Here is a 56,743-nt window from a genome sequence, read left to right as displayed (position 1 = left end):
AATTTCATCAGCATCAGGAAGTAAAAAAGAGCCTCCGCGGTAATTTAAAAGCCAACTTGCTTTATAATCCCTGCTCAAACACCAATAAGTAATTCCGTATGCTTTTAGATGATTTTGCTGCGTTGTTTCGTCCATCGGAAGTAAGATAAACGAAGCTCTAGCATTAAATGTTGCTAATAGTATAAAAATGTAGAATAAACTCTTATTCATCAGAAAATTATTTTAGTAAAGATATAAAAGGATGCACCAAAAAAAGAATGCTTACAATCTTTTCTGACATAATAGAATGTTAAAAAAAAAACTTGGAAATGAAAGATTCTAAACATGAAAAAACAGGTAAAAACACCTATAATTTGATAGAAAATTCTCTATAAATTTGCTATCCCAAGTTCACAAAAACTAATCGCTGTAAAAAATTAACCACTATGAAGTTTAATGAAAGCAACAACCAACAAAAGGGTTTAAATATGATTCAAAAAATAGGTTTATGTGTTCTTGTGATAACAATCATATTATATTATGTACTGTCCATTCAGTTTTTGACAGCATAATTTTCTAAATTGTTAAGACTGCCAATTCATTCTGGATCGCATAGACAACCAAACCAGCAATATTTCGCGATTCTGTTTTAAGCAATAAATTATTCCTATGTCCTTCTATTGTTCTCGGACTTAAAAAAAGATGTTCTGCAATTTCTGCAGTAGTTTTCTGCTGGCAAATTAATTGTAGAATTTCGATTTCGCGAGGAGAAAGAAAATTTGTTTCTAAACCGCCTCTTGTATTTTTAGGAGAAACTATGGTTTCTTGAATTGTTTTTAAAACATTTTCGTTGTAATAGAAACCTTTTTTTGCTACTTCGTTGATTGTATGAATTAAATCTTTTGGAGTGGTATTTTTTATTAAGTAAGCGACAGCGCCAACTTGAATCATATTTGCAATAAAAGATTTGGTATCATAACTGGTCAATGCAATAATCTTAATATCTGGAAAGAGTTTTCTAATAATTTTAGTGGCTTCGACACCGTTCAAGACCGGCATTTTTAAATCCATTATTATTATATCTGGTTTTATTTCCCTTTCATTCAACTGTGAAATAAGCTCATCGCCATTTGGAGCTTCAAAAATAACATCTATATTTTCTTCTCTCTGTAATAAAAAAGAAATTCCTTTTCGAAACAAAATTTCATCATCGACTAGGGCAATTTTGATAGCAGCATTCATCTTATTTGTTTTTGGTCGTTTAATTTGGTTTATCGAAATTACAAAATATGATTTAGAAAAAGTCTAAATACCCCACTTTATTGACTAAAAACCTTAATAAAACACATAATTCCAGCTAAAAAGTAAAATTTACAACAATACCATTATTAATTTCAGAGTTAATTTCTATTGTTCCTTCCAAAAACGATATGCGGCTATCTATATTTTTCATTCCTAGACCTTTCTGGTTTTCAGCATTTGAACTATCAAAACCAACACCATTATCTTTGTAGTTGCAAGTATTTATTCCGTTAACATTAGCAAACGAAATCCATATTTCTGAAGCTTTTCCGTGGCGTATAGAATTATTCATAAGCTCTTGTAGAATTCTAAAAACATGCAGATGCCTGTCTATATCTTTCTCATCAAAATCAATTTCGTTTTTATAATGTGTTTTAACCGATTTACTGCTTTCAAACTCCCCACACAATTCCTCGATACCTGCATTCAATCCAAATTTTTCAAAAACTGGCGGCAACAAATTGTGTGCAATTTTTCTAGAATTATCTAATGCCTTTGTTGTCAAAGCAATAATATTTTCTGTAATTTCTGCTGTTTCAGCTTCAGTTAAGTTTGGCGCTGTAAGCAAATGGCTGTTTAAGGAAACAATGTTCAATTTTGAACTAATATCGTCATGAAGATCCTGCGCAATCCTTTTACGTTCTTCCTCTTGGGTTACAATTATAGCGTGTAGTTGTTCCTTTTGATATCGAAGTATTAAATCTATTTTTTCTAATTCTTTCTGAATGATTTTTTTCCTAGAAAAGTAAAAGAATATAATCAATGCCACTGCAACAATTATAAAAAACAAAGAGATGTATAATATTATGGCTACGAGTTCTTTCTCAGGAATATAACCTGTATTCATATCTGTTCATTTTATATTATACAATAGAATCTAGTTCTGTAAACTTTTTCTCGAAAAACTTTTTAACCATTCAAATAAAATAATCAAATAATAAACTATTAATAAAAAAGCATTTAATTGCCAGCTCAAGTATTTTAAGTCAGCACTTAATCCTGTTGAAAGATTGCCAATTAAAAATAAGACCGTGCTAGCCAACAAATAAAAAACTATCCCCATACTTATATAATAATACTTTTTGTTTTCTGTAAGCATATTATAAAAATGAAGTAATGCAAAAACAACAATGAGCAAAGAAGTTAAAGTAATTCCAAATAAATTAAACTTTAAGAATTGACTTGAATCTATTACAAATTGGATTAATAAAATCAATAAAGCAATTATTAATGAGGTCTTGACGAATATTTTTTGAGCTTTATTATAAAATAGCGAATTATAAAAAAGCCCCAGAATAATCATTTGCCCTATAAAAAAAATATTTACAAGAAATAAATTACTCATCCCTAAATGGTATACCAATTCCATTGAAAACTGCAACACAGTTGAAAAGGCCAAATAAGAGACAAAAAAAACATTAGCTTTTTCCTTGTGGAAAAAGCTAAATGTATATAGAACAAGATTAATCAATAAAATCAAATAACTTGAATATATTAAAAAATCATCCATTCTTGAAATTCAATTAATTAATATGGAGGACTTGGTCTTGCACCGTCATATACAACCTCTTCTGCTCCTTCACCACCTTCTACACCATCTCCAGTACCGTATACATTAACCCATTTACCAGTTTCTTTATCATATTCGGCACCAACAAAAAGCAATGTTTTTTCTTTCTGATCGTTTATGCCTAGATAAGCCCAAACAGCTTCTGTTTCAAGTTTTAAAACTTTTTCTAAACTCTCTCTTGGTATTAAAAAAGCTTTTACTTTGTTCTTAGAGTCTTCGATTGTGGTATCATTCTGATATCTTCTTTCCCACTCATTTGCAGTTGCTAACGGAATCTGGATAGGTCCCGGAAAAGTTTCTTCATTCATAATTTAAATTTGTTAATTGGTTAATAAAAAACTTGATAGTTTATAATTGGTTTCGCTAAACTACTGATTTTTATTAAAAAATTAACATCAAAACATAAAAAAAAGCCTTAGAAACAAGGCTTTTTTTGTTTTTTAAAACGGAACATCGCTATCGTCATCGTCATCATTTAAATTACTTCCGAAAGCTTCATTAGCAGATGGTAAATTTTTTGTTAGGAAAGGATTATCATCATGATTCATTTTAGAAGGTAAATCATCATACCCACCTGTAAATTCTTCTAGGTTATCAAATTTACCCAAATGTCCTAAGAATTTTAGACGAATATTTTCCAATCCACCGTTACGGTGCTTGGCTATAATAAATTCAGCCTGCCCTTGTGTTGAAGATGCCTCATCATCATCCCATTCTTCAATTTTATAATATTCAGGACGATAAATAAACGATACAATATCAGCATCTTGCTCGATCGCTCCAGATTCACGAAGATCCGAAAGCAAAGGTCGTTTACTAGATCCACGGGTTTCAACGGCACGCGATAACTGAGAAAGTGCAATTACCGGAACGTTCAACTCTTTTGCCAAAGCCTTTAAGTTTCGAGAAATTGTTGAGATCTCCTGCTCACGGTTTCCGCCTCCTTTACCACTTCCACCTGCAGTCATCAACTGCAAGTAGTCAATAATGATTAATTTAATTCCGTGCTGCGAGGCCAAACGACGACATTTTGCACGTAAATCGAATATCGAAAGCGAAGGTGTATCATCTATAAATAATGGTGCTTTTTCTAAATCTTTTACTTTAGTACTCAGCTGTTCCCATTCGTGTTTTTCTAATTTACCGGTTCTTAGTTTTTCTGAAGAAAGTCCAGTTTCAGAAGAAATAAGCCTTGTAATTAACTGAACCGATGCCATCTCCAGAGAGAAAATCGCAACCGCATGCCCAAACTGAATACTTACGTTTCTAGCCATCGAAAGGACGAAAGCTGTTTTACCCATACCAGGACGAGCCGCAATAATAATCAAATCCGAAGGCTGCCATCCAGAAGTTACTTCATCTAGTTTCTCAAATCCAGTTGCCACACCACTCAAACCTTCTTTACCCGCAATTTCTTCAATACGCTTCTTCGCCTGAAGAACTAAACTCTGAGCCGTTTCAGAACTACGTTTAATATTCCCTTGCGTTACTTCATACAATTTAGATTCTGCCTTGTCCAGCAAATCGAAAACGTCTGTGGTTTCGTCATAAGATTCTTCAATAATTTCAGATGAAATTCGAATCAAACTTCTTTGAATAAATTTTTGAAGAATAATACGCGAGTGAAATTCGATGTGCGCAGAAGAAGCAATTTTTTGCGTAAGCTGAATCAGATAGAAATCTCCACCGGCTAATTCTAACTTACCATTTTTCTTCAATTGCGTAGAAACTGTCAGCAAATCGATAGGCTGTGTTTCTGTAAAAAGTTGCAAAATTGCTTCAAAAATATGTTTGTGTGCGTCTTTATAAAAAGCGTCTGGCTGTAAAATATCAATTACATCATCTACCCCCTTTTTGTCAATCATCATCGCACCAAGTACAGCCTCTTCCAAGTCAATTACTTGAGGAGGAAGCTTACCTTTTTCTAGATTGATAATAGTAGTTTTGTCGACCTTGACAGGGTTTACATTTTTGAAATTTTCCATATAGCGAAAGTAGCAAAATTTAAAAAAAATATGCTAACGAGTTATAACTATTCTATTGTTTATAAATATATTTTTTGTGTTGATAACCAAAAAAAAATCCGAAACCGCAGGGCTTCGGATTTTTAATTCTATTTTATGAATTTACTCTTTAAACTCGCCCATATTGCTGTATTTGTCCATTCTCTGGGCAATTAAATCAGCTGTTGATAAGTCTTTCAATTCGTTATATCCTTTTGTAATATATTCCGCAACTGTTTTAAAAGTAGTTTCTCTGTCATAATGTGCTCCGCCTAGTGGCTCTGGAATCACATCATCAACAAGTTTTTGTTTTTTCATATCAGAAGAAGTCAGTTTTAAAGCTTCTGCTGCACGCTCTTTGTATTCCCAGCTTTTCCATAAAATAGAAGAGCAGGATTCTGGAGAAATTACAGAGTACCAAGTATTTTCTAACATATAAACACGGTCTCCGACACCAATTCCTAAAGCTCCACCAGAAGCACCTTCACCAACAATGATAGTGATGATTGGCACTTGCAGACGAACCATTTCGAATATATTTCTAGCAATAGCTTCTCCTTGTCCTCTTTCTTCAGCTTCCAATCCTGGATATGCACCCGGAGTATCTACTAAAGTAAGAACCGGAATTCCGAATTTCTCTGCCATTTTCATCAAACGTAAAGCTTTACGGTATCCTTCTGGATTAGCCATACCAAAATTACGGTATTGACGTGTTTTGGTATTAAACCCTTTTTGCTGACCGACAATCATAAACGATTGTCCGTTTATTTTACCAAGACCACCAACCATAGCTTTATCATCTTTAAAACCTCTGTCTCCATGAAGTTCTAAGAAAGTATCTCCGCAGATTGCTTTGATATAGTCTAAAGTATAAGGTCTATTTGGGTGTCTTGACAATTGTACCCTCTGCCAAGCCGTAAGGTTTTTGTATATATCTTTCTTAGTCTGCTCTAATTTCTTGTTGATTTCCTTGCACGTTGGCGTTACGTCAACGTCAGATTCTTTTCCAATAATAACGCACTTTTCTAACTGTTCTTCAAGTTCTTTAATTGGAAGCTCAAAATCTAAATATTCCATGGATTTTTGAATTTTGTTTGTAAATCGAACCGCAAATATAAAAATATTATATCATTGGCGAAGTTAATTGTTATTTAAAGTATAAAAATGCATTTTAAAAATAAGGAAACTATTACAAGTTTTCCTTCTTGTTCTGATAGTGCTTAAAAACACCGTTTAGAATAACTGTTATAATAATTATTACTGCGCCGACGTAAAACTCAACACTCATTTTTTCTTTTCCTCCTAATATGAAATAAGCCAAAACTATTCCGTAAACTGGCTCTAAATTAGTAGTTAACATTACCGTATAAGGCGTCAATCTTTGCATCACTTTTACCGAAGCAGTAAAAGCATAAGCTGTACATATTGAAGCTAAAATCAATAATAAGACCCAGTTATTTAAAGACATTTCGAAGAAATCTGCTTTAAATTTTCCTTGAAACAAAAAATAAATCGTAATAAAGAAAACTCCTGCACCAAACTCATAAAAAGTAATTACAGAAGGTTCATGATCTGAAATCAATTTTCCATTCATTAAAGTAAATAAAACACCTAAAATAATTGCGGCCAAGGCATAATAAACGCCTTCAAGGTACTTTATCTCAACTTGAAGAATCAATCCTAGACCAGCAATTATGATAAGTCCGAAAAGAACTTCATACCAAAGCACCTTTCTTCCGTAAAATAATGGTTCCAATAAAGAAGCAAAAAATGCTCCTAATGAAAATATGGAAAGCGTAATAGAAACGTTTGAAACATGAATTGCCCTAAAAAAGAAAATCCAATGAAGAGCGATCAGTAATCCGACAAAAATCAATTTTAAAAATTCCTTCACAGGAACTTGAAAAGACTGTTTTTTAAAGGCAATAAATCCACCCAAAAAAATCATCGCAATCAGCATTCTGTACCAAACCAGATTTTCGGCATCAATAGTAATTAAAGCGCCCAAAATGGCGGTAAAACCCCAGATAAAAACAATTAAATGAAGATTTAAATAACTTTTTAAATTATCGTTTCGCATTACGTAACAGGTAAACTGCTAAGATTCCAAAAACAATATTCGGAAACCAGACAGCCAATAAAGGTGAGAATGTAGATTTTTCGGCAAGTGTACCAAAGATTTTATCAAAGAATACAAATGAAAACGCAATTGCAATTCCGATGGCAAGGTTCATTCCCATTCCACCGCGACGTTTCATAGAAGAAACCGAAACTGCAATAATAGTTAAAATGAATGCTGAAACTGGGATACTGTATTTTTTATAAAGAACAACCAAATAGGTATTAATATTTCCAGAACCTCTTTTTCTTTCTTTTTCAATAAAATCAATTAATTTACCCAAAGTCAGCGTTTCAGCAATATAGACTACGGGCGTTAAATCTGATAATTCAAATTTGAAGGCAACATTTTTTTCGGGAGATTTTTCAATTACATCATTTAAATCTCCGATAGTCCTTTTTGTATAATCGTATAAAACATAAATCTTCTTTTTAGGATCCCATTTAATACGGCTTGCAGTAATTTTATATGTCAGTTTCTCTTTTTCGAAATGTTCTAACGAAAAATTGAAAGCTGTTTTTGATTCTTCATTAAAGCTATTCACGAAAATAAAATCATGGTCGTTAATCTGTCTGAAAACATTGGTGTTTTCACCACGCATGAGTTCTTTTCCGTTTCCTTTAAGATATGTATACCTAAAATTATTGTAACCTTCACTGGCTGCAGGAACAATAAAAAATCCCATTAGCAATACGAAAATCGACACAATTGTTGCCCCTATAATATAAGGACGCAGGAAACGTGTAAATGAAATTCCAGAACTCAAAATAGCAATAATCTCTGTATTATTCGCCAATTTGGATGTGAACCAAATTACCGATAAGAACAAGAATATCGGAAATAGTGAGTTAATAAAGTAAATCGTAAAATTGTAATAATAGAAAGCAATATCTCCAAACGGAATCTTGTTTTCAAGCATTTTATTTACCTTTTCCGAAACGTCAATTACGATTCCGATTGGCGCAAATAAAAGAAGCATCACAGAAAAAGTTCCGAGGTATCTTTTTAAAATGTATTTATCTATTATTGAAAGCATATATATATTGTTTGTTTGGTTCCAAGTTTCAAGTTTCACGCTCTGTAGAGAACTTGAAACTTGAGACCTGGAACTTAAAACTCTTTTAAAGTCTTTGGCTCATATTTTTAACCATCATTTCTTTCCATGGTCTAAAATCGCCTGCTAAGATATGTTTTCTAGCTTCACGAACCAACCACATGTAGAAACCAAGATTATGAATCGTTGCAATTTGCTTTCCTAAATATTCATTAGCAGCAAACAAGTGTCTCAAATAGGCTTTTGTATATTCTGTATCAACAAAAGTGTGCCCCATTTCATCAATTGGAGAAAAATCAGCTTCCCATTTTTTGTTTTTGATATTGATTGTTCCATTTGCTGTAAACAACATTCCGTTTCTTGCATTACGCGTTGGCATAACACAATCGAACATATCAATTCCTAATGCAATATTTTCCAAAATATTAATTGGAGTTCCAACCCCCATTAAGTAACGGGGTTTATCTTCTGGAAGAATTTCGCAAACTACTTCAGTCATAGCGTACATTTCTTCAGCTGGTTCACCAACAGAAAGTCCGCCAATTGCATTTCCTTGCTGACCAGCATTTGCAATATATTCAGCCGACTGGCGACGAAGATCTTTATAAGTACTTCCTTGAACAATCGGGAAAAACGTTTGTTCATAACCATATTTATAAGGCACTTTTTCCAAATGTGCTATACAGCGGTCTAACCAGCGATGCGTCATATGCATAGAACGTTGCGCATAACGATAATCGCACGGATAAGGTGTACACTCATCAAAGGCCATAATAATATCTGCACCAATTGTACGCTGAATTTCCATTACATTCTCTGGCGTAAAAAAGTGGTAAGAACCATCAATATGCGATTTAAACTTTACCCCTTCCTCTTTAATTTTTCTATTTGAAGAAAGAGAATACACCTGATATCCTCCAGAATCAGTCAAAATATTACGATCCCAGTTCATGAACTTATGCAATCCGCCAGCTTTTTCAAGAATTTCTGTCTGAGGACGCAGATATAAATGATAGGTGTTTCCAAGAATAATATCCGGATTAATCTCTTCTTTAAGCTCGCGCTGATGCACTCCTTTTACAGAAGCAACAGTTCCAACAGGCATAAAAATAGGCGTTTCAATTACGCCATGATCAGTAGTAATACTTCCCGCTCTTGCTTTAGACTGCGGATCTTTTTGTAATAAATCAAACTTCATCTGTTTCTTTTTTCAGAGCGCAAAGATAGTTTAATTTCAGGGAAAATTTATGAATTGGAAAATTTGTCAATTAGAAAATTAGCTAATATTTTCTTAATTTCAGATTCTACGTTTTAGGATTTTGATTTTCACATTTGCAATTTACTTCATTTGGGCGTTCTAATGGTTAGGCTATCCTCTATTTCCCCATTAAAAAAAAACTACGGCTAAAAAGCCTTGGGAGATGCCGCTGCTATCCCTAACGCAAACGGGTTTCAAAAAACTTAGCCAACGAATGTAAAAAGTACAAGGATCAGATTATTAAAATGTAACAGTTTCACCGATTCTTTTCATAATTTTAATATTCAACTAAAAAACTTTAGAATCATGATAAACGCAGATGAGAAACTAGACCAAATCAAGGATGATCAAATTGAAAGAAACCTTGAAAACATGAATTCTGATGCAAATGAAGATATTTACAATCAAGAAGAAAGATTAGAAGATATTGATCCTCAAGATATCTCTGGAGAAAGAATAATCAATAATGACCATCACGAATGGAAACAAAATAGTGATAAAATCGGAAATGATCTTGATGTTCCAGGCTCTGAACTTGATGACGAGCAAGAAGACCTTGGTTCAGAAGACGAAGAAAATAATTATTACAGCGAAGGAGATACTGAATAACTTCATCTTTTTTATTATACCCTCACAAAAGTCTTGCAGAAACGCAAGGCTTTTTTATTGTTCTCTTTAAAAAATGTGGACACACTCTTATAAAGAATTAAAAGCAAAACATTCGTTACATTTACTTTCATAATGTAAAAAAAATAGTAAAATTTAACAATTGCTATACAACTAAAGCAAAAAATCATTTGTCTCCCCGCAAAATAACGATTACTTTTGCTCCAGTTTAACTTTTACATATAAAATGAAGCCTAACACACAACAATTAAGCGATTTAACGATCCAAGTAAGAAGAGATATTCTTAGAATGGTACATGCTGTAAACTCTGGACACCCAGGTGGTTCTTTAGGTTGTACTGAATTTTTGGTAACATTATATCAAAATATAATGGACCGCAAAGAAGGTTTTGATATGGACGGAATTGGAGAAGACATCTTTTTCCTTTCAAATGGCCATATTTCCCCAGTATTCTATAGCGTTTTAGCGCGCAGCGGTTACTTTCCAATTTCAGAGCTTGCTACTTTTAGATTATTAAACTCTCGTTTACAAGGACACCCAACAACTCATGAAGGTTTACCTGGAGTTCGAATGGCTTCTGGTTCATTAGGACAAGGTTTATCTGTAGCTTTGGGAGCAGCTCAAGCTAAAAAATTAAACAAAGACAATCATTTAGTTTATACTTTACACGGAGACGGAGAATTGCAAGAAGGTCAAAACTGGGAAGCTATCATGTATGCTTCTGCTAAAAAAGTAGACAACATTATTGCTACAATTGACGTTAACGGAAAACAAATTGACGGAACAACTGACGAAGTTTTGGCAATGGGAAGCCTTCGCGCAAAATTTGAAGCTTTTGACTGGGATGTTTTAGAAATCACAGAAGGAAACAATATTGATGCTATCATCGCTGGTTTAACTGATGCTAAATCAAGAACAGGGAAAGGAAAACCAGTTTGTATTTTATTGCATACAGAAATGGGTAATGGTGTTGATTTCATGATGCACACGCACGCATGGCACGGTAAAGCTCCAAATGACGAGCAATTAAAAAATGCATTAGCTCAAAACTACTCTAAAGATCAAGTTGATTACTAAAACAGCTTTAAGCTTTAAGCCATAAGCTTCACGCTTATTGCCTACTGCCTATTGCATACAGCAAAAAATAAAATGAAAAAATACGAAAATACAGGAAGCAAAGATACTCGTTCTGGTTTTGGAGCGGGAATGACTGAATTAGGTCAAAAAAACGAGAATGTTGTAGCATTATGTGCTGACTTAATTGGATCATTAAAATTTGATGAATTCAAAAAAAATCACCCAGAGCGCTTTTTCCAAATCGGAATCGCAGAAGCAAATATGATTGGAATCGCTGCAGGCTTAACGATTGGAGGAAAAATTCCATTCACAGGAACTTTTGCTAACTTCTCTACAGGAAGAGTTTACGATCAAATTCGTCAATCTGTGGCTTACTCAGATAAAAATGTAAAAATCTGCGCTTCTCACGCAGGTTTAACTTTAGGAGAAGACGGAGCTACACACCAAATCTTAGAAGATATCGGTTTAATGAAAATGTTGCCTGGTATGACTGTAATCAACACTTGCGATTACAACCAAACCAAAGCTGCAACTATTGCATTAGCAGACCACCACGGTCCTGCATACCTACGTTTCGGACGTCCAGTTGTACCTAACTTTACTCCTGCTGACGAACCATTCGTAATCGGAAAAGCTATTCTTTTAAACGAAGGAACTGACGTAACAATTATCGCAACAGGACACCTAGTTTGGGAAGCCCTTATCGCAGCTGAAAAATTAGAAGAAAAAGGAATTTCTGCTGAAGTAATCAACATCCACACTATCAAGCCTCTTGACGAAGAAGCAATTCTTAAATCAGTTGCTAAAACTAGATGTGTAGTTACTGCAGAAGAGCACAACTACCTTGGAGGTCTTGGAGAAAGCGTTTCAGGAGTATTAGCATTAAACAATCCAACTCCACAAGAATTTGTAGCAGTACAAGATAGTTTTGGAGAATCTGGAACTCCAGAGCAATTAATGGAAAAATACAAATTAAACAATCAAGCAATTGTTGAAGCTGTAGAAAGAGTAATTAAAAGAAAGTAATTTTAAACTTTCTACTTATAAAAAAACCTCGAAATTCACATTTCGAGGTTTTTTTATTGCCTTTTATTAAAATAAAGCTTTATAAACTATTGTCCAGCATTTTTTTGTCCACTTAGCAAATATTCATTTAGGGCAAATTATTTATAAAAAAAGCCTTGAAATGTAAATTCCAAGGCTTCAATATTTTGTATTTTTTTTTAATTTTTTTGATAAGGATACGTTTTATCAAGATGAATCCTTAATCGTCCTTGTGTTGTATAATCTTCTGGAACAAATTTTCGAGGATTTGTAATTGACTCCGGTTTCGTAGGATCAGTAAGCTCTCCCGTTGGTCTTCTCGGAATACCCCACAATTCACTTTCATCTATGTTTGGAGTATCAGGATTATCACCTATTGGATCATAAGGATAGTATAAACCAACACCAGTTACTGGAGCGCCTGCTGGTTTCTCAATTTCAAATCTAGTTGTATATCCATCACCATCATCATCAAAATCTAAAAAATCAGGAATTCCATCCCCATCAGTATCATCTATTAATTCTTTTGGCATATTAGGATATCTTGCCGTATCCCCGTGATTATACACATAGCCATCACCATTAACATCCTCCAAATAAGTTGGAACACCATCTCCTACAGTTGCTTGTGCAGAAGCACTATATTCAAGATCAGATCGTTTTAAAGCAAATAATTTAAAACTAAACACCAAAGGTGAATATACTGGAATATCTTCATTAGGATTTCCATAATAACCTAATCCAGAAGGTAAAAACATCACCCCTGCCCCATAGTCATTATATGTAATAGTTCCATCATCACCCGCTGGATTACGAGTTCCTACCTTAAATTTCGGCATGATCTCTCCCCAACCATCTATGACTCCATTTGTAGCATAGACATTCAAATTGAAATTACGGGCCAATCCGTAAGATGTATCAAACTGAGTACCATTTAAAAGCGATCCTGTGTAAGAAACCGTAACCTCATCAAAATTACATGGGGCATCACCAACACCTTTTCTCAAAGTCAAATAATAAACTCTGTAGGTAACATCATGGTTATAAACATCTCTATATTCTAATGGATAAGTTGTCTGATCCCAAATAGAAGTCTGTGTTCCGCCAGCTGGAATTTTTGATATTTTAATATCAAAATCTGCCGTAACCTCTTCAATATAATTTGTCTTTAAATATTTTACAATCGAATCATTATCTGCTTTATATTGCTCGGCATAATCTCTTAAAGGAACAACCTCTAGCTCATCATCATCACTTTTATTACAAGAAACGATAGCAAGACCAGCAAGTAACAAAACAAAATAATATTTAAATTTATTCATTATTATCATTTTTTTAGGTGCGCAAGATACAATATTGATTTATTTTTGTAAAGAATTTAACTTGGATTTTAGAAAAATTATGAGAATAGATAAATACTTGTGGTGCGTTCGTTATTACAAGACCAGAAACATGGTTACTGAAGCTTGCAAAAAGAATCAGATCACTGTAAATGGGCAGATTGCAAAACCTTCAAAAGAAGTTTTTCCTACAGACCGAATTACGTTTAGAAAAGATCAAATTACACAGATTATAACAGTTTTAGATATTCCGCAAAATCGTGTAGGAGCAAAATTGGTTGATTTATATCAAAAAAACGAAACTCCACCAGAAGCTTTTGCACATTTGGAGATGCTAAAATTATCGAAAGAGCATTCTAGAAGAACAGGTGCAGGTCGTCCAACTAAAAAGGACAGAAGAGACATTGACGACTACGGAGACGAATTTTACGATGACGAGGAAGACCATGATGAAAATTAAATTTCAAATCCCAGATTCCAAATACGATAAATTTGAATTTCACAATTTCATTCTTGCTTCACAAAGTTTGGAATTTGGAATTTTTAAAATTGGAGTTTAAAATTATTTACCTTAGCAAAAAAAACACCATGAGCAGCAATATTATCCTAACCCATCAGGAAATCGAACATAAAATAAAACGTATCGCTTATCAAATTTACGAGACTTTTGTTGACGAAGAAGAAGTTGTTATTGCAGGAATTGCTTCTAACGGATTTGTTTTTGCCGAAAAAATTGCTTCGGCACTTAGCAGCATTTCTACCTTAAAGGTTTCTATCTGCGAAGTAAAAGTAAACAAACAAAATCCGCAAGAAGCTATACAAACTTCATTAAGCCCTGAGGAATACAAAAACAAAGGACTTGTTTTGGTTGACGATGTACTAAATTCAGGCACTACATTAATATATGCTGTTCGTCATTTCTTAGACGTTCCGCTTAAAAAATTCAAAACAGCAGTACTTGTTGACCGAAACCACAAAAAATATCCTGTAAAGGCCGATTTTAAAGGAATTTCACTTTCAACATCTTTATTAGAGCATGTTCAAGTAGTTTTCAATTCAGAAAACGGCGATTATGCTTCTCTAAGCTAAGATTTCTAAAATATCTTGAACCGTTTCTTCGACAGATTTATTATCTACCGAAACCTTATGTTTTGCCTGATTGTAGTAGAAACTTCTGTCGAATAAATGTTTCGCGATAAACTCTTTCATTTCTTCTTCATTCATATTAGCAATTAAAGGACGTTTGCTTTTATTATGCACCAATCTATTATATAAGGTATCAATTGATGCTTTTAAATATATAGAGGTAACACCTTCCCCTTTTAACAATTCATGATTATTGGCATAACATGGAGTTCCTCCTCCTAGTCCTATAATATTATTTTCAGAAGATTGCAGCAATTCAACAAACATTTCATGTTCAAGTTTTCGAAAATAGACTTCACCATGCCTCTCAAAAATCTCATTTATGGATAAATTTGCTCTTTCTTCGATGCATTTATCCAAATCTAAGAACGGAATATTTGTAATTTTTGACAAATTTTGGGCGATTGTTGACTTTCCGCAACCCATGTAACCTAACAGTACAATTTTTTTCATATTAATAAAACCTTATAAACTAAGCAATTGGAGATTTTTCCAAAAAAAAGACAAATTTATGATAAAATAGCTTGGAAACTTCAAAAAAAACTCCTTATATTTGCACCCGCATTCAAGAAATTAAATGACTCGATAGCTCAGTCGGTAGAGCACATCACTTTTAATGATGGGGTCCTGGGTTCGAGCCCCAGTCGGGTCACAAATTTTGTGATTAACAAATTAAATTTCTTGAAAGTAATGACTCGATAGCTCAGTCGGTAGAGCACATCACTTTTAATGATGGGGTCCTGGGTTCGAGCCCCAGTCGGGTCACAAAGGTCGGGTAATTTATTTTACTCGACCTTTTTTCTTTTTAGGCCATGTGGAGAAACGGTAGACTCGCCATCTTGAGGGGGTGGTGCTCGCAAGGGCGTGAGGGTTCAAATCCCTCCATGGTCACTATAAAATTTAAAAAGCCTTTAAAATGTATATTTTGCAGGCTTTTTTATGGTTTGAAAATCGTTGCGGTATTTTTTGATTTTTACAAAGGTCAGTGTTTACAAGCAATTTAGTTTCGAACCCCGTCAGGTATATCGTTTTTGCTAATAGGTTATTTTTTATAAATCAGTATTATAATATAGGTCTACAATTGAATTATCTAAAGTGTCAATATGAAATCCAGAATTCATATTATAATAATCATAAATTGTATAAAAACCTTCTAACTTCTCATTACTATTATAATGAAAGCCTACACTATCTACTCTTAATCCATCATACCATTCATCGTTAGCTTTACCATAGTCTAAGCGGCCTATTCTACTCAAAATTTGTTGATAATTTTCATTATAGTAATTAATTAAATCTTTATGGGAATTATTTATCCAAGATAAATGCGAGTTTGTTTTTTCAATAAATTTAGTAATGCTACTTTCTTTTTCTATACTAAATTCAACCTCTTCATTTAATACTTTTTTATTTAACAATATTATATCATTAAAGTCTGATTTTATACTTACTATAATAAAAATATACTTCCTCATTAAATATAAAGTCGTTTCTCAATAATGTTTGAGGTAGATTTCTTTTTTTAGCAGTTCTTAAATCTCTATATTCAACTAATTTATAATGACTCACTTTAAATAAATCTTCTACTTTATTTAATAGATGTTTCCATTTCAACTTATTTAAGTAATTTAATTTGTTTGAGGATAAATGGGTTTTAATAAATTTTCTACATTCCCATTTCCAGCCTAATTCATAATAAATTTTAGCAAGTAGATAACTTTGATTTTGATCTTTGCTATAATTTTCAAGTTCGTACATAATATCGAAGAGGGATTCTGCACTCTTTGTGGCATTATATAGACTTCCTTTCTTATGTTTATGGAAATCTTCTTTTGCTAGTTTATATCTTTTGTATATGTTCATAAAATTACCACTAACTTGTATATTTGTATGACATAGTCATATAAGTCATCCCCATTTCGGGTACATATGCTCGATAACGTAATACTTAATTTTAAATCAAATATATTGATAATTCTTTGTAACACATCAAATGAACTCGATGCTTCGTTAATAATTAATGAAAATGAGATCTAAAGTGCTATAAAAAAACTTCATAGTTGTTTTATTAATAAGAGATAAGATTTGAAATAAATATGAATTTTCATAAAATCTAAAATTTAGATTTTATTCAAAATCTCTAGATCTTCCAATAAATGGTTCGAATTCTGTACCGCCAAGGTCACTACAGAAAAAGCTATTTTACTGTAAAATAATGTTTTACATTTTTTATTGAAATTAATTTAAAATTCGTTTCAAAAAACAGCCAATAAGCTAAAATAAGTCCTTATATTTGCACCCTCATTGAAGAAATGACGACTCGATAGCTCAGTCGGTAGAGCACATCACTTTTAATGATGGGGTCCTGGGTTCGAGCCCCAGTCGGGTCACAAAAGGTCAAGTAATTATTTTACTTGGCCTTTTTCTTTTTAAAGAAATTTCAAAACTAAGAGAACCACTTTATTCCTCTTTAACTTTCCTTAATATTTCTTTTATTTACTAACATTATTTAAAAAGAAAATCCTCTTACAACATAAAAACTTTCTTAAATTCGTTGAGAAATAATTAAATCACTAATCCCAAATTAGTTTTATGAAAAACCTACTATTAGCATCATTTATAATGATGACTTGCTCTATCTGTGCACAATCTGCAACGGGCTATTTTGACAAAGCCATGAAAAAAGCTGAAGCTGGCAACACCAAAGGCGCAATCGCCGATTACACAAAAGCCATTAGCATGAATTCTAAATTCGTTGAAGCTTATCAGAATCGCGGTGTAGCAAAATTCAAGCTAAACGACTTAAAAGGAGCTCAAGCCGACTTTAGCAAAACAATCGAACTGGACAGCATGAATGCTGATGCTTTTACAGGCAGAGCAAATGTCAACTACAAACTACAGAATTATCAAGGCACTATTGAGGATTGCACCTCTTCCTTAGGCTTAAACCCAAAAGATTATATAGCTTACAACTTAAGAGGTTTGGCTTACAACAAAATTGGAGACAAGAAAAACTCTTGCAAAGATTTTACTAAAGCAATTGAACTTGGAAGCCAGAGCGCTATAAAAAATAAAGCCACTTTTTGCAAATAACGAACTCAAAATCTCAAAGAAAGGTCTGCATATTAAAAACATGCAGACCTTTCTTTTTTACCAAAGTAATATATTTCTTAAGAATTATATACCTGATTTTAGGTAAAAAATATATTTTAAATACGTAAACCTCTAATTCTCTATCTTTTTAATGTAGTTTTAAGCCCCAATCTAAGATTTTATTTTACATTTGTTGACTTAATCGCAAAAAATGATAAACAATATAAAAACTGTTTTCAGCATTAAAGATCTTGAGAACTTATCTGGAATAAAAGCGCATACCATACGCATCTGGGAAAAGAGATACAATATCCTTGAACCTATGCGAACTGATACTAATATCAGATTTTACAATCTTCATAACTTGCAGAAACTTTTAAACATTACGTTGCTGCACGAATACGGATATAAGATTTCCAAAATCGCTACATACCCTGAAGAAAAGATACCACAATTGGTACGCGAAATAATTTCAAAGAAAAATTCTCAAAACTACGCCATTACTTCTTTTAAAATGGCGATGATGAACTTCGACCAAGAATTATTCTTCAATACATTCGATTGGCTTATTACAGAAAAAACGTTTAAAGAAGTTTTTAAAGAACATTTTTTACCTCTTTTAAAAGAGCTGGGATTATTATGGCAATCTGAAACCATTACTCCTGCTAATGAACATTTTATGAGTCATTTAATTAAGCAGAAAATATTGATTTACACAGAAAGCCTACAGATTAGAAAACCAACCAAAACTGATCGAATTTTTGTTTTATCGCTTCCGCTAAACGAAATCCATCAAATTGGATTGTTATATCTGCAATATGAAATCCTTGACAAAGGTTACAAAACCATCTATCTCGGAGAAAGTATGCCCATTGAAAACTTACAGGACTTAACAAAACATTTTGAGAATATCACATTTGTTTCTTTCATGACTGTTCAACCAGATAGAAGCGTAATCAATCAATATGTAAAATCTATGGGGCAAAAACTACTGCAGGAAAACAACGAAATCTGGCTTATGGGTAAAATGGTGGAACATATAGACCAGACGATCCTCACAGACAGAATTCGAATTTTTGATTCTATGGAAGAAACTATTAACATGCTTTAATTTATTTTTGTTTAAGTTTTTCTTATATTTGTTAAACAAATGAGAAAAACAATTCAAATAATAGGATCAGGCTTCTCCTCTTTAGCAGCCGCTTGTTACCTTGCCCAACAAGGAAACAAGGTTACTGTTTACGAAAAAAACAGTACAATTGGCGGGCGCGCAAGACAGTTTAAAGCAAAGGGTTTCACTTTTGATATGGGGCCAAGCTGGTATTGGATGCCAGATGTCTTTGAACGCTTTTTTCAGGATTTCAATAAAAAACCTTCTGATTATTACGAACTCATAAAATTAAATCCAGCCTATAGGGTTTATTTCGGAATCAATGATTTTATAAGCATCTATGATAATTTGGAAGAAATAAAATATACTTTTGAAACCATAGAAAAAGGAAGCGGCGAAAAGCTGCAAAATTTTATTGATCAAGCCAAAAGCAATTATGACATTGCCATAAAGGATTTGGTTTATCGTCCGGGAATTTCTCCGCTTGAATTAATCACAAAAGAAACAGCATTAAAACTGAATCAGTTTTTCAAGAATGTAAGCGCCAATATTCGAAAAACTTTCAAAAATGAAAGATTAATTCAGATTCTCGAATTTCCCGTTTTATTTCTTGGAGCAAAACCGAGTAAAACGCCTTCATTTTACAATTTTATGAATTATGCCGATTTCGGCTTAGGGACTTGGCATCCTAAAACTGGAATGTTTGATGTTATTCGAGGAATCGAAAAACTCGCTTTGGAACTTGGCGTTACCATCCAAACCAATTCATCAATTGAAAAAATAATTGTTGAGAATAAAACAGCAACTGGAATCGTCATTGATGGTAAAGTCATAAAATCTGATGTTGTTCTTAGCGGAGCTGATTATCATCATTCTGAAACATTACTCGAAAAGGAACACAGAATGTATTCCGAAAAATATTGGGAAAACAGAGTTTTTGCTCCATCCTCACTCCTATTTTTTGTAGGTTTCGATAAAAAATTAGAAAACATTTCGCATCATGCTTTATTTTTTGATGTCGATTTCAATCAGCATGCAGCAGATATTTACGATCAGCCAAAGTGGCCAGAAGAACCTTTATTCTACGCTAACTTTCCATCAAAAACAGATAAAACTGCAGCGCCAGACGGAATGGAATCTGGATTTTTTTTAATTCCGCTTGCACCTGGAATTGAAGATAACGAAGCACTACGAGAAGAATATTTTGAGAGAATAATTACTCGTTTTGAGGAACTTACCCAGCAAAAAATTAAAAATAACATTATCTTTAAGAAATCATTCTGCAAAAATGACTTTGTAAACGACTATAACGCTTATAAAGGAAATGCTTACGGAATGGCCAATACTCTATTACAAACTGCTTTTCTAAGACCAAAATTAAAAAGCAAAAAAGTCAAGAATCTATATTTTACAGGACAGTTAACTGTTCCTGGTCCAGGTGTTCCGCCTGCTTTAATTTCAGGAAAACTAGCAGCTGAATTAATTCAAAAATCTTTTAGATCTTAAAAAATGAAATCACTATTTGACGCCGTTTCTTTCAAATGCAGCAAATTGGTTACCAAAAATTACAGCACCTCCTTTTCGCTTGCTGTTAAAATGCTTTCGCCAAGCATTCGTGATGCTATTTACAGTATTTACGGATTTGTTCGTTTTGCTGACGAAATTGTAGATTCTTTTCATGATTATGAAAAAGAATATCTCATTGAAGATTTTGAAAAAGAATATTATAAAGCAATGCAATTAGGCATCAGTTTAAATCCTATTTTAAATTCGTTTCAGCAGACTGTAAAAGAATATAATATTACTGATGATTTGGTTCAGGCGTTTTTAAAAAGCATGAAAATGGATTTGATCAAATCCAATTATCAAACACAAGCTGAATATATAGATTATATTTACGGCTCTGCAGATGTCGTTGGACTCATGTGCTTGAAAGTTTTTGTTTCTGGAAAAGAGCACAAATACGAACAATTGAAAAATGAAGCTATGCGTTTAGGTTCGGCTTTTCAGAAAGTAAATTTCCTGAGAGATTTAAAAGATGACAGTACCATCCTGAATAGAACTTATTTCCCAGGTGTAAATCTGAATAATTTCACAGAAGACTCTAAAACACAAATCATTAAAGAAATTGAAGAAGATTTCAGAATTGCTTATCAGGGAATTGTAAAACTGCCTATTGAAGCAAAATTCGGTGTTTATACGGCTTATGTTTATTATAAAAAATTATTGAAAAAGCTAAAAAATACGCCTTATTACGAAATTGGAAATTCTAGAATTCGAGTTTCTAATTATACAAAAGCAGGACTATTAGCGCAGTCTTTTGTGACTTATAAATTGAAACTTGTGTAATCTTATTCAGTTATCGAGTTCTCAATAAAAGCCAACAGTTTGTCATTTCGACTAGGAGAAATGACAAGATTGAGAGAATCGCAGACTTAAAACCAAAATAGTCAATCTTTTTGAGTCAATCTTTTATAATTCAAAGCTAAACTCAAAAACAATAAAACGATAATTTTAAAACATCAACATTAATAAAAATGATTTCTTTTTTAATCTTTTTAAGCGTTTTTCTGTTCATGGAATGTGTTACTTGGCTAACTCATAAATATGTGATGCATGGTTTTATGTGGTATTTTCATGCCGATCATCATCAGCCGAAATATGAAGATACTTTTGAACGCAACGATATTTTCTTTGTCATATTTGCCATTCCGAGCATTGTCTTATTTTATTTTGGAGTTCAGGGCGGATTCAATTATTTGTTTTTTATAGCCTGCGGAATCACACTTTATGGAGTCTGTTATTTTCTAATTCATGATGTATTAATCCATCAACGTTTTAAATGGTTTAAAAACACTAAAAACAAATACCTCATCGGACTTAGAAAAGCGCATAAAATACACCACAAACATTTAGGCAAAGAAAAAGGAGAATGTTTTGGAATGCTATTCGTTCCCTTTAAATATTATAAAATGTAGCATTATTTGAACACGTTAGTGTTTCAAGAAAGATTTGTGATTATGAAATTACACAAGATAGTAACCGTACAGCATATCAATGCAAGTGTAGAAAACTGTTGGGATTTTTTTTCCGATCCAAAAAACTTGCAAACCATTACGCTTGATAATATGAATTTCCAAATTCAGGATTATGACGGCAAACGCATGTATCATGGACAAATTATCACTTACACCTTAAAACCCCTTTTCGGAATCAAAATGTCTTGGGTTACCGAAATTACGGCTTGCAAAGAAAACGAGTATTTTGTAGACATTCAGCAATTTGGGCCTTACAAATTGTGGCATCATAAACATTTCTTTGAGCCAACACCAGATGGCGGAACAAAAATGACTGACATAGTTCATTATGCTCTCCCACTTGGAATTCTAGGCAGAATCATGAATCAATTAGTTGTAAAAAACAAACTGAAAAGGATTTTCGATTATAGATTTAATAAAATCGAAGAATTATTTAATTCTAAAAAATAAATCGCAGTTTTTTTAATCTCGCAAAGACGCTAAGTCGCAATTTTTTTTCACAAAGGCTTAAGAGAAAAATTGCTTTGTGACTTTGCGCCTTTCCGAGCTATTTGATTCGAAATAAAAACCTTTAAAATTATTTTTATTAAGACAAACCAATGACAAAACAAAAAGTTACTTTATTTTGGTTTAGACGTGATTTGCGTTTAGAAGACAACACAGGATTATTTCATGCTTTACAGTCTAATTTTCCTGTCGTTCCTCTTTTTATCTTTGACGATGATATTTTGGACCGTCTGCCGAAAAATGACGCTCGAGTGACTTTTATTTATGATTCACTCCAAAATGTAAATTCAGAATTAAATAAACTCGATTCTTCTATCTTAATAAAAAAAGGGAAAACAAAAGACGTTTGGAAATCACTTACGGAAGAATTTGATATTCAATCGGTTTTCTTTAACAAAGATTATGAACCTTTTGCCATCAAACGCGACACAGCGATAACTGCTTTATTAAAAGAAAACAACATTGAAACTTTCTTTTATAAAGATCATGTTATTTTTGAGGAAAAAGAAATCACAAAAGCAGATGGAAACCCATATACGGTTTACACTCCATATAAGAATAAATGGTTGGAGAAATACCATTTTTTAGGCTCGACTACGGAATATGACTCTGTTCCGTTTCACAGCAATTTCGCAAAAAATAAATTTACTTTTCCTGATTTAGCCGAAATTGGTTTTGAAAGAAGCGATATAAAAGTCAAGCCGCACAACTTAACACAAATTGCCCAGTATAAAGAAACACGAGATTTTCCCGCTATAGACAGCACTTCTTATCTTTCTCCGCATTTACGTTTTGGAACTGTGAGTATTCGCAAATTGGTAAACTGGGCAAACCGAAAAAATCAGACTTTTTTAAGCGAACTCATCTGGAGAGAATTCTTTATTCAGATTTTGTTTAGCTTTCCGAATTGCGTAAATCATAATTTCAAATCCAATTACGACGGAATTCAATGGCGAAATAACGAAGATGATTTCAAACGTTGGTGTGCTGGAGAAACAGGTTATCCAATGGTTGATGCTGGAATGCGTCAGTTAAACGAAACGGGCTATATGCATAATCGCGTTCGAATGGTTGTAGCGAGCTTTTTATGCAAACATTTGCTTGTCGATTGGCGATGGGGCGAAGCTTATTTTGCCGAAAAACTTTTAGATTTTGAACTGGCTTCAAACGTAGGAAACTGGCAATGGGCTGCAGGAACTGGTTGTGATGCTGCTCCTTATTTCCGAGTTTTTAATCCCGAAATTCAGCAGCAGAAATTTGACCCAAAAGGAGAATATATCCGTAAATGGATTCCAGAATTTGATTTTGGCTATAATGAACCAATGATTGATCATGCCTTTGCTAGAGATCGAGCAATTGCGACTTACAAGGCTGGGATTTTGAAGTAAAGTTTTTGTTTTAGGTTTTAGATTTATACTCATTTTTGTCATCCTGAGGAACGAAGGATCACACTAGAAACTCCGCACAGAATGTCGCCAACTTTTGTCGATTTGCAAGTGTGATCCTTCGTTCCTCAGGATGACAAACTAAACTAAAAAAACCTTTGTCAAAGCTTGAAACTTTAACAAAGGCCTATGCATATAAAATTGGAATTTCTAAACTTCTAGTATTTCAAATAGTTATCAACCACAATCTTGGCTTTCAAATCAAACATTAAATTGTACAAACCAAAGAAAGTACGGTTCATGTAAATAAAATGTTTTGAGCCTCGATTCCCATTCATTTTTTTCAAGTTTGTATCTTCTGAGAAACGTTTTCCTAATTGGGCAATCGCGTTGAAGAATTCCTCATCGGCAAAATCGAAAGTTTCGTTTTGGAAAGGCTTTGTAAAAAGCGACAGCAAATCATGAAACATTTCGGTAAAATATTCAATTTCTGCTGGTGTATCATCTGTTCTAAGAATCTCTAATTCGAATAATTTTTGATTGAAAAGTTTTTCGTCTGTAATGACATTTTTATTAATCAATTCAAAATACGGCGTATAGAAATCTTCTGGAATCTGTTTCATACAACCAAAATCCAAAGCAATCAATTTATTTTGATCATCTACCAAAAAATTTCCCGGATGTGGATCTGCGTGCACTTTTCGTAAAACATGAATTTGATACATATAAAAATCCCAAAGTGCTTGACCTAATTTGTCGCCAGCTTCTTGATCTTTATTTGTAGCTGTAAATTCAGAAAGATGAATTCCCGTCATCCAATCCATCGTAATGATTTTCTCTGACGAAAACTCAGGATAGTAATTCGGAAAAGTGATATTTTCAATTTTACTGCAGGCGTCAACTACTTCTTGGCTTTGTTTTAACTCCAACAAATAGTTGGTTTCTTCAATCAGTTTATCTTCAACTTCTTTAAAGTATTTGTCAGAATCTTTCCCCTGCAGATTAAACATTCTGATAGCAATTGGTTTTACCAAAGCCAAATCTGACGAAATGCTATTGGCAACACCTGGATATTGAATTTTAACGGCTAGCTTTTTATCTCCTTTCTTCGCCAAATGCACCTGACCAATACTTGCTGCGTTTACAGAATTTGGATTGAACTCGTCAAAAATTTCATATGGCGTTTTTCCAAAATTGCCTTTGAAAGTTTTTAAAACTAACGGAGCAGAAAGTGGTGGAACAGAAAACTGAGATAAAGAGAACTTTTCTACATAAGCTTGCGGAAGAAAGTTTTTATCCATGCTTAACATCTGTGCTACTTTTAGTGCACTTCCTTTTAAGCTTTTTAGTCCGTCATAAATATCTTCTGCATTATTTTCGTTTAGTTTATCTCTGGTCAAATCGGGATTTACTATCTTTTCGGCATAATGTTTTACGTAGTTTACACCAATTTTAGCCCCAGTTTGAACCAATTTTCCTGCTCTTTCTATTTTTGAGGTCGGAATATAATCGATTGTTTTCATTATCTGCTATATACTTTTTCTTTGAACAAAAATTTTCCGAAATCTATCAGATGGTTCATTGGCGCCACATTCATCAACTCAAATGAGGCATTAACTGACTTCTCAATAAAAATATCGGTTTTTTCAAAAGCAGGAGATTCATCTTCCATCCAGAATTTAATAGTCAGCATTAATTGCAGCCAAGACGATTCTTGAATGGCTTTTTCCTGAAACTTCTGAAACTTTTCCTGTTCTAATCTGTAATCATCTGTCAAGATTTCAGAAACATATTCTTTAAAACTATTTCGTAGCGTAGTTAACTGCACTAAATTTTTAAGCGGATTTCTGTCAATCTTAAGCGATTGCAAAACATAACTTCTATTGGCAGTGAGGATTTCAAAGAAAGTAAAATAAAAACTCAGCATTTTATTCTTCATATCATATCCCTGATATTCTTCATTCTTGTGAAGAAGAGTGACTGTATTTTCAAAAAACAGTCTGAATATTTCTTTTTCTAAACCTTCTAATGTTCCAAAAAAAGCATAAAATTCAGCTTCAGTAAAATCATTTTCTTTGGCAAAATGATAAACCGATTTAGGCTTTTGTCCTTTTTCCAGAACTTCTTCCATATATTTTGAAACGATATCATCTTTGGTAATTACCTTTTTTTTAGTCGCCATCTTATTAAAATTTAGAATTTGCCATAAAGGTAAACATTGTTTAATTATCTTTACTAATCCTTAAACAAGTTAGACTGTTAAATATATTATAAACTATTATGGCTCAAAATGTTCTATTAACAGGTGGAAGTGGTTTCATTGGAAAACATTTGACAGATGTCCTGATCGAAGCAGGTTTTTCTGTGTCTGTCCTGAGCCGATTTGATAGAGAAGATACTCCAAGAGTTACGTATTACAAATGGGACATCAAAAAAAACTATATTGACAAAAATGCAATTCTAAATGCCGATTACATTATTCATCTTGCTGGCGAAGGAATCGTCGAAAAAAGGTGGACTAAAAGACGTAAAAGAGCCATTATAGAGAGTCGTGTTAGACCTGTTGAAATGATTTATTCAATTTTAGAGAAAAACAATAAAAAACTAGAAGCCTTTGTTTCTGCTTCAGGAATCGGAATTTATGGCGCTATAACCAGTCATAATATTTGTACTGAAACCACTGCCCCAGCCGATGATTTTTTAGGCATTACTTGCCAAAAATGGGAAAATGCCGCAGATAAAATCGCTTCTTTACATATTCGAACAGTCAAAATTAGAACTGGTATCGTTTTAGGCAAAAACGAAGGTTTTCTAAAAAAGATGATTCCCACATTTAAATCTGGTTTTGGCGCTGTTTTGGGTTCTGGCAAACAATATCTCCCTTGGATTCATATTGAAGATTTATGCCAGATTTATTTAAAAAGCATTGAAGATACCAAACTGGAAGGCCCATACAACGCCTGCATAACAGACAATACAACAAATGCCCGATTTTCTAAAACTCTGGCTAAACTCTATGATTATAGTATATGGTTGCCTAAAGTTCCCCCTTTTGTATTAAAGATTATGCTGGGACAAATGAGCGTAGCTGTATTAACGGGACAGCGTATTTCGTCAGAGAAAATTCAAAAAACCGGTTTTGAGTTTCAATTTACTGATTTAGAAAAGACGCTTATTAATTGTATAAAATAACTTTTATTTTAAAGTCAGCATAGTCTCATCGCTGCGAATAATGCCCGTTAGTTCTGTATTGGCCGTTTGTGCAATTTTTGAAGCTATCGGAGTTGGAATATGAATATTAAAATCGGATACTGCAATTGGGAAATCTGAAATGATCTGGATTCCTTCTGGAACTCTTTTAATCAAAGCGTTCACCACAATCTCTTTTGATTTTCCGCGTAAATTAAGTTTCCCTTTAATCTCATATTGTTTTGCGACTTCAGTAATATCTTTTAAATCAAATTTCTGAATTTTCCCTTTAAATATGGCTTTAGGATAGCGATTGCTTTCCATGTAGTTTTCATTGAAATGCTCTTGCATTAGATTCAATTTAAAGCGAAAATCTTTGATGACAACAGTACAAATAAAAGTACTTGTTTTAGGTTCTAAAAGTATAGCAACCTGTCTATTTACTGCTTTCACTTCTTCATACAAAGGAACAGAGGCTTCAAAATTTATGGTGCCTGTATTAGTGAAAAATTTGTCTTGGGCAATGACAGAAAAGGCGGTAAAAAGTAAAAATAATAAAGTAGTTGTTTTCATAATCGTCTGCATTTAAACAATTATGTCATTCAATTTGTTCTGATTAAAAGAAAATGAAAAATCAGATTTTAATAATCTGAAAATTGAACGGCAATACTCAGTGAAAAAATTCCGTAACCCAATAATTACACTTAAAGTTACGAAATTTCCCTATTAAAAGTTCTGAGAGTAATGCTAAAAATTTGTGAATTTTTGCCGCATTAAAGGATTGTGAAAAAAGCCCCTACGGAACAAAATGTGGTGTGAATCAATATTTTGTCTCGTAGGGTCTTTACCATAATTTTTGACAACGAATTTCTATGCTTTTACCTCTGTGCAAATTTCAATTAAAAAACCGTTTAAGTCTCTTGCATAAGCCACGATTTGTCCCCAAGGTTTTTCTACAGGTTCTGAAACTATAACTGCGCCGAAAGAAGTTGCTTTCTGCAAAACTTCAGGAACATTCTCTGTTATAAATCCAATTTCTATAGCAAAAGGCTTATCTTCTAGACTGCTTTCAATAAACCCGTCGGGTAAACTTTTTGAAGCTAATTTCTTCGAAGCAAACGAAAGTGTTGTTTCTCCTGTAATTAATTCGCCATAATCGCCTTCTGGCGTGACGAATTTTCTCGAAAAACCAAAAGCATTTTCATAAAACGCGATAGATTCTTCGACATTTTCAACGTATAAAATTGTATATCCAAACTTGACCATAATTTCTAATATTTAATATGTAATAACTAAATATAAGAAAATTTAGCTGATTTCTAGAAGCACATTATATTTTTCTAGACTTGCCAAATCTTCAATAGAATTTATATTGGCCAATTTTTCATGTTCTTCTACTTCTTTTCTAACTTCGATATGTTTTATTGCCTTTCTAAAACGGCGTACTTCTTCCAAATTTGACAAGATTAATCCTGGAACCTGAACACTTTTGCCTTCTTTATCTTTAGCAACCATTGTAAAATAAGACGAATTGCAATGTTTGATAACTCCTGTCTGAATATTTTCTGCTTCTACGCGAATGCCGACAATCATGGAGCTTCTTCCAACATAATTTACAGAAGCCTTCATAGTTACCAATTCTCCAACTTCAATAGGTTTCAGAAAGTTTACCGTATCTACAGAAGCTGTTACGCAATAATTGCCACTGAATTTTGATGCCGATGCAAAAGCAATCTGATCTAGTAATTGTAAAATATATCCTCCGTGAATCTTTCCGCTAAAGTTAGTATGCGATGGCAACATTAATTCTGATATACTAACTTTTGATGAAGAAACGGGTTTAAAATCTGTACTCATGTTTTTGTTTTTGGTATTTTTTTGATTAGTTGTATTCTATATTAGGTTGGTCTTTTTTCTTGTGTCTTTTCTCTTTTTACTTTCTCTTCTAATTCAATAATTCATTTTCATCTGAACTCGCTGCTCTTGCAATAATATTTTCAGGAAGTGACTTTTTAGCCTTTGCTCCCATTTTTTTCAATCTTTCTACGCTCGAAATCAGGTTTCCTTTTCCATCAACCAATTTATTCATAGCGCTTTCGTATTCTGTTTTGGTATCCTTTATTTTGTTTCCAATTCGAACTAAATCGGTTACAAAACCTTCAAATTTATCATACAAAGCTCCCGCTTGTCTCGCAATCTCTAAGGCATTTTCCTGTTGTTTCTGATTGGTCCACATACTGTCAATAGTTCGCAAAGTAGCCAAAAGCGTGCTTGGTGTTACAATGACAATATTTCGGTCAAAAGCTTTAGTGTATAAGGTTGGATCTTCGTTTAATGCAATGGCAAACGCGGGTTCCATCGGAATAAAAAGAAGAACAAAATCTGGGCTTTCCATTTGATATAAATCGTGGTAATTTTTACTGCCCAACTGCTCAACATGTCTTTTTATAGAAATAACGTGTTCTTTAAGAAATTCTATTTTTAAAAGTTCCGATTCTTCGTTTACCCATTTTTCATAAGCGGCAAGCGAAACTTTAGAATCGACAATCATTTTTTTACCGTCGGGAAGATTGATTACCACGTCTGGAAAAACGCGGTTTCCTTCACTATTGGTAAAACTCTGCTGTACTTCGTATTCTCTTCCTTTTTCTAATCCCGATTTTTCCAAAACACGCTCCAGCACCAATTCGCCCCAATTTCCCTGCATTTTGCTGTCTCCTTTTAATGCTTTAGTAAGATTTAAGGTTTCCTTGCTCATTTGTGCGTTCATTTCGCTCAAACCAATAATCTGCTGACGAAGCGCCGCATGATAATCGATGCTTTCTTTATGTGTCTGCTCTACTTTCTGTTCGAAAATCTGAATTTTATCCTGCAAAGGCGTCAGGATATTTTTCATATTTACAGTATTTTGTTCGGTAAACTTTGCCGATTTTTCTTCAAGAATTTTATTGGCCAGATTTTCAAATTCTTTAGTAAATTTTTCCTGAAGCTCATTAATTTCGCTTTTTTGTTCTTTATGGCGTTCCCATAAATTTTCAAAATCTACTTCTTTTTTAGAAAGCTGAATTGCTAAACTGTCTTTTTCTGTACGAATATTTTCTTTTTCAGAAATATTGAACTGAAGTTGTTTCTGAAAGTTACTTTTTTCATTTTCAAATTGCTCTTTTAGCATTTGCAATTGACCACTTAATGCATTTAATCGTTCCTCAGAAATAGCTTTTTCTGACTGAAACTTTGATGCAGAAAGCATTTTGCCTACGTAGATGCCCACAAAAAGCGCCACAACGAATCCTAATAAAAACGGTAAATAATCAGACATAACTAAGTTTGTTTTACGTAAAAGTACTCAATAATACGTAGTACTTAATTTTTAAAGTAGAAATTTCACTAATTCATTTTCAAATCCAACTAAACCAACATTTTATTTAAAAAAAAATTAAACCTCAACGCAACCTTTTTTTAAATGTGCTATCTACAAAATATAAACCTATTAAAATAATTATGAAAAAATTAATACTTGGCTTATTTGTAGCCTTTGGATTCAGTGCTTGTTCTCTTAATGATGGAAATAACTATGTAGATTGCGGAGCTAATACAGTTGTAAATTTTACTGGTTTTCCTTTCTTATGCAATTATAGTGTAAAATCTCAGCCTAATAATCCTGCCGCAGTTATTATTGCTTCTCAAGAAAAAATGGATGAGTATTTTACAAAACACGCAAACAATTGTCCAGTTGCCAGTGATCCAAATATTGATTTTACAAAAGAATATTTAGTTGGTCTTTTCGCTGGTGCCAAACCTACAAGTGGTTATGATATCGTGATTAGCTCTATCGTAGAAAATAATTGCGAAATCGTTGTGAATTACTACGAAAAAGCCCCTGCTGTTGGAGAGAACGTAACACAAGCTCCTACTTATCCTTCAGATTTTGTTTTAATTCCGAAGACAACAAAAGGAATGATTTTTAATAAAACAGTTGAAAGTGCAGACAACATGATTATTGGAAGCTTCTACAATCAATGTACTGGTGCAGACTGCCAAAAATTCTATCAGATTAACGATTATAATACTTTAAAATTCTTAAATGTTGGAGCTGGACAATATGATTTTAACCAATACAAATATACTCCAACAATTAAAAGAGGTGAATATACTTTATTATTAAAAAGCGTTCCTGCTGAAATCTTGGCTTTAAAAGGACAGACGAAAACCTACGGTTCTCCAGATGCTGCAGATCAAGGCGGAATTTATTTTGAACTGCGTCAAGGTGCAAGCGTTACAAAAGTTTATATCGACAACAATGACACTTCAGACCAAAGTGCAGAAATAAAACTTTTCAAAAAAGCGATTCAGGAAAAAATTACAAGTTTAAAATAACATGATTATGAAGAAACTCTTTTTATCTTTTATTATCTGTTTTCTTTTTACGTCAGTGATTTCTGTAAATGATTCTAAAGACGCTGCAGGATCAATAGTAAACACTTGGATATGGGAAAAATCTATCGGTGGTTCTGACAATCCTTATGTTGCAACACCAAAAACAATAGGATTTACTAAGAAAATTATCTTTACCGAAAACGGAAGAGTTATTACTTATAAAAACAATGTGGAGATTAGAAATAGTGCTTATCAGATAGAAAAAGGAAAGGGATATTTTGATCAGTCAGAACATGATCTAATTACGTTCGAAGGCAAAACTTACGTCATAGAAAACCTTGACAATCAAAACCTAACCATTGTAAGCAACAGTCAAGACGGTACTCGAACTATTTTTAAAAGATAGTTTTGTAAGCTATTTAGAACTATTTTTGCAAAATCAAATTTGAACCATTTCTTGAAAGACGAGTTAGAAAAATATATCAAACTGTGCATTAAAAATGACAGGGAGGGACAACTGAAAATTTATCAGTTGTTCTCTCCTGTTTTATATGGTATTTGTTTGAAATATATGAAGAACGAAGATGACGCGAAAGACGTTTTTCAGGAAGCATTTGTAATTGCCTTTCAGAAAATAAGCCAGTATAAATTTGAAGGAAGTTTTGAAGGCTGGCTCAAACGGATTTTTATTAATAAACTCATCGAAACTTTAAACAAAAAGAAAAAAGAGAGTTTCTTTTTAGATGTTTTTGATCCCGATACCGATTTTATAGAAGAAGAGGAACTGGAAGCTATTCCGATAGAACAGGAAAAACTGCTGGAATACATTCGAGATTTACCAGATCAATACCGGACGGTTTTTAACTTGTATGTTTTCGAAAAAATGAAACACAAAGAAATCGCCGAACTATTAAAAATCTCCGAAGGAACATCAAAATCAAATTTAAATCGCGCCAAACACATATTACAAAAGCGAATTTTGAGCATAAAAAATTTTAAGATAGCATGAAGAAGCAAAAAATAGAAGATATTTTTTCATCAATGGAAGACTTTTCGAGTGTTCCGCCTCCAGAATTGTGGAGTCAGATTGAAGAAAAATTAGACAAACCTAAAAAGAAGAAGAGAGTTGTTCTTTGGTGGTCGGCTGCTGCATGCTTATTATTAGGGTTGCTTCTGCCTTCAATTTTACATTTTACCGATTTATCTGAAAACACAAATATTAACAATGGCGATTTAGAAAACAGCAGAAATAGTATTGTTCTTGACAAAAACACAAACGATAATTCTAACGATAGAAAATTAGACCGAACTAAAAATGCTGACAAAAAAATAGATTCTTTAAATGGAAATGATACGAATAATCAATTCAATAATGAATCAGGAATTCAAGTCCAAGAGACTTCTGTAGCAGAAACAAACTCTAAGAACAAAAGCAGTAAAAAAGATTCGAAATCTAATGTAACGGTTCCTGCAAATGCTCCGAACCAATCTATTGCGTATCAAAATTTTGGTTCATCAGAAAACAAGTCGATTCTAAAATCTTCCAAAAAATCTGTTTTAGAAAACCATATAAAATCTTCAAATAAAGGAATTTCAGAAGAAAGAATTGCATTTGGGAAACAAAGCAAATTTAATTCTACAGCAAAAAAACAGCTTTCAAATTCTATTTTTGAAGAACAGCTTTCTCCAAAAAACAATAAAAATATTGCTTTTAATAATCAAGGTTATTCTACAAACAACTCTTTTGCAAACAGCAACGCATACAATTCGAAAAATTCAGTTTCCGATAAAAATGAGACTAAGCGAACTGATAAAGCAGTTATTATAAAGGACGATCTTAAAATTACTAACAGTTTGAGCAAAACAGACTCTATGCAGTTGGCCGAGCTTCAAAATTTAGAAAAAGGAATTTTAACTCCTGAAAAGGAAAAAGAAGAAAAAGAAAAAAAGGACAATCTGATCAATAAAAAAGAAAGATGGGCAGTTGCGGTTTTTGCTGGTGTAGCAAGTTCTGAAAATACGAAAAACGAAAAAACATTAGGAAACGTAAACGATTCTAAACAATCTAATTCTTATGGTGTAAAAACAAAATACAGCATTAACAAAAAATGGGCTGTAGGTTCTGGATTAAAAATTAGCGAATTGGGACAAAGCGTTGCCAATGTATCTTACGTAAGTGTCAAAAACAATGCTTTTTTTGCTCCTGCCGCTTCCTATGCCGACAGTAGTCCAGTTGCGTCATCAGATCCGTCAAGACAAGATTATCTTTTGATTTCGAATAGCACGAAAGAAGCTATGAAAAATGAAAACGTACAAACAGGTAAATTAGATCAAAATTTAAGGTATGTAGAAATGCCTCTTGAGGTTTCTTATTCTGTTTTTAATAAAAATAAAGCTAGCATCAACTTAAATACTGGAGGTTTTGTAGGTAAATTAATTTCTAATAATGTGGCTCTAGATGGGCATTCCATTGGAGAAAACATGAACGCCAATGATTATGTTTATGGTTCTACTTTGAGCAGTACTGTTCAATATCGCGTGTACAAAAAGACCAATGTTTTTGTTGAACCTGCTGTAAATTATTATATCAATCCGCTAAACAGCCAGTCATTCAATCAGTTTCAATGGGGATTAAATTTTGGACTGAATGTTTCTTTCTAAATTGAATTTGCAGTAATTTTCGCAAATGAATTTTAGTATCGCATCTCGTGATTTAGTATTGAGCAAAGAAGGCATTTTTAAGAAAGCTGATTTGCAAATAACCTCTTTTCAAAAGGAAAGCGAAAGCGAAGAATATAGCGCATTTCGTTTTCAATTAAATAATAAAAACATCTGCTATAGAGAAGCAAAAATTACCCCAACCAAAACTGGGCAGTTTGTTACTTTATGGAAACGAAATCGATCAGGAATGATTGAACCTTTTGATTATTCAGAAAATATTGATTTTGTGATTGTGAACGTTAGAAAAGATGAGAACTGGGGACAGTTTATTTTTCCGAAAAAGACATTATTAGAAAAAGGCATTTTTTCTACCGAAAAGAAAGAAGGAATCAGAGCAACGAGAGTTTATCCGCCTTGGGATGAAACCACAAGCAAACAGGCACAGAAAACACAAAAATGGCAGTTGGATTATTTTTTTAACTTTTCAGAGGAAAGTAAAATTGATATCGAGAAACTAAAAAAAGTATTTATATAAAAAAGGCAGTCTTAAAATAGACTGCCTTTCGTTTTTATAGAAAATCTCTATTATTTCTTAATGACTTTATCTTTAAAAATGACCTTATTGTTTTCCGTAACTGTATAAAAATAAACTCCTGAAACTAGATTGCCAACCGCAACAACTGCTGTGCTAACTTCAGATTCATTCTTAACACTAATTGGATTTCCAATAGCACGACCATTAAAATCGTATAACCTGATTTTTAGATCTCTTCCCTGCGTTGTTTTCACATCAAAATTCAACACGTCTGCAGCAGGATTTGGATATGCTTTTACAAAATATTTGTTTTTTCCAAAATCTGGCGTAGAAAGCACGTCTTGTTTTAATTCGAAACGAGCAATTACTGGCCCGTGATCTGAAGTTGTTGTGGTATAATTTGCAATATCATTTCTTGGATCATAAACTGCAATTGACTTCTCAATATAATCATCATTCAATTCATTTGAAATTAAAATATGATCTAAAAATCCTTGTGAACTTAAAAAACTATAAGCACCAGCTTTACTAATTTCTAAAGTTAAAGCATTATAATTAGCTGTATCGTCAACAAATTTCTGATAAGATGATGGTGTGTTTACATTTCCTACCCATGCTTCTACATCATCATTAAAATCTCCCAAAAGTATTAAATTTGAATCTGGATATTCAGCATCTAGCGCATCTTTTAGGTAGTCAATATCATACTTGCGCTGATTGTATTTTGAAATATCAGTTCCGCTATTTGCACGTGCGTGAAGATCAATTAAGTTAATTTCTTTTTTAATTCCGCCAACATTAGCCTCAACCTGAACCAAATAAGGGAGACGTCCTGATGAGAAAAAGCTATCATCATTTTTTTGTGGAGTATCTGTTCCCGGATAACCTGGTAAAACTACAGTATTAGCACGAACTTGATCGTATAAATCTTTAAATAACACTTTTGTACTTTTTACAGTAGTGGTTTGGGTATTGTAAATTACAACCAATTTTTGGGGCGGAAAATAGGGATCTAAAGGCTCAAATGAGTAAGACCAAGAAGTTGAGATTGTCTTATCGAATGTTTTTCCGTTAACACTAATTTTTTGAATTAACGCATCTAATGCTGGCTCATCAGAAACTTCTTGAACTACATAAACATCTGCGTTTAATTTGTTCATTACTTTGGCCACGTTTTCTATTTGCAGCGCATCATTTGTTGGTCCAAATTCTTTACCAGTTGCATCTTTAGCATCTGTTCCAAAAAACTCTAAATTATAACTCACTACATCATAAGTATGTGCTTTTAATATAGAAGATCCAGTAAATGAACCTATTTCTTTGTTTAAAGAGGTTCCTGTAACAGTTAAAGCACCAGAAATAGTTGGCTCTTTGGTAGTTGGAGCAAATCTTGCATAAACTGTTTTTCCCGTTAATGCATCTGCAGAAGGAACAATGATACTTGATGCGAACGAAATATTATCTAATGACAATTCGTATGAAGCGGGAGCCGCAATAGTGATATCTCCATAGCCTGCTGCTGCAAAAACAAAAGTTTGACTAGCAGAAACCGAATTTGGACTTACATCCGCAAAATCTAAACGAGGGTTAGAATCCACATATTTTGATTCATCAATAATAGCAAAATCATCAAAAGACCATTCCGCAGCATTACCATTTCCACCAGAAGTGGTTTCGTAAACCCAAGCCAAATACGTATGATCTGTCTTATAAGCTGATAAATTTATATATTCAGATTTTACATAACTTCCTGTCTCTTGCGGAAATCTTCCGTTTATCGGTGTCCAAGTTGCAGTATTTGGGTCACTGACTCCATCATAATTGGTTGAAACCATTAATTTTAAAGATGGACCATCGTAAAATTGACGAGAATAAAAAGATAATAATGGAATTTGAGTAAAACCATCTAAGCGTAATCTTGGAGAAATCAGCCAATCTTTACTAGCACCATTATCCGAAAATCCATTCATTAAAACGGCACCAGTACCTGAGTTCACATTACGCGACTGATTCGTGTAAGCCCATTTGTTTATTGGGCCTGCTTCATTATATTGAGACCATTTGCTATTTGCAAAAACATTTGCATCGTCAAAATTCTGTACAAGAGGATTTACTCCAAGAGCTGTTAAATTAACTGTTTTGGTTGTACCTCCAGTTGTTTCATGAGTTATTGTACCTGTAAAGCTTCCAACAGAAGTTGGGGTGAATTTTACATAAACTGTTGGCGTTGCATTAGAAGCGAAATCAGCTGGAATAAATGATAAAGTTGATGAGAACGAAGTATTATCTTTTGAAATAGTAAAACTTCCTGATGCATTAACTACTACATTCGCAGTAAGATCTGAAGCTCCAATCTGATAGCTTTTAATTAAAGGATCAAAATTTGGTTCAGTGCCTCCTAAGTTTAATGTATTAATTGATGGAAATATGGCAGGAGGCATAACATTTAGCGTTGTCACATCTACTTTATTAACCGATGCCTGAACATTTCCAGCAATATCTTCTGAGATAGAAAAAATAGAATATGCCGTGCTTAAAGGTAATCCTGTAAAACTTTTAATATATTCTTGAGCAGAACTTGTTACATCAAAAATTCCTGATTGTAGTGCTGCAGTTCCATTTGAATCCTGACCCGTTTTTATCTGTGCAATTGTTGGTTCAGCGCTTCCAGCTGGCAACAATACATAATATGTTTTTCCAACTTCATCTATTTTATTAATAAAATCAAAACTATCACCTAAAATATTAGCAACTTTTGGATATCCTGAAACATTTGTTGGAGCATAAATATCTTTTTTAACATCGATGTCATCAATTGCAAAAGAAGGACGAGAACCCTGTCCTGAAACTTGCCTTGTTAACCATCGTATTTGAACTATTGGCTTATTATCACATTCTGCAGGCAACGTTACCCTTATATGCCCTGTTTGCAGAGGATCGGTTTCTTTTGTGCGTGTAGTTGTATTATTCTGAAAAAAAGTTTCTGATAAGGTTATAAAATTTCCTGTCTCTCCCACACGATATTGTAAAGCTAGCTCATTAATACGATTATTAGAAGTTCCTGAAACATATGGATTACGAATTACCAATACATTATAATCCACTTGTATTCCAGTATCGTTATTTGTATTTAAAGCAAGTACTATTGATTGATCCAGATAACTTCCTGCATTTAAAAAACCTATTTTTTGATTGAAATTATAAATATTCCCACCAGCAGAAGTAGCTGAACCACCAGTAGTCATAGTTTTATCCGAGGTAATTGTAGTCGTAAAAGATGAAGGTGTAGGCAAAGTCGAACTTGTCGGAGTGCTTGCATTCCAACCTTGAAAACCAGGAATATCAGAATATGAAGTAGATGTTATTGGCAATAAGTTAAAATCTTGGAAATAAGGTACGTCTTGAGGGGATGGCATTGTTTGCGCATTTAACGCAAAGCAATAGAGAAAACCTAAAAAAGTCATTAAATGACGAAAAGAGTAATTGTTTTTCATACGTTAAAAAATAGAGTTTTTAGAGTTCAAATTTATCGTCTTTAAAGTTAAGGGAATATTACAAAACCATAAACTTAATGTTTACATTTTTATAAATATTTTTCATCAAAACTTAAAACAAGATTAAATATAATAAAATAAAACCAACAAAAAACACTTAAAACAAAACATTCTTCAAAATGTCCAGCATTCCAAAAAGCCCCGAAAACGCTACACTTCTTACAAATAATGGATTTCTAAAAACAAAAAAGCAGTAAACTTTCGCTTACTGCTTTTACTAATTCAAAATAGTATTCTTTAAAAAATATTAAACTGCGGTATAACCTCCATCCGCAATAATGTAACTTCCTGTTGTAAATGATGATTTATCAGAATTTAGAAAAACTACCAATTCGGCAACCTCTTCTGCGGTTCCTAAGCGGTTCATTTCAGATTTGGCTGCAACGGCTTGCATCATATCCTTGTTAAGATTATCTTTTAAAAGTGCTGTTTCAATATAACCAGGTCCAACAGCATTGCATCGAATGTTTTTCTGGGCATATTCTACTGCAATATTTTTTGTCAAACCAACCACACCGTGTTTACTCGCTGTATAGGCAACGCTATTTGGCGCAGCAACTTGTCCATGAATTGAGGCGATATTAACAATGCTTCCTCCACCATTTTTCTCCATTTGCTCCAATTGGTAACGGCAGGCATAAAAAACACCGCTTAAATTAAGTGCAATAACTTTATCCCAAGCTTCTGGTTCATATTCGCCAGTTGGTTTTGCCGGGCCTCCCATTCCTGCATTGTTGCAGGCAATGTCCAATCGGCCGTACTTAGAAACCGTCACCTCAACCATATGTTTATTGTCAGCAGCACTCGACGAGTCTCCTTTTATGAAAAAAGCTTCTCCGCCCTTTTCCTTTATCATTTTTACGGTTTCTTCACCGTGTTCTACATTTATATCAGCTACAACTACTTTTGCTCCTTCTCGAGCGTAGGCTTCTGCCACTGCGCGTCCGATTCCTGAACCGCCGCCAGATACAAAAGCTACTTTATTTTCTAAAAGTGCCATTTTATATATGTTTTTAAATTGATTCCTCTAATTTACGAAGATATCAACCGACATAAAAGCTTTGAAAAGAGTTTAAAATAACATTAACGCGAACCGCTAATGTTATGTTATTTGACATTAAATTGACGCAATTTTGTTGAAAATTTCGTATTGTATTATTCTTGCTCGTCCAGTTTCATATTCCCGCGGTCCTTATGATTATCTGGATGTGAGTTCGGATATCGATTTGGAGTTATATCGGAATTATGATCTTTGTTCTCAACCGTTTTATTTGCCTCTTCTTCCGTTTCAACTCCGCGGTTTGCATTTGGGTTATCTGGATTTATTTGATGAAGCGCTTTATTAATATCTTCATTCTCGTTACGGGCTCTCTCTACAATCTTTTTATCGCCATCTGCATCTGTAACCAATTCTTTATTCAATTTGGCAACTTTTAGTTCTTTGTCGTGCGAAACGTTTTTTCCTTTAGATTCATCAATATTTTTCTGCGTTCCGTTTATTTTTTTTGTTCCTAAATCATTCGTTTCCATGGTAAGATTATTTTTTAGATTCAATTTTATAATATTACGAATTGTAACCACTAAACACATTATGACTTCATATTGCTTTTCTTTTATAATTGCCATCTGCTTTTTTATTGATTACCTTTATTTAAAGCAACTTAACAACCGTAATTATTATGAATTTCTTTAAAATTAAAACTAGCTGGTCCAATTCTGAATTTATCTTAATCAAGCTTTGCATGGCTTCTGCATACATTTTGGTCGGAAGTTATTTTCATCAATTTTTCGAAAACTATTACCCCATTTTAATTTCCATTTTTACAGTTACTGTAATTTGGTTTGTCTACCAATGGTTTAAAAAAATGAAATCACAAAAGCTGTAATTGGTTTTAATTTTAGGAAAGGAACTATCTTTGCAAAAAATTAAAAATGCACCGACACTTCATTCTTTTTAAACCTTACGGCTATTTGAGCCAATTTATTTACGAATTAAAAAGAAAGAAAAAGCTTTTGGGCGAATTGTATGATTTCCCAGAAGGCACAATGGCAATTGGAAGACTGGACGAAGATTCTGAAGGATTGCTTCTTTTGACTACTGATGGAAATATGAGCGAACTCGTTCGAAGTAAAAAAGTTGAAAAAGAATATTACGTTCAGGTTGATGGATTAATTACGCCAGAAGCAATAGAACAATTGCAAAATGGTGTAGAAATCGGACTTGACGGCGGAAAATACAAAACGAAACGCTGTAAAGCATCTATCGTTACCGAGATTCCCGATTTTGGAGCGAGAGCCAAAAAAATAAGAGACGAGCGTCATGGTCCGACTTCTTGGGCATCCATCACGGTAAGAGAAGGAAAATTTCGTCAAGTTAGAAAAATGACCGCTGCAGTTGGCTTTCCTACGTTACGTCTAGTTCGCGTTCGAATAGGAAATGTATATTTGCAAAATCTAAAAGCAGGTGAAGTTTTGGAAGTTTCCGATTTTCAATTAGATAATTAGAAAATGTGTCAATTAGATAATTTCCAGAAACTCATAACTTATAAACTCCTAATTCATAACTAAAAAGATGTTAAACGTTGTTCTTGTAGAACCAGAAATACCAAATAATACTGGAAATATTGGCAGATTGTGCGTAGGCACAGAAAGCCGTCTTCATTTAATTCATCCTTTCGGATTTGTGATCAATGACAAAAATCTGAAACGTTCTGGATTGGATTATTGGGTTCATCTTGATGTAACAGAATATCAAAACGTAGAGGAATGGATTGCACAGATTCCAGATCATTCTCGTGTATTTTTAATGAGTTCGCATTCTGAAAAATCCTATTTAGAAAATGAATTTCAAGATGGTGACTGGCTGGTTTTCGGAAAAGAAAGCGTTGGTTTGAGCGCAGCATTTATGGCAAGATTCGAAAATCATTTGACGATTCCTATGTCACCGCTTATTCGCAGTTTTAATATTGCCAATTCGGTTGCTTTTGTGGTTGGAGAAGCGAAGAGACAAATTGGATTGAAGAAAATTTAATCGTTTATCTGTTTAACTGTTTAATAGAAAAAGCTATTCTGAAAACAAGACTTCTAGCACTGATGGAAGCGGCATCCTTTTGTGGCGGGGTTCGCCACAAAAGATATAGCGAACAGCAGGATTAGCTCCTGAAAAAAACTAAGTCACAATAAACTTCCCTTTTTCAGCATCAAAAATAATATGTTCGTCTTTGAACAAATTGCTGAAACTTCCATTCGAAATTAAATTACATGGCTGATCTTGCACTATACTTTCTGGCGTCATCATGATCATTTCATCACTTAACTGAATGGCCAAATCGATATCGTGTGTGGAAAACAAAATGCTTTTTTGAGTTTCTTGTGTCAGTTTTTTCAATAATTTAAACAAAGAAACTTTATGTAATAAATCAAGATGCGTTGTTGGTTCGTCTAAAATAATTAATGGCGTATCTTGTGCCAAAGCTCGAGCAATTAAGACTTTCTGCAATTGTCCGTCGCTAATTTGAAAATGTTTTTTTGACGCTAAATGTTCTATTTGTGTCAAACTCATTGCTTCATGAACTTTTAGAACATCTTCGCCAGATAATTTATCAACCCAATTGGTATACGGCTGACGACCTAAAGCGACTAATTCAAAAACAGAAAGATTACTTGGCGGCAGTTTTTCGGTCAAAACCAAACTGAGATTTTGTGCCAATTCTAAAGGCTGATAGTCTGAAATATTTCTTTCGTTCAAATAAACATTTCCCGATAAAGGTTTCTGAATTCCAGTAAGCGTTCGTAATAAGGTAGATTTTCCAATTCCGTTTGCTCCTATTAAAGTGATTAATTTACCAGTTTCAAGATTTAAATTAAGATTCTCAGCAATGGTCGTAACTCCTTTCTTGGATTTGTATCCAATATTTAGATGTGAAGTTATTAAGATATTTTTCATTTTGAGTTAATTTTTTAAACACATAGAAACATAGATTTCTATTTTACTGAAAGTTTATTTTAAAATTTACTTGTAAATTAACACATAGCTTTTGAACTTAGAACTTTGGCAGCAATTTGAAATATTCATTCACAAATGTTTTTTGGCCCTCTTTAAAAATATTAAAGCAATTAAAATTAATTAGAATGCCCTTAGGAGCTTTTAAAAGTTTCATATATGTCATGAGCTGTGCTTCGTATATAGGATTTAATTCTGATGTAGCTTTCAATTATACAACAAGACAATTTTCAACAAACAGATCACATTTTAAATTCGTATTTAATTCTTTATTTCTATAAATCAATGGCACGTTCATTTCTGTCAAAAAATTTATTTTCCTATAGGTCAATTCTTCTTTCAAACATTCGTGATAAACATTCTCAAGCAATCCTCTTCCAATAGTTCTATGCACTTCTATATATGCCCCAATTACATTAAAACTTAATTCGTCTAAAAACTTCTGGGTTATCATTACCTTAATTTATTCGAGAAACAAATTGATTTTCACAAAGTCTATGTTTATTTCAGAAAAGTGAAACGCCTTTAACCGGCTTTTAAATCTATGTTTCTATGTGTTTTAAAAACTAAGATATTATTTTATTTTGTAAGTTTAAACTTAAAAATTCCTTTTTCTAACTAAAAGCCAAATAACCACCGGCGCTCCAATAATAGAAGTTACGGCATTTATTGGAAGCGTGACATCAAAACCTGGCATTTGCGAAACAATATCGCAAAACAGCATTATTATGGATCCAAAAAATAAAGTGCTCCAAAACAAAATAGTATGATTACTCGTCTGAAAAGTCAATTTTGCAATATGAGGAACTGCTAACCCGACGAATGCAATGGGTCCGGCAAAAGCTGTAATAGCTCCTGATAATATACTGGTTGCAAAAATGATGACTAATCTTGCTTGTTTAAAATTCAATCCCATACTTTTTGCATAGTTTTCGCCAAGAAGCAAGGCGTTTAATGGCTTGATGCTTTTGGCACTCAAAAGCAATCCGATTCCAATACAGAATGTTAAAATTACAATAGTTGTCCAAGAAAGATTTCCAAGATTTCCCATTGACCAGAAAGTAAATTTCTGAAGCTGTTCTGCCGTGCTAAAATAAGTTAAAACACTTACAATTGCTGTGGTGAAACTTCCAAACATTAAACCCACAATCAAGATGGCCATGGTATCTCTCAATCGCTGCGAAACCACTAAAACTAGAAATAAAACTAACGTGCTTCCTAAAGTAGATGCCAAAACAATTCCGTAAGAAGACAATGCAATTACACTCAGAAAAGAAGGCAGAAATCCTGCGCCCAAAATAACAAATGCAACGCCAAGACTTGCTCCTGAGCTTAATCCTAAAACATAAGGTCCAGCAAGCGGATTTCTAAATAAAGTCTGCATCAAAAGTCCGCTCATAGAGAGTCCTGTTCCGACTAAAACTGCAGTAATCGCTTTTGGCAAACGATAATTAATGATAATATATTCCCAAGTCGATTTTGCTGCCTCACCACCAGTTAAACTCGCAAAAACATCTTTTAACGGAATTGTAACCGATCCTAAACTAATGCTCGCAAAAAACATTAGAAAAAGTCCTAAAGTCAATACGACAAATAAAATGGTATTTCGTTTTTTATTCGCCAATTTAATTCAGTTTTGATGCAAAAGTAAATTCGTAGCCCGCCAATAAATCGGGATGAAAAATCTTGATATAATCTTTCAACACCAAATCAGGACGGCTTGGTGCCAATTCGTAGTAAACTGTTCCGCCTGTTGCTCCTAGCTTTCCTTCAAAATTGTATATTGTTTTATTTTTAAAAGCGTCAAATTCTGCGTAATGTGGATTTGCTTTTTGCAATTCATCCAAAGTTTTAAAAGATCCAGAAGCAATCCAAACATTAGCCGTTTTCGCTTTATCTAAAACTTTTTCAAAAGACAAACCTTCACTTCCAGTTCCTTCTAAATCGGCCCACAAATAATTAGATTTTGCATCTTGCATGAACTGCGCCACCCAGCTGTTTCCTTTGGCAACGTACCAAACATCTTCGTACATAGATCCATACAAAACTTTTGAAGTTGCAGGCTTATCGACAACGAGCTTTTTTGCCTGATTATAGCTTTCTACGATTTTATCAAAAAGTTCTTTTGCTTTATCTTCTTTTCCAAACAGAGCGCCGTAAAGCTTAATCCATTCTGCTTTCCCAAGCGGAGACTGTTCCATCCAATCGCCTTGAATAAGCACTTTCAAACCGCTTTTCTTCAAATTATCCAACATCGGATTATTATTATCAACTCCAAAAGTAACAATCAAATCTGGCGATAATTCTATTAATTGTTCGATGTTCAGTTTTTCATTTTGTCCAACGTTTTTGACAGAACCTTTATCAATTAATGCACGTGTTTTTTCTGAAGAAATATAATCGGTATGTGGAAATCCGACTAGTTTATTCTCCACTTCGAGCATTTCTAGAAAAGGAATATTTGTTGTTGAAGTTACCACAACACTTTCTAAAGGAACTTTTATCGCAGGATATTTTTTTAAACTGTCTGGAATTTGTACTCCTTTTTCTTCCAAAATGTAAGTAAATTTTTCCTTAGCATTTGGCCACGGATTCATCACATTTACAATTGAATAGCCTTCGTTTTTAACAATTGAAAGTCCAGATGCAAATTCGATGCTTTCTTTGGCAACGGTAGATTTTACTGCCTCTTGCGCTTCATTCTTTTTACAACTAATTACTACAAAAAGTAAAAAAACGACTGGTAATTTATGGAAAAAATATTTCATATTTTGTGTTTTGTGTGGGCACAAAGGTAAATCAATTTCTATTTTTTTTGTTTACCTTTATTCGTACAAATTTAAACAAATAGCCTTTTATTTGATGAATGTACCAAAAACAAAAATCTGCTCCAGCTGTGAGACCGCTTTTTCTTGCGGCGACGTTTCACCTGAAAATAAGTGCTGGTGTAATGACTACCCTCCTATTTTTAATCTTGCCGACGGAGGTGATTGCCTTTGTCCTGAGTGTTTTAAGGAAGCTTGCGAAGATAAAATTGATGCTTATATTGAAACCATAACTCCAGAAAAGGCGCTTAAGAATAAAGCTATGCTATTGCCAAAAACCAATCATTTGATTGAAGGCATCGATTATTATATCGAAAATGGCAATTATGTTTTTAAAGCTTGGTTTCACCTCAAAAGAGGAACCTGTTGTGGAAATAACTGCCGACATTGCCCGTATTAGGAGTTATGAGTGATAAATTATGAGTTAGTCTTCATAATTATTTTATAACTTGCCCAAACTCATAATTAATAATTCATAATTCAAAACTCATAATTAATAAAAAATGATTTACTTGGTAACTGGCGGCGAGCGCTCTGGAAAAAGCGGTTATGCACAGAAATTGGCTTTAGAACTTTCCAACTCTCCTTTGTATGTAGCAACTGCCAGAAAATGGGATGATGATTTCCAAAATCGAATTGACCGTCATCAGCAAGAAAGAGACGAACATTGGACGAATATTGAAAAGGAAAAATATTTAAGTGAAATTGATTTTTCTGGAAAAACTGCTTTAATTGATTGTGTAACGCTCTGGCTAACTAATTTCTTTGTTGATCATAAAAACGATGTACATTTGAGTTTGGAAGAAGCCAAAAAAGAATTTCTTGCTATCGCTAAACACAAAAATGCGAATATCATTATTGTGACAAATGAAATTGGTATGGGAGTTCATGCAGAAACTCATATCGGAAGAAAGTTTGTTGAACTCCAAGGCTGGATGAATCAGTTTCTTGCTACAAACGCAGATCAAGTTGTATTGATGGTTTCTGGAATTCCAGTTAAAATAAAAGGATAACAAACTTCAATATCAATAACAATTTCAAAAATCAATATTCTCATTGATTTTAAAATAAATTCTAAATATTACGTCCTAATTGCAAAACGAATATTTTAACTTTACAAAAAATAAAGATTTCAGGATTCACATTGCCATTGATTTTTGAAATTGTCATTGATTTTTAAAAATGAGCAATTTAGACGATATATTAAAATCACGCCGCGACACACGACATTTTACAGCCGATGAAGTTCCAGATGAAGTAATTCAGAAAGCTTTACAGGCTGGACATTGGGCACCATCTGTTGGACTAACCGATGCAACGAGATATTATATCATTAAATCAGATGAAGTTAAAACGTCTATTAAAAAGCTTTTTTTAGACTACAATAAAAAAGCAGAGGAACTAACCGACAATCCCGAGCAGAAAGAACTTTACAGATCACTTAAACTAGAGGCGATCGAAGAAGCGCCAATCGGACTAATCATTTCTTACGACCGTTCAGTTCTCAATCAGTTTACGATTGGAACTATTGGCAGTAATGAAGCGGTGAAATTCAGCACAGTTTGTGCGGCGCAAAATATCTGGCTTTCGCTTACAGAACAAGGTTACGGAATGGGCTGGGTTTCGATTCTCAATTATTATCAGTTTAAAAAAATCCTTGATTTACCCGAAAATATAGAACCGCTTGGTTATTTCTGCATTGGAAAACCAGCTACCAATTATAACAATCAGCCAATGCTGCAGCAATTGCATTGGAAACAAAAACTGGAAGCTCCTATTTGTACAGAAATCAATGAAATTCATCAAATAAATGTTCCTGCTTTTGAAGTCAAATCAGAAAATCCTATCCAAAACCAATCTGATTTCCATACTCTGTTACAAGACAAAATAGATTCTAAAACAAAACCTGTCGGTTCTTTGGGAACATTAGAATCTTTGGCTTTCCAAATGGCAACTGTTTTTGAAACTTTAAATCCGAAAATCGTAAAACCTAATATTGTAGTTTTCGCTGCCGATCACGGAATCGCAAATCATGGCGTAAGTGACTATCCACAGGATGTTACGCGACAAATGGTCAATAATTTTCTCGATGGTGGCGCAGCAATAAACGTGTTTTGCAATCAGAATAATATCGAATTATCAATTGTAGATTCGGGCGTTAATTATGATTTCCCAACCAATGCAAAGTTAATAGATGCAAAAATTGCCAAAGGAACTCAGTCATTTCTTCATGTTCCGGCAATGAGCGAATCTGAAGTTCAGTTATGTTTTGAGAAAGGAAAATCGATTGTTGAAAATATCGCAAAATCTGGTTCAAATTGTATTGGTTTTGGCGAAATGGGAATTGGAAATACCTCGACAGCTTCTGTTTTAATGAGTCTTTTAACCGATTTTCCTATTGAAGATTGTGTTGGAAAAGGAACTGGAGTTGAAAACGAAAAACTACTTCTAAAACAAAATCTACTCAAAAAAGCCATTGAAAGTTATTCCGGTCAAGCCGAAATACTATCCCAACTCTCCTATTTTGGAGGTTTTGAAATTATTCAAATGGCTGGCGGAATGCTGAGTGCTTTTGAAAATAAAATGCTAATTCTGGTGGACGGTTTTATTTGTACTGTTGCCTATTTGATAGCTTTTAAAATAAATCCGAATATCAAACAAAATGCTGTTTTCTGCCATTGTTCTGCCGAAAAAGCACATTCAGAATTATTGAATTATCTGGAAGCAAAACCTATTTTAAATCTCGATTTACGTTTGGGAGAAGGAACGGGCTGTGCTGTTGCGTTTCCTATTTTAAAATCGGCCGAGGCTTTTTTGAATGAAATGGCTAGTTTTGAAAGCGCGGGGGTAAGTCGGAAATAGTTTTCAGTCTCGGTCTCAGTTTACAGTCATAAAATTACAATTACCAATTTTATAAATGAAAAAAGAACTACACATTTTCTTCACCTGTTTAATGTTTTACACAAGAATTCCATGTCCAAAAAACATTACGCATCATCCAGATTATTTAAATAAAGCGACAAGATATTTTCCTTTTATCGGATGGATTGTTGGGACTATTTCATTTTTGGCCTATTCTATATTTGCCCAATTTCTTTCATCAGAAATTGCTGTTATACTAGCGATTATTGCTTCTATTTTAACAACGGGTGCATTTCATGAAGACGGATTCGCTGATGTCTGTGATGGATTTGGTGGAGGTTGGACCAAAGAAAAAATCTTAATGATTATGAAAGATAGTGCAATTGGCGCCTATGGAGCAATTGGATTGGTTTTGCTTTTTTTATTAAAGTTCAAACTCCTTTCAGAATCCGTTTTACTTTTCACTAATAACATTTTACTAATTTTCCTTTTATTTATTTCTGCACATTCTATAAGTCGCTTGGCAGCAATCAGCATTATTTTCACGCATGAATATTCTCGTGATGATGCTTCGAGCAAAAGCAAACCGATTGCAAAACAATATACTTGGAAAGAAGTTTTTGGCTCTTTCTTTTTTGGATTAATTCCTTTGATTGCATTTTCTTATTTTGACTTGAAATTTCTTCTTGCTATAATTCCTGTTTTCATAACACGCTATTTTTTAGCTCGCTATTTCCAGAAATGGATTGACGGATATACGGGAGATTGCCTTGGAGCCACGCAACAGGTATGCGAAGTGGTATTTTACTTAAGCATTTTATTTTTATGGAAATTTATCTAGTTCGTCATACCGAAACCATTTGCGAAAAAGGAATCTGTTACGGACAAACTGATGTTGACATTGCCGTACCATTTGATAAAATTTTTGGCCGAATTATTTCTGAACTTCCTTCGGAGGCAATTATTTTCTCTAGTCCGTTAAAGCGCTGTGTTATTTTAGCAAAACATATTCAAGAAAATATAAAAGCCATTTCTTACCAGGAAGACGAGCGTTTGAAAGAGATGAATTTTGGAGATTGGGAATTAAAAAGCTGGAACGAAATTCCTTCAGAAGAACTTAATCCGTGGATGGAAGATTTTGTAAATATTAAAGTTTCAAACGGAGAATCTTTTGTAGAACTCCATGAAAGAGTTGGTCAATTTTTATCTGAAGCCATTTCTACAACAAATCACCCAATTATAATTGTTGCTCACGCCGGAATCATCAGAAGCATTTTATGCCATCAGAGTTCACTGCCTTTAAGGGATGCTTTCAAAAATAAGGTTGATTTCGGGCAAGTTATAAAAATCGATTTTTAATAAAAATTGTTTGTGTTTTTTCATGAAACGTAAAACAAATTTGAATATTCAATATTTTTAACTTTATCTTTGCAGCAAATTAAGGTTGTGTTTTTGATTTAAAAACACATTAAAAGGGAATCAAGTAAATTCTTGAGCTGTACCCGCAACTGTAAGCTAAGTTCTAAACGAATGCTTGCTGTTAACTACAAACCACTGTTCCGCCACGGCGAATGGGAAGGTAAACAGCAAGACGCAAGCCAGGAGACCTGCCTTTGTAAACAATTATCGAGCTCTCGGGAAAAAGAGCGAAGAAATTATGACTATAAAACGATTTTTTACTTTTTGCTTATTTGTGATGTGTCAGATTATTTTGGCGCAAAACGATTCTATTACCAGTCTTAAAGAAGTTTTGGTTTCAGATAAAAATTTAAAGGCTTACTCTGCTTCACAATCCGTTTTAAAACTGAATGATTCTATAATCAATAAAAACGAAGCGCTCTTAACCGATTTATTAAATTTCAATTCGACTCTATATTTTAAAGAATACGGACGCGGAATGCTTTCTACAGTTTCTTTCAGAGGAACAACTTCTTCTCAGACAGCAGTAATCTGGAACGGAATTAATATTAATTCTCAAATGAATGGGAGCACGGATTTTAATACTATTTCTGGCGCTGACTATAATTCTATAAGTGTAAAAGCGGGCGGCGGAAGTGTTATTTATGGAAGCGGTGCAGTTGGAGGAACCGTGCATTTAAATAACGATTTGTTGTTTTTTAATCGATTTGAGAATAATTTAAGACTAGATTACGGTAGTTTTAATACTATTGGGGTAAATTACAAAACCTCTATTTCTAACAAGAAATGGAGCGCTCAAATCGGACTCTCCAAAAATAGTTCTACAAACGATTACAAATATCTAAATCGATATACTTGGAGAGGCGAACAGAGATGGAATCAGAACGGGCAGTATGACATTATTACTTTGAGCGCTAATGCCGGTTACAAATTCAACGAAAATCATATTTTAAAACTTTACAGCCAGACTTCAAACACTGATCGAAATACTTCTTTGATTACAGAAACTGAAACAAAAAGCAAATATATAAACTGTTTCAATAGAAATCTTTTGGAATATGATGGAACGTATGGAAAAATAAAAACCAATTTCAAAACAGCTTATATTTTCGAAAACTATCAGTATTTTGCCAATAACGCTTTAAAAAATTATACCTACGGAAAGACCGAAAACTTAATTACAAAGCTTGATGTCGATTATCACTTATTTAAATCAACTCACATAAACGGAATTGCAGACTATAGCAGAACAAACGGTTACGGAACTAGTTTTGGAAGCCATATTCGAGAAATCAGTTCTGCCGCTTTATTAGTTAGACAAGATTTTGGCACAAATTGGAAAAACGAATTAGGCATTAGAAAAGAATTTACAAATAATTACAAATCGCCTATTTTATTCAATTTAGGATCTTCTTATAAATTTAATGATTGGTATAATCTGAAACTGAATGTTTCTCGAAACTTCAGAATTCCAACATATAATGATTTGTATTGGGATGAAGGAGGAAATCCAAACTTAAAGCCTGAAAGCTCTTATCAGGGAGAAATTGGCAATGTTTTTACATTCAAAAATCTGACTTGGACGCAGAATTTTTATTATATGAAAATTACCGATATGCTGCAATGGGTTCCAGGTACAAACGGAATTTGGACTCCCCAAAACCAAGATAAGGTAATTAGTTATGGAACCGAAACCCTATTGGGCTGGAAGAAAAGCTATGGCAAAAATATTTTTGCTGTAAACGCTACCTATGCTTATACGGTTTCGCAAGATGAAAAAACTAAAAATCAGATCTTTTTTGTTCCATTCAATAAAGCTACAGGAGCTGTTTCGTATTCTCGAGATAAAATAAGCGCATATTACCAAATCCTTTATAACGGATTTGTTTACACGAGAGCCGATAACGATCCTGATGAAATCATTAACGATTATACGGTTTCAAATATCGGAATCGATTACGATCTAAAATTTTTAGATTCTTTCAAAGTAGGTTTTCAAGTTTTAAATCTTTTCAATAAAGATTACGAAAGTCTAGAAAACAGACCAATGCCTGGTCGCAATTTCAATGTGTATTTAACCTTAAAATTTTAATATATGAAGTTTAGTAAATTACTTTTAATAGCGTTAAGCATTTCGTTATTCGCTTCTTGTTCAAGTGATGACAACGATGATCCTAAAGGTGCTTACGACAATGGTTTTTTTATTTTAAATGAAGGAAGTTCAGATGTCGGAAGCGTTTCTTTCTCAAGCGATGATTTTACCTCTTTTACCAAAGATGTTTATGCTTCTGCCAACGGTTCTGATTTAATTGGCGGATATCTGCAAAATATCTTTTTTGATGGAGATCGCGCATACATCATTTCAGGAGGATCAAATGTAATCAATGTTGTAAACCGTTATACTTTTAAATTGATCGCAAAGATTGATTCTGGTCTTGCAAACCCAAGATACGGAGTTGTGAAAGACGGAAAAGCGTATGTAACAAATGCAAATACATATTCTTATATCAATCCAGCAACTGGAGACACTGACGATTATGTTGCTGTAATTAATCTGGCTACTAATACCGTCGAATCAAAAATCGAGTTAAATGCCACTGCAAACAGATTAATCTTAGAAAATGGCAAATTATACATTACAGAACCTAACAGCAGCACTAAATTATTAATTGTAAATATTGCAACAAAGGCGATAGAAACAGTAGAAATTGGCTCTAGCGGAGATTCTATCGAAGAAGAAAACGGAACTTTATTTATTTTGAGAGCTCCTTATTCTGGATCAGGTGAAATTGTAAAAGTAAAACTGTCTGATAAATCTATATCTAGAATTGCATTTCCAGAGAGCTTAGCTGGTCTAGGTTTTATGGATATTGAAGACAACAAAATCTATTATACTGCTGGAAGCTCTGTTTATGCTATGGATATCAATGCAACAACACCTTCTACTACGGCAATTGTAAACTCGCCAGCGAGCTACGTTTACGGTTTTGCTGTAGAAAACAACCGCATTTATATTGCCGATGCAAAATTTGATAAAGATAGTAAAGCTTTTATCTATAATTTATCTGGAGTTTTACAAAAAGAATTAGCTGTTGGTGTAGGTTCAAACGGATTCTACTTTAATAATTAATATTATACTTTAAAATTAGTTTTTGTTTTTTATGGAAAAGGCTTTCATTTCTGAAAGCCTTTTCTATTTTTATATCCTATTAAATTAATGTCCTTTCGGAACATTTTGAAAATACATTCCGTGTCTTAATCCGTTTATGATTTTTGAATCTGTCAGATAAGGTGTATTTGGTGCAGAATCATCAAAAATTCTTTTGGCAGTTGTTCCTGTAATTTTTGAAATTGCCAAATTAAGCAGAGGTTCAGAAGGATCTCCTAAAACTCCATAGGTACTTACTCTTTCGTACTGCTGATACGTTGGCTGTAAACCTTGCGTGTAATCTCCAAAACCGGCAGAATTAGAAATTTTAAAAACTAAAGGCTGCATCGCATATTTATGATTCGGATTGATTCCTTTTTTAGTAAACAAAGTTTCAGAATCATAAATCGTATAAGAACCAACATTTTTACCCGTTGTAGTTTCTCCAATCTGCACTACATTGATATAAGGTTTTAAACCATTTATAACCAATTCGCTTGCAGAAGCCGTACTCGCAGTTGTAATAATATAGACTGTAGTTAAATTTAAGCTGTTTAATGCTTTTCCTTCAATATTATTCACAAATCTATAATTCAAGCTTTCCAAATCTTCAGCGGTCATATCTTTCATCCACTTACTGTTAAATTGCGTTTTTGCAAAAATCTGAGTATCGAACTGTCCTGTAATCATACTAGAAAGTCTTATTGAAGAGGTAACAGCTCCTCCTCCATTGTATCGAAGATCTAAAACTAAATCTGTTATCCCTTGCGATTTCAATTCGCCAAAAGCCTGATTTAATTTATCATCATATCCAGGATAAAAGCCATTATACATTAAATAACCAATTTTATGACTTCCAGAAGTAATTACTTTATTGATCAAAATAGGATTTTCTTCTAAAACAGTTTTAGTCAAGGAAACTGATTTTCCATTCAAAACATAACTCGTTCCATTATAATCTGCCAGATTTAAAGTGTAACTATCCTGATTTAATAATAATTCCTGATAATTAGAAACCGTAAGTTTTGTTCCATTTACACTCGTAAATAAATCACCTCTCTTAATTGCTTTTGTAGAAGCATCAGAATTTGGAATAATATATCGGACAAAACCAACAACATCATTTGATCCAGAAGCCACACGGCTCAATCTAAAATCAACACCATTATTTTTTGTAACGCCACTTAATTCTTGTTCCAAAACAGTATAATCGTCAACAATCCAACTGAAACGGTCAATTGCGTCTCCGTTTGGATATTTGCTTACCGGCTTGTTCAATAGATCTTCGAACAAATCTTCAGGATGAGAGTATCCTCTCAAGAACTGATTGAAATCTGGTTGTAAATTACGGCCATCGGCTAGATTTGGAACATCTTGCTGCCATAAGTAAACTTCATTTAATCCTCTCCAGATAAAATTATTAATCTGCAAGTCTGCTGGAGCAGCTACATCATCCTGATCTTCACAAGACTGTAAAGAAAAAGCGAATAAAAAGAGAAAAAGAACACTCTTTAAAGTTGTTTTCATATCGTATAGTTATCTATATTCTGAATAAACGTAAAAATAGTATCTTTAGTTTTACTTTTATCGTTAAAGCAGTATTTTTTTTACATAAAAAAAATTTCTTTTTTGCTGTAACAAATATAATTGTGCCTCGTCTTGAATATATAAGCTAACGATTAACCATCTTATTAATGAACCAAGTTGTATTTATAGAATTAATAAATCCTTTTAAAGACAAAGTTTTTCGTCTGGCAAAAAGATTGCTTACTAGCACCGAAGAAGCAGAAGATGCGACTCAGGAAGTAATGGTAAAATTATGGAACAAAAAAGATAATCTGCAAAGCTACAATAGCGTCGAAGCATTGGCCATGACAATGACTAAAAATTATTGTCTCGATCAGCTAAAATCTAAAAGAGCCAGTAATCTGCAGATTGTCCATAATAATTTTACCGATCGGCAGCCGCAATTGGATAAAAAATTAGAAGACCAAGATAGTTTAGAATGGGTCGAAAAAATTATAAACGAAATGCCCGAACAAATGCAGCTATTAATTCAGCTTCGGGATGTTGAACAATATGAATTTGAAGAAATAGCCAAAATCGTAAATATGAACGAAACAGCAATACGAGTGGCACTTTCTAGAGCGAGAAAAAAAATTAGAGAATCAATGACAAATACACACCTTTATGGAACTAAATAAAATAGAAGATATATTAGAAAAATACTTTCAGGGAGAAACTTCTATTGCCGAAGAAAATCAATTAAAAGAATATTTTTCTTCATCAAATGTTGCGCAGCATTTGGAGCAATACAAACCTATGTTTGGCTATTTCTCTCAAGCAAGAGAACAGAAATCGACGTATGAGATTCCACTACAAACTAAGAAACGAAATGTGGCGTGGTTATCGATTGCAGCTTCTGCTGTTGTTTTGCTCGGAATCGGAACTTACTTTTTTGTTAGCGAAAAAAATGAACCTACTGCAGTAGCTTCGCAAGCAGAATTAGGAACTTACGATGATCCCGAAGAAGCCTTAAAAGCAACTCAAAAAGCTTTGGCTTTATTATCAAACAATGTTAATGTAGGTATTGAAAGTGTACACTACATTAAGGAATATGAACAATCAAAAAACAAAATTTTTAAACAGTAATTAAACAAAAATAATCATGAGAAATTTCATTATAACTTTAGTCTTCGCATTCGTTTCAACCACATTTTATGCACAAAGTGCTTTTGACAAATTTGATGGTCAGGATGATGTAACCTCAGTAATTGTAAACAAAAAAATGTTTGATTTAATGAGCAAAGTAAAAACTGATGCTTCTGATAAAGAGACTCAGCAATATATTGCTCTAATCAAAAAACTGGATTACTTGAAAGTATTCACCACTAAAAATCCAAAAATCGAAGCCGACATGAAAGCTACTGCCGATAAATATGTAAAAACTGCCGGTTTAGAAGAATTAATGCGAGTAAATGATGGCGGAAAAAACGTTAGAATAATGGTAAAATCTGGCGCTACAGACACGCAGATAAGAGAACTTTTAATGTATGTTGACGGTGCAAAAAATGATGAAACTGTTTTACTATCTTTAACTGGTAATTTTGACTTAAACGAGATTTCGGTATTAACAGATAAAATGCAGCTTCCTGGCGGTACAGACCTAAAGAAAGCTTCTAAAGGCAAAAAATAAAAATGAAAAACAACATCTTCATACTAGCACTTACAGCTCTTCTAACTTTGGGGAGCTGTAATTCTGAACCATCTCTGCAAAAATATTTCGTTGAGAATTCAGAGAAAAAAGATTTTATTGCTTTAGATATTTCACCAAACATTTTGAATGTTGATAAAACCAAATTATCAGCTGAGCAAAACGAGGCTTTGAATTCGTTTGACAAAATGAATATTCTGGCTTTTAAAGCAGATCAAAACAATAAAACAGAATTTGAGGCAGAAAGAAACAAAGTAAAAGCCATATTAAAAGATCCTAAATATCAAGAATTAATGAAGTTCGGCTCTGGTAAAGAAGGCGCTTCTATAAGCTACGTCGGAAGTGACGACAACATTAAAGAGTTTGTCATTTTTGCCAACAGAAAAGAAAATGGTTTTGCAGTAGTTCGTGTGTTAGGCGAAGATATGAATCCGAATAATATTATGACCTTAATGTCTGTTTTACAAAACTCTAAAATAGACATGGAGCAATTAAAACCTTTAGAGCAATTGCTTAAAAAATAAAAAAACATCTTACTTTTTAAAACAAGAAAAGCTCCAATTACGGAGCTTTTTCTTTTATATTTGAAAGATTTTACTGAACAAAATATCGCGTTTTTATTTTGGCATGAATCTAATTTAATTATATTTGTGGCTTACCAAAATAATAAATTATGATACAAAAAACATCAAATGCCTTTATCGCTGCATCTTGGGTTGCACTTGGAGCCGGGACAATCGGTTTTATTGTTGGACTTGCCAGAGCCGAAATGCTTTTAAACGAAAAAGGATATTATTTCACCGTTCTAATGTTCGGACTTTTTGCTGTTGTCTCATTGCAAAAAAGCGTAAGAGACCGATTAGAAAAACTTCCTGTTACTGATATTTACTACGGAATCTGCTGGTTTGGAACATTATTATCAATCGTTCTTTTAGTTGTTGGACTTTGGAATGCAACGATTCTTCCAAGCGAAAAAGGATTCTATGCTTTTGCTTTTCTATTGGCATTGTTTGGCGCTATTTCAGTTCAAAAAAACACTAGAGACAATATGAACTTTAATCAAGGCGAATAAAGTTTCAAACAATTTCAGAAATAAAAAGCTCCAATTTTCATTGGAGCTTTTCTTTTTATAATAGAATCTGAGATTATTTACTCAAATACATTTTTCTTCTAGAATACAATTCGTAGAATTGATCATCTTTTAAGTCATCAATAAACAAGATGCTTTCTCCTGTTGATTTCATTTCTGGTCCTAACGCTTTGTTAACATTCGGGAATTTGCTGAAAGAGAAAACAGGTTGT

At 33.3% G+C, this 56,743-nt stretch carries 60 protein-coding genes, 4 tRNA genes, 1 pseudogene and 1 riboswitch (2 of these 66 cut by a window edge); of the genes and pseudogenes, 36 read left to right on the top strand and 29 right to left on the bottom strand.

Annotated elements, in window-relative coordinates; all coding sequences use genetic code 11:
* From BLP44_RS17900 to tgt, 10 genes are all read right to left on the bottom strand, one after another.
* Positions 1-210 carry the 5' portion of an asparagine synthetase B gene (locus tag BLP44_RS17900; protein WP_066033738.1) on the bottom strand. Its footprint begins 1,050 nt before the window's first position, so only the first 210 of its 1,260 coding nucleotides appear in the window; its start codon is at positions 208-210; its stop codon lies beyond the left edge, outside the window.
* A gap of 345 nt (positions 211-555) precedes the next feature.
* On the bottom strand, positions 556-1,221 hold the full coding sequence (locus BLP44_RS17895) for a response regulator transcription factor (RefSeq protein ID WP_008464932.1): 666 nt from the start codon (positions 1,219-1,221) through the stop codon (positions 556-558).
* Positions 1,222-1,336: 115 nt separating this feature from the next.
* Positions 1,337-2,128 (bottom strand): sensor histidine kinase, encoded by a 792-nt coding sequence (locus BLP44_RS17890; RefSeq protein WP_091134868.1) that lies wholly within the window; start codon positions 2,126-2,128, stop codon positions 1,337-1,339.
* Between the two features lie 30 nt (positions 2,129-2,158).
* Entirely contained in the window at positions 2,159-2,791 is a 633-nt protein-coding gene (locus BLP44_RS17885; protein WP_008464928.1) for a hypothetical protein, read from the bottom strand.
* A 17-nt stretch (positions 2,792-2,808) separates the two neighbouring features.
* Positions 2,809-3,159 (bottom strand): hypothetical protein, encoded by a 351-nt coding sequence (locus BLP44_RS17880; protein ID WP_008464926.1) that lies wholly within the window; start codon positions 3,157-3,159, stop codon positions 2,809-2,811.
* A 132-nt stretch (positions 3,160-3,291) separates the two neighbouring features.
* Entirely contained in the window at positions 3,292-4,836 is a 1,545-nt protein-coding gene (dnaB, locus tag BLP44_RS17875) for a replicative DNA helicase (RefSeq protein ID WP_008464924.1), read from the bottom strand.
* A gap of 141 nt (positions 4,837-4,977) precedes the next feature.
* Positions 4,978-5,931 (bottom strand): acetyl-CoA carboxylase carboxyltransferase subunit alpha, encoded by a 954-nt coding sequence (locus tag BLP44_RS17870; RefSeq protein WP_091134866.1) that lies wholly within the window; start codon positions 5,929-5,931, stop codon positions 4,978-4,980.
* Between the two features lie 112 nt (positions 5,932-6,043).
* The gene (locus BLP44_RS17865; RefSeq protein ID WP_091134864.1) at positions 6,044-6,934 is read right to left on the bottom strand and encodes a DMT family transporter; all 891 of its coding nucleotides are present in this window, start codon (positions 6,932-6,934) and stop codon (positions 6,044-6,046) included.
* Entirely contained in the window at positions 6,921-8,009 is a 1,089-nt protein-coding gene (locus BLP44_RS17860; RefSeq protein ID WP_008464919.1) for an LptF/LptG family permease, read from the bottom strand. Before BLP44_RS17860 ends, BLP44_RS17865 begins: the two co-directional genes overlap by 14 nt.
* An 85-nt stretch (positions 8,010-8,094) precedes the next feature.
* Positions 8,095-9,225, bottom strand: a complete 1,131-nt coding sequence (tgt, locus tag BLP44_RS17855) for a tRNA guanosine(34) transglycosylase Tgt (protein WP_091134862.1) — start codon at positions 9,223-9,225, stop codon at positions 8,095-8,097.
* A 366-nt stretch (positions 9,226-9,591) separates the two neighbouring features.
* Between tgt and BLP44_RS17850 the strand changes: the two genes are divergently transcribed.
* From BLP44_RS17850 to BLP44_RS17840, 3 genes are all read left to right on the top strand, one after another.
* Entirely contained in the window at positions 9,592-9,894 is a 303-nt protein-coding gene (locus tag BLP44_RS17850) for a hypothetical protein (protein WP_091134860.1), read from the top strand.
* Between the two features lie 244 nt (positions 9,895-10,138).
* On the top strand, positions 10,139-10,990 hold the full coding sequence (locus tag BLP44_RS17845) for a transketolase (protein ID WP_008464913.1): 852 nt from the start codon (positions 10,139-10,141) through the stop codon (positions 10,988-10,990).
* Between the two features lie 72 nt (positions 10,991-11,062).
* Positions 11,063-12,016, top strand: a complete 954-nt coding sequence (locus tag BLP44_RS17840; RefSeq protein WP_066033734.1) for a transketolase family protein — start codon at positions 11,063-11,065, stop codon at positions 12,014-12,016.
* A 197-nt stretch (positions 12,017-12,213) separates the two neighbouring features.
* Here BLP44_RS17840 and BLP44_RS17835 read toward each other — a convergent pair whose 3' ends face one another.
* The gene (locus BLP44_RS17835) at positions 12,214-13,356 is read right to left on the bottom strand and encodes a BamM family beta-barrel-assembly machinery protein (RefSeq protein ID WP_091134858.1); all 1,143 of its coding nucleotides are present in this window, start codon (positions 13,354-13,356) and stop codon (positions 12,214-12,216) included.
* Positions 13,357-13,435: 79 nt separating this feature from the next.
* Between BLP44_RS17835 and BLP44_RS17830 the strand changes: the two genes are divergently transcribed.
* Both BLP44_RS17830 and BLP44_RS17825 read left to right on the top strand, forming a co-directional pair.
* Positions 13,436-13,834 (top strand): RNA-binding S4 domain-containing protein, encoded by a 399-nt coding sequence (locus tag BLP44_RS17830; RefSeq protein WP_008464910.1) that lies wholly within the window; start codon positions 13,436-13,438, stop codon positions 13,832-13,834.
* A 128-nt stretch (positions 13,835-13,962) separates the two neighbouring features.
* Positions 13,963-14,463: a phosphoribosyltransferase domain-containing protein gene (locus BLP44_RS17825; protein WP_091134903.1), complete on the top strand. Its 501-nt coding sequence runs from the start codon at positions 13,963-13,965 to the stop codon at positions 14,461-14,463.
* Here the strand turns inward: BLP44_RS17825 and BLP44_RS17820 are convergent.
* A complete protein-coding gene (locus BLP44_RS17820) occupies positions 14,455-14,973 on the bottom strand; it encodes a shikimate kinase (protein ID WP_091134856.1) in 519 nt (172 codons plus the stop codon). The genes BLP44_RS17825 and BLP44_RS17820 overlap by 9 nt on opposite strands.
* 126 nt (positions 14,974-15,099) lie before the next feature.
* Here BLP44_RS17820 and BLP44_RS17815 point away from each other — a divergent pair.
* The 3 genes from BLP44_RS17815 (at position 15,100) to BLP44_RS17805 (ending at position 15,411) form a co-directional block, all read left to right on the top strand.
* Positions 15,100-15,172: transfer RNA gene (locus tag BLP44_RS17815), tRNA-Lys, on the top strand.
* A gap of 40 nt (positions 15,173-15,212) precedes the next feature.
* A tRNA-Lys gene (locus BLP44_RS17810) sits at positions 15,213-15,285 on the top strand.
* A gap of 43 nt (positions 15,286-15,328) precedes the next feature.
* Positions 15,329-15,411 (top strand) — tRNA-Leu (locus tag BLP44_RS17805).
* Positions 15,412-15,569: 158 nt separating this feature from the next.
* On the opposite strand, the gene BLP44_RS17800 is transcribed toward BLP44_RS17805, so the two are convergent.
* Both BLP44_RS17800 and BLP44_RS17795 read right to left on the bottom strand, forming a co-directional pair.
* Positions 15,570-15,938, bottom strand: coding sequence for a hypothetical protein (locus BLP44_RS17800; protein WP_139159217.1), 369 nt, complete (start codon positions 15,936-15,938; stop codon positions 15,570-15,572).
* Positions 15,939-15,948: 10 nt separating this feature from the next.
* The gene (locus BLP44_RS17795; protein WP_091134852.1) at positions 15,949-16,383 is read right to left on the bottom strand and encodes a hypothetical protein; all 435 of its coding nucleotides are present in this window, start codon (positions 16,381-16,383) and stop codon (positions 15,949-15,951) included.
* A gap of 454 nt (positions 16,384-16,837) precedes the next feature.
* Here BLP44_RS17795 and BLP44_RS17790 point away from each other — a divergent pair.
* The 8 genes from BLP44_RS17790 (at position 16,838) to BLP44_RS17755 (ending at position 23,657) form a co-directional block, all read left to right on the top strand.
* Positions 16,838-16,910: transfer RNA gene (locus BLP44_RS17790), tRNA-Lys, on the top strand.
* Positions 16,911-17,112: 202 nt separating this feature from the next.
* Entirely contained in the window at positions 17,113-17,613 is a 501-nt protein-coding gene (locus tag BLP44_RS17785; protein ID WP_244511805.1) for a tetratricopeptide repeat protein, read from the top strand.
* A 211-nt stretch (positions 17,614-17,824) separates the two neighbouring features.
* Positions 17,825-18,724: a MerR family transcriptional regulator gene (locus tag BLP44_RS17780; RefSeq protein ID WP_008464906.1), complete on the top strand. Its 900-nt coding sequence runs from the start codon at positions 17,825-17,827 to the stop codon at positions 18,722-18,724.
* A 39-nt stretch (positions 18,725-18,763) separates the two neighbouring features.
* A complete protein-coding gene (locus BLP44_RS17775; RefSeq protein ID WP_091134846.1) occupies positions 18,764-20,230 on the top strand; it encodes a phytoene desaturase family protein in 1,467 nt (488 codons plus the stop codon).
* A 3-nt stretch (positions 20,231-20,233) separates the two neighbouring features.
* Positions 20,234-21,073 (top strand): phytoene/squalene synthase family protein, encoded by an 840-nt coding sequence (locus BLP44_RS17770; RefSeq protein ID WP_091134843.1) that lies wholly within the window; start codon positions 20,234-20,236, stop codon positions 21,071-21,073.
* Positions 21,074-21,261: 188 nt separating this feature from the next.
* The gene (locus BLP44_RS17765) at positions 21,262-21,702 is read left to right on the top strand and encodes a sterol desaturase family protein (RefSeq protein ID WP_008464900.1); all 441 of its coding nucleotides are present in this window, start codon (positions 21,262-21,264) and stop codon (positions 21,700-21,702) included.
* 42 nt (positions 21,703-21,744) lie between these two features.
* Positions 21,745-22,212: an SRPBCC family protein gene (locus BLP44_RS17760; protein ID WP_066033728.1), complete on the top strand. Its 468-nt coding sequence runs from the start codon at positions 21,745-21,747 to the stop codon at positions 22,210-22,212.
* Positions 22,213-22,361: 149 nt separating this feature from the next.
* Positions 22,362-23,657, top strand: coding sequence for a cryptochrome/photolyase family protein (locus tag BLP44_RS17755; protein WP_091134841.1), 1,296 nt, complete (start codon positions 22,362-22,364; stop codon positions 23,655-23,657).
* A 215-nt stretch (positions 23,658-23,872) separates the two neighbouring features.
* On the opposite strand, the gene BLP44_RS17750 is transcribed toward BLP44_RS17755, so the two are convergent.
* Positions 23,873-25,177, bottom strand: coding sequence for an ABC1 kinase family protein (locus BLP44_RS17750; protein ID WP_091134839.1), 1,305 nt, complete (start codon positions 25,175-25,177; stop codon positions 23,873-23,875).
* Positions 25,177-25,836 carry a TetR family transcriptional regulator C-terminal domain-containing protein gene (locus tag BLP44_RS17745; protein WP_066033725.1) on the bottom strand — a complete coding sequence of 220 codons (660 nt, stop codon included), beginning with the start codon at positions 25,834-25,836 and terminating at the stop codon, positions 25,177-25,179. Before BLP44_RS17745 ends, BLP44_RS17750 begins: the two co-directional genes overlap by 1 nt.
* A gap of 98 nt (positions 25,837-25,934) precedes the next feature.
* Here BLP44_RS17745 and BLP44_RS17740 point away from each other — a divergent pair, with 98 nt between their 5' ends.
* The gene (locus BLP44_RS17740; protein WP_091134837.1) at positions 25,935-26,846 is read left to right on the top strand and encodes a TIGR01777 family oxidoreductase; all 912 of its coding nucleotides are present in this window, start codon (positions 25,935-25,937) and stop codon (positions 26,844-26,846) included.
* Between the two features lie 3 nt (positions 26,847-26,849).
* Here the strand turns inward: BLP44_RS17740 and BLP44_RS17735 are convergent, their stop codons facing one another.
* From BLP44_RS17735 to rmuC, 4 genes are all read right to left on the bottom strand, one after another.
* Entirely contained in the window at positions 26,850-27,416 is a 567-nt protein-coding gene (locus BLP44_RS17735) for a YceI family protein (RefSeq protein ID WP_035691290.1), read from the bottom strand.
* A gap of 297 nt (positions 27,417-27,713) precedes the next feature.
* Positions 27,714-28,109: a VOC family protein gene (locus BLP44_RS17730; protein WP_008464891.1), complete on the bottom strand. Its 396-nt coding sequence runs from the start codon at positions 28,107-28,109 to the stop codon at positions 27,714-27,716.
* A gap of 42 nt (positions 28,110-28,151) precedes the next feature.
* A complete protein-coding gene (locus BLP44_RS17725) occupies positions 28,152-28,700 on the bottom strand; it encodes an acyl-CoA thioesterase (RefSeq protein WP_008464890.1) in 549 nt (182 codons plus the stop codon).
* Positions 28,701-28,788: 88 nt separating this feature from the next.
* Positions 28,789-30,162, bottom strand: coding sequence for a DNA recombination protein RmuC (rmuC, locus tag BLP44_RS17720; RefSeq protein ID WP_091134835.1), 1,374 nt, complete (start codon positions 30,160-30,162; stop codon positions 28,789-28,791).
* Between the two features lie 182 nt (positions 30,163-30,344).
* On the opposite strand from rmuC, the gene BLP44_RS17715 reads away from it, so the two are divergent.
* From BLP44_RS17715 to BLP44_RS17695, 5 genes are read left to right on the top strand one after another with little or no spacing between them, the layout of a single operon-like run.
* Positions 30,345-31,220: a protease complex subunit PrcB family protein gene (locus BLP44_RS17715; RefSeq protein ID WP_091134833.1), complete on the top strand. Its 876-nt coding sequence runs from the start codon at positions 30,345-30,347 to the stop codon at positions 31,218-31,220.
* Between the two features lie 7 nt (positions 31,221-31,227).
* The gene (locus tag BLP44_RS17710; protein WP_091134902.1) at positions 31,228-31,626 is read left to right on the top strand and encodes a hypothetical protein; all 399 of its coding nucleotides are present in this window, start codon (positions 31,228-31,230) and stop codon (positions 31,624-31,626) included.
* A gap of 39 nt (positions 31,627-31,665) precedes the next feature.
* Positions 31,666-32,229: an RNA polymerase sigma factor gene (locus tag BLP44_RS17705; protein WP_316928756.1), complete on the top strand. Its 564-nt coding sequence runs from the start codon at positions 31,666-31,668 to the stop codon at positions 32,227-32,229.
* Positions 32,226-33,881, top strand: a complete 1,656-nt coding sequence (locus tag BLP44_RS17700; protein WP_091134831.1) for a hypothetical protein — start codon at positions 32,226-32,228, stop codon at positions 33,879-33,881. Before BLP44_RS17705 ends, BLP44_RS17700 begins: the two co-directional genes overlap by 4 nt.
* A 25-nt stretch (positions 33,882-33,906) precedes the next feature.
* Positions 33,907-34,416, top strand: a complete 510-nt coding sequence (locus BLP44_RS17695; protein WP_066033721.1) for a MepB family protein — start codon at positions 33,907-33,909, stop codon at positions 34,414-34,416.
* A gap of 50 nt (positions 34,417-34,466) precedes the next feature.
* Here the strand turns inward: BLP44_RS17695 and BLP44_RS17690 are convergent, their stop codons facing one another.
* From BLP44_RS17690 to BLP44_RS17680, 3 genes are all read right to left on the bottom strand, one after another.
* A complete protein-coding gene (locus BLP44_RS17690) occupies positions 34,467-37,832 on the bottom strand; it encodes a T9SS-dependent choice-of-anchor J family protein (protein ID WP_244511804.1) in 3,366 nt (1,121 codons plus the stop codon).
* A 385-nt stretch (positions 37,833-38,217) separates the two neighbouring features.
* Positions 38,218-38,970: an SDR family NAD(P)-dependent oxidoreductase gene (locus BLP44_RS17685; protein WP_091134827.1), complete on the bottom strand. Its 753-nt coding sequence runs from the start codon at positions 38,968-38,970 to the stop codon at positions 38,218-38,220.
* A gap of 155 nt (positions 38,971-39,125) precedes the next feature.
* Positions 39,126-39,596, bottom strand: coding sequence for a hypothetical protein (locus BLP44_RS17680; RefSeq protein ID WP_244511803.1), 471 nt, complete (start codon positions 39,594-39,596; stop codon positions 39,126-39,128).
* A gap of 306 nt (positions 39,597-39,902) precedes the next feature.
* Here BLP44_RS17680 and BLP44_RS17670 point away from each other — a divergent pair, with 306 nt between their 5' ends.
* Complete coding sequence (locus BLP44_RS17670; RefSeq protein ID WP_091134823.1) at positions 39,903-40,475, top strand: pseudouridine synthase; 573 nt, start codon at positions 39,903-39,905, stop codon at positions 40,473-40,475.
* A 67-nt stretch (positions 40,476-40,542) separates the two neighbouring features.
* Positions 40,543-41,001: a tRNA (cytidine(34)-2'-O)-methyltransferase gene (locus BLP44_RS17665; protein WP_091134821.1), complete on the top strand. Its 459-nt coding sequence runs from the start codon at positions 40,543-40,545 to the stop codon at positions 40,999-41,001.
* Between the two features lie 138 nt (positions 41,002-41,139).
* On the opposite strand, the gene BLP44_RS17660 is transcribed toward BLP44_RS17665, so the two are convergent.
* The 4 genes and pseudogenes from BLP44_RS17660 to BLP44_RS17645 all read right to left on the bottom strand — a co-directional run bounded on the left by BLP44_RS17660 (position 41,140) and on the right by BLP44_RS17645 (position 44,741).
* A complete protein-coding gene (locus tag BLP44_RS17660; protein WP_091134819.1) occupies positions 41,140-41,916 on the bottom strand; it encodes an ABC transporter ATP-binding protein in 777 nt (258 codons plus the stop codon).
* Between the two features lie 97 nt (positions 41,917-42,013).
* Positions 42,014-42,427 (bottom strand): annotated as a pseudogene (locus BLP44_RS17655) (GxxExxY protein).
* A gap of 144 nt (positions 42,428-42,571) precedes the next feature.
* Entirely contained in the window at positions 42,572-43,597 is a 1,026-nt protein-coding gene (locus BLP44_RS17650; RefSeq protein WP_091134817.1) for a FecCD family ABC transporter permease, read from the bottom strand.
* Between the two features lies 1 nt (position 43,598).
* On the bottom strand, positions 43,599-44,741 hold the full coding sequence (locus tag BLP44_RS17645; protein ID WP_091134816.1) for an ABC transporter substrate-binding protein: 1,143 nt from the start codon (positions 44,739-44,741) through the stop codon (positions 43,599-43,601).
* Positions 44,742-44,835: 94 nt separating this feature from the next.
* On the opposite strand from BLP44_RS17645, the gene BLP44_RS17640 reads away from it, so the two are divergent.
* The 7 genes from BLP44_RS17640 (at position 44,836) to BLP44_RS17610 (ending at position 52,209) form a co-directional block, all read left to right on the top strand.
* Entirely contained in the window at positions 44,836-45,198 is a 363-nt protein-coding gene (locus BLP44_RS17640; RefSeq protein ID WP_008464871.1) for a C1orf53 family protein, read from the top strand.
* 103 nt (positions 45,199-45,301) lie between these two features.
* The gene (gene cobU / locus BLP44_RS17635) at positions 45,302-45,811 is read left to right on the top strand and encodes a bifunctional adenosylcobinamide kinase/adenosylcobinamide-phosphate guanylyltransferase (protein ID WP_091134814.1); all 510 of its coding nucleotides are present in this window, start codon (positions 45,302-45,304) and stop codon (positions 45,809-45,811) included.
* 169 nt (positions 45,812-45,980) lie between these two features.
* A complete protein-coding gene (cobT, locus tag BLP44_RS17630; RefSeq protein WP_091134812.1) occupies positions 45,981-47,660 on the top strand; it encodes a nicotinate-nucleotide--dimethylbenzimidazole phosphoribosyltransferase in 1,680 nt (559 codons plus the stop codon).
* A gap of 55 nt (positions 47,661-47,715) precedes the next feature.
* A complete protein-coding gene (locus BLP44_RS17625; protein WP_008464866.1) occupies positions 47,716-48,501 on the top strand; it encodes an adenosylcobinamide-GDP ribazoletransferase in 786 nt (261 codons plus the stop codon).
* Entirely contained in the window at positions 48,486-49,019 is a 534-nt protein-coding gene (gene cobC, locus BLP44_RS17620; RefSeq protein ID WP_091134810.1) for an alpha-ribazole phosphatase, read from the top strand. Before BLP44_RS17625 ends, cobC begins: the two co-directional genes overlap by 16 nt.
* A gap of 65 nt (positions 49,020-49,084) precedes the next feature.
* Positions 49,085-49,289, top strand: a riboswitch (cobalamin riboswitch).
* 67 nt (positions 49,290-49,356) lie between these two features.
* Positions 49,357-51,171, top strand: a complete 1,815-nt coding sequence (locus tag BLP44_RS17615) for a TonB-dependent receptor plug domain-containing protein (RefSeq protein WP_244511802.1) — start codon at positions 49,357-49,359, stop codon at positions 51,169-51,171.
* Between the two features lie 3 nt (positions 51,172-51,174).
* On the top strand, positions 51,175-52,209 hold the full coding sequence (locus BLP44_RS17610; RefSeq protein ID WP_008464860.1) for a YncE family protein: 1,035 nt from the start codon (positions 51,175-51,177) through the stop codon (positions 52,207-52,209).
* Positions 52,210-52,293: 84 nt separating this feature from the next.
* On the opposite strand, the gene BLP44_RS17605 is transcribed toward BLP44_RS17610, so the two are convergent.
* Complete coding sequence (locus BLP44_RS17605) at positions 52,294-53,754, bottom strand: S41 family peptidase (RefSeq protein ID WP_066033708.1); 1,461 nt, start codon at positions 53,752-53,754, stop codon at positions 52,294-52,296.
* 167 nt (positions 53,755-53,921) lie between these two features.
* Between BLP44_RS17605 and BLP44_RS17600 the strand changes: the two genes are divergently transcribed.
* The 5 genes from BLP44_RS17600 to yiaA all read left to right on the top strand — a co-directional run bounded on the left by BLP44_RS17600 (position 53,922) and on the right by yiaA (position 56,513).
* Positions 53,922-54,431, top strand: a complete 510-nt coding sequence (locus BLP44_RS17600; protein WP_008464858.1) for an RNA polymerase sigma factor — start codon at positions 53,922-53,924, stop codon at positions 54,429-54,431.
* A complete protein-coding gene (locus BLP44_RS17595) occupies positions 54,418-54,879 on the top strand; it encodes a hypothetical protein (protein ID WP_066033707.1) in 462 nt (153 codons plus the stop codon). Before BLP44_RS17600 ends, BLP44_RS17595 begins: the two co-directional genes overlap by 14 nt.
* Before the next feature lie 16 nt (positions 54,880-54,895).
* Positions 54,896-55,423 (top strand): DUF4252 domain-containing protein, encoded by a 528-nt coding sequence (locus BLP44_RS17590; RefSeq protein WP_008464855.1) that lies wholly within the window; start codon positions 54,896-54,898, stop codon positions 55,421-55,423.
* Between the two features lie 2 nt (positions 55,424-55,425).
* Positions 55,426-55,965 carry a DUF4252 domain-containing protein gene (locus BLP44_RS17585; RefSeq protein ID WP_091134808.1) on the top strand — a complete coding sequence of 180 codons (540 nt, stop codon included), beginning with the start codon at positions 55,426-55,428 and terminating at the stop codon, positions 55,963-55,965.
* Between the two features lie 149 nt (positions 55,966-56,114).
* Positions 56,115-56,513 carry an inner membrane protein YiaA gene (yiaA, locus tag BLP44_RS17580; protein ID WP_066033705.1) on the top strand — a complete coding sequence of 133 codons (399 nt, stop codon included), beginning with the start codon at positions 56,115-56,117 and terminating at the stop codon, positions 56,511-56,513.
* Positions 56,514-56,586: 73 nt separating this feature from the next.
* On the opposite strand, the gene carB is transcribed toward yiaA, so the two are convergent.
* Positions 56,587-56,743, bottom strand: the final stretch of a protein-coding gene (gene carB / locus BLP44_RS17575) for a carbamoyl-phosphate synthase large subunit (protein WP_008464849.1). It continues 2,699 nt past the right edge of the window; only the last 157 of its 2,856 coding nucleotides appear in the window; the start codon falls outside the window, past its right edge; its stop codon occupies positions 56,587-56,589.

The organism is Flavobacterium anhuiense (assembly GCF_900101855.1).
GTDB lineage: Bacteria > Bacteroidota > Bacteroidia > Flavobacteriales > Flavobacteriaceae > Flavobacterium > Flavobacterium anhuiense.
This window is presented reverse-complemented; position numbering and strand designations above follow the sequence as displayed.

What these genes read in the sequence shown, in the direction of transcription:
- BLP44_RS17895 (WP_008464932.1), bottom strand. Translation starts at nt 1,221, where the DNA reads ATGAATGCTGCTATCAAAATTGCCCTAGTCGATGATGAAATTTTGTTT.
- BLP44_RS17890 (WP_091134868.1), bottom strand. Translation starts at nt 2,128, where the DNA reads ATGAATACAGGTTATATTCCTGAGAAAGAACTCGTAGCCATAATATTA.
- BLP44_RS17885 (WP_008464928.1), bottom strand. Translation starts at nt 2,791, where the DNA reads ATGGATGATTTTTTAATATATTCAAGTTATTTGATTTTATTGATTAAT.
- BLP44_RS17880 (WP_008464926.1), bottom strand. Translation starts at nt 3,159, where the DNA reads ATGAATGAAGAAACTTTTCCGGGACCTATCCAGATTCCGTTAGCAACT.
- dnaB (WP_008464924.1), bottom strand. Translation starts at nt 4,836, where the DNA reads ATGGAAAATTTCAAAAATGTAAACCCTGTCAAGGTCGACAAAACTACT.
- BLP44_RS17870 (WP_091134866.1), bottom strand. Translation starts at nt 5,931, where the DNA reads ATGGAATATTTAGATTTTGAGCTTCCAATTAAAGAACTTGAAGAACAG.
- BLP44_RS17865 (WP_091134864.1), bottom strand. Translation starts at nt 6,934, where the DNA reads ATGCGAAACGATAATTTAAAAAGTTATTTAAATCTTCATTTAATTGTT.
- BLP44_RS17860 (WP_008464919.1), bottom strand. Translation starts at nt 8,009, where the DNA reads ATGCTTTCAATAATAGATAAATACATTTTAAAAAGATACCTCGGAACT.
- tgt (WP_091134862.1), bottom strand. Translation starts at nt 9,225, where the DNA reads ATGAAGTTTGATTTATTACAAAAAGATCCGCAGTCTAAAGCAAGAGCG.
- BLP44_RS17850 (WP_091134860.1), top strand. Translation starts at nt 9,592, where the DNA reads ATGATAAACGCAGATGAGAAACTAGACCAAATCAAGGATGATCAAATT.
- BLP44_RS17845 (WP_008464913.1), top strand. Translation starts at nt 10,139, where the DNA reads ATGAAGCCTAACACACAACAATTAAGCGATTTAACGATCCAAGTAAGA.
- BLP44_RS17840 (WP_066033734.1), top strand. Translation starts at nt 11,063, where the DNA reads ATGAAAAAATACGAAAATACAGGAAGCAAAGATACTCGTTCTGGTTTT.
- BLP44_RS17835 (WP_091134858.1), bottom strand. Translation starts at nt 13,356, where the DNA reads ATGAATAAATTTAAATATTATTTTGTTTTGTTACTTGCTGGTCTTGCT.
- BLP44_RS17830 (WP_008464910.1), top strand. Translation starts at nt 13,436, where the DNA reads ATGAGAATAGATAAATACTTGTGGTGCGTTCGTTATTACAAGACCAGA.
- BLP44_RS17825 (WP_091134903.1), top strand. Translation starts at nt 13,963, where the DNA reads ATGAGCAGCAATATTATCCTAACCCATCAGGAAATCGAACATAAAATA.
- BLP44_RS17820 (WP_091134856.1), bottom strand. Translation starts at nt 14,973, where the DNA reads ATGAAAAAAATTGTACTGTTAGGTTACATGGGTTGCGGAAAGTCAACA.
- BLP44_RS17795 (WP_091134852.1), bottom strand. Translation starts at nt 16,383, where the DNA reads ATGAACATATACAAAAGATATAAACTAGCAAAAGAAGATTTCCATAAA.
- BLP44_RS17785 (WP_244511805.1), top strand. Translation starts at nt 17,113, where the DNA reads ATGAAAAACCTACTATTAGCATCATTTATAATGATGACTTGCTCTATC.
- BLP44_RS17780 (WP_008464906.1), top strand. Translation starts at nt 17,825, where the DNA reads ATGATAAACAATATAAAAACTGTTTTCAGCATTAAAGATCTTGAGAAC.
- BLP44_RS17775 (WP_091134846.1), top strand. Translation starts at nt 18,764, where the DNA reads ATGAGAAAAACAATTCAAATAATAGGATCAGGCTTCTCCTCTTTAGCA.
- BLP44_RS17770 (WP_091134843.1), top strand. Translation starts at nt 20,234, where the DNA reads ATGAAATCACTATTTGACGCCGTTTCTTTCAAATGCAGCAAATTGGTT.
- BLP44_RS17765 (WP_008464900.1), top strand. Translation starts at nt 21,262, where the DNA reads ATGATTTCTTTTTTAATCTTTTTAAGCGTTTTTCTGTTCATGGAATGT.
- BLP44_RS17760 (WP_066033728.1), top strand. Translation starts at nt 21,745, where the DNA reads ATGAAATTACACAAGATAGTAACCGTACAGCATATCAATGCAAGTGTA.
- BLP44_RS17755 (WP_091134841.1), top strand. Translation starts at nt 22,362, where the DNA reads ATGACAAAACAAAAAGTTACTTTATTTTGGTTTAGACGTGATTTGCGT.
- BLP44_RS17750 (WP_091134839.1), bottom strand. Translation starts at nt 25,177, where the DNA reads ATGAAAACAATCGATTATATTCCGACCTCAAAAATAGAAAGAGCAGGA.
- BLP44_RS17745 (WP_066033725.1), bottom strand. Translation starts at nt 25,836, where the DNA reads ATGGCGACTAAAAAAAAGGTAATTACCAAAGATGATATCGTTTCAAAA.
- BLP44_RS17740 (WP_091134837.1), top strand. Translation starts at nt 25,935, where the DNA reads ATGGCTCAAAATGTTCTATTAACAGGTGGAAGTGGTTTCATTGGAAAA.
- BLP44_RS17735 (WP_035691290.1), bottom strand. Translation starts at nt 27,416, where the DNA reads ATGAAAACAACTACTTTATTATTTTTACTTTTTACCGCCTTTTCTGTC.
- BLP44_RS17730 (WP_008464891.1), bottom strand. Translation starts at nt 28,109, where the DNA reads ATGGTCAAGTTTGGATATACAATTTTATACGTTGAAAATGTCGAAGAA.
- BLP44_RS17725 (WP_008464890.1), bottom strand. Translation starts at nt 28,700, where the DNA reads ATGAGTACAGATTTTAAACCCGTTTCTTCATCAAAAGTTAGTATATCA.
- rmuC (WP_091134835.1), bottom strand. Translation starts at nt 30,162, where the DNA reads ATGTCTGATTATTTACCGTTTTTATTAGGATTCGTTGTGGCGCTTTTT.
- BLP44_RS17715 (WP_091134833.1), top strand. Translation starts at nt 30,345, where the DNA reads ATGAAAAAATTAATACTTGGCTTATTTGTAGCCTTTGGATTCAGTGCT.
- BLP44_RS17710 (WP_091134902.1), top strand. Translation starts at nt 31,228, where the DNA reads ATGAAGAAACTCTTTTTATCTTTTATTATCTGTTTTCTTTTTACGTCA.
- BLP44_RS17700 (WP_091134831.1), top strand. Translation starts at nt 32,226, where the DNA reads ATGAAGAAGCAAAAAATAGAAGATATTTTTTCATCAATGGAAGACTTT.
- BLP44_RS17695 (WP_066033721.1), top strand. Translation starts at nt 33,907, where the DNA reads ATGAATTTTAGTATCGCATCTCGTGATTTAGTATTGAGCAAAGAAGGC.
- BLP44_RS17690 (WP_244511804.1), bottom strand. Translation starts at nt 37,832, where the DNA reads ATGCCATCCCCTCAAGACGTACCTTATTTCCAAGATTTTAACTTATTG.
- BLP44_RS17685 (WP_091134827.1), bottom strand. Translation starts at nt 38,970, where the DNA reads ATGGCACTTTTAGAAAATAAAGTAGCTTTTGTATCTGGCGGCGGTTCA.
- BLP44_RS17680 (WP_244511803.1), bottom strand. Translation starts at nt 39,596, where the DNA reads ATGGCAATTATAAAAGAAAAGCAATATGAAGTCATAATGTGTTTAGTG.
- BLP44_RS17670 (WP_091134823.1), top strand. Translation starts at nt 39,903, where the DNA reads ATGCACCGACACTTCATTCTTTTTAAACCTTACGGCTATTTGAGCCAA.
- BLP44_RS17665 (WP_091134821.1), top strand. Translation starts at nt 40,543, where the DNA reads ATGTTAAACGTTGTTCTTGTAGAACCAGAAATACCAAATAATACTGGA.
- BLP44_RS17660 (WP_091134819.1), bottom strand. Translation starts at nt 41,916, where the DNA reads ATGAAAAATATCTTAATAACTTCACATCTAAATATTGGATACAAATCC.
- BLP44_RS17645 (WP_091134816.1), bottom strand. Translation starts at nt 44,741, where the DNA reads ATGAAATATTTTTTCCATAAATTACCAGTCGTTTTTTTACTTTTTGTA.
- BLP44_RS17640 (WP_008464871.1), top strand. Translation starts at nt 44,836, where the DNA reads ATGAATGTACCAAAAACAAAAATCTGCTCCAGCTGTGAGACCGCTTTT.
- cobU (WP_091134814.1), top strand. Translation starts at nt 45,302, where the DNA reads ATGATTTACTTGGTAACTGGCGGCGAGCGCTCTGGAAAAAGCGGTTAT.
- cobT (WP_091134812.1), top strand. Translation starts at nt 45,981, where the DNA reads ATGAGCAATTTAGACGATATATTAAAATCACGCCGCGACACACGACAT.
- BLP44_RS17625 (WP_008464866.1), top strand. Translation starts at nt 47,716, where the DNA reads ATGAAAAAAGAACTACACATTTTCTTCACCTGTTTAATGTTTTACACA.
- cobC (WP_091134810.1), top strand. Translation starts at nt 48,486, where the DNA reads ATGGAAATTTATCTAGTTCGTCATACCGAAACCATTTGCGAAAAAGGA.
- BLP44_RS17615 (WP_244511802.1), top strand. Translation starts at nt 49,357, where the DNA reads ATGTGTCAGATTATTTTGGCGCAAAACGATTCTATTACCAGTCTTAAA.
- BLP44_RS17610 (WP_008464860.1), top strand. Translation starts at nt 51,175, where the DNA reads ATGAAGTTTAGTAAATTACTTTTAATAGCGTTAAGCATTTCGTTATTC.
- BLP44_RS17605 (WP_066033708.1), bottom strand. Translation starts at nt 53,754, where the DNA reads ATGAAAACAACTTTAAAGAGTGTTCTTTTTCTCTTTTTATTCGCTTTT.
- BLP44_RS17600 (WP_008464858.1), top strand. Translation starts at nt 53,922, where the DNA reads ATGAACCAAGTTGTATTTATAGAATTAATAAATCCTTTTAAAGACAAA.
- BLP44_RS17595 (WP_066033707.1), top strand. Translation starts at nt 54,418, where the DNA reads ATGGAACTAAATAAAATAGAAGATATATTAGAAAAATACTTTCAGGGA.
- BLP44_RS17590 (WP_008464855.1), top strand. Translation starts at nt 54,896, where the DNA reads ATGAGAAATTTCATTATAACTTTAGTCTTCGCATTCGTTTCAACCACA.
- BLP44_RS17585 (WP_091134808.1), top strand. Translation starts at nt 55,426, where the DNA reads ATGAAAAACAACATCTTCATACTAGCACTTACAGCTCTTCTAACTTTG.
- yiaA (WP_066033705.1), top strand. Translation starts at nt 56,115, where the DNA reads ATGATACAAAAAACATCAAATGCCTTTATCGCTGCATCTTGGGTTGCA.